Source organism: Streptomyces pseudoechinosporeus (genome assembly GCF_054783935.1).
In genome coordinates this window covers 18,800-76,470 of sequence record NZ_BAAGPS010000057.1, presented here as the reverse complement: position 1 = coordinate 76,470, position 57,671 = coordinate 18,800, and the positions used below count along the sequence as shown (strand labels likewise).

Genomic DNA, 57,671 nt, shown 5'->3' with positions numbered 1-57,671 from the left:
CACCTGCCATGGCGCGGGCCGGGTGATGAGCCGTCACCAGGCCGCGCGGACGGTAGCCGGGAAGGAGCTGCGGGCCCGGCTGGAGCGGGGCGGCATAGCGGTGCGCCCGCGGTCGCTGCGCGGGCTGGCGGAGGAGACTCCGGAGGCGTACAAGGACGTCAGCGCGGTGGTGGAGGCGAGCGAGGGGGCGGGACTGTGCCGTACGGTCGCGCGGCTGGTCCCGCTGGGCGTGGTGAAAGGCTGACTGTGTTTTCAAGGGCTCGGTTCACCTCCGGGGCGCTACAGCCGGTGTCGAGAGCACGACCGTGCTCGACCCTCGACGCGCCCCTTCGGCTCACTCGCCGTAGGGCGCCCCCCTCTCACCGGTACGCCTCACACATCGACCGTCACCGCGCACGTCCATCCGTACGGACCCGGCCCGATGTGCAGTTCATGCCACGAGACGGCCTTCGGTACGGCGCCCGTGATCTCCACGGCCGACAGATCGGCGACCGCCAGCCGCACATCGACGGCGCCGCCGTGCGTCTCCGTCTCCAGCTCTACGTCCACGGGGACCTGGCCCGGTACTTCGAGGCGGTAGACGACCTCGTCGAGGAGGGCGGCCAGGAGGTCGTCGTCGCTGGTCTCGGACAGTTGGGCGCGCTGGATGGCCGTCGGCCGTACGGCGGAGACGTCGGCGAAGCAGTCGACCATCCCGTGCACGGCCTCGACCAGGCAGTTCTCCCGGGTCGTGCCCCACGCCTCGATCCGCACGTCCGCGGTGTGCGGCACCAGCCGGTGGCCGCTCTCGCCCTGCGCCCGGGCCTGCCTGTCGTCGTACGTCTCGCCGACCATGTCCACCGGGTGCCCTGTTTGTCCCGTACGCATGTGTCGTCGGCACGCGGAAGTAGACGACTGCGGTGACTTCCACGTGCCGTCGACGTAGGGGCCGCCTTACTTGTTCGGCTCCGCCGAGCTGATGTCGGCGAGCGCGGAGCGCGGGTCGCGTTCGACGGCCAGGTCACCGATGCTGAGGACACCGACGAGGTGGTCGCCCTCCACGACGGGCAGCCGCCGCAGGGCGTGCTCCCGCATCAGCCGCACCGCCTGGTCGATGTCGTCCTGCGGGGAGACGGTGACCAGATCGGTGCTGCACACCTCGCGGACAGCGGTGGCGGAGGGGTCCCGGTCCTCGGCCAGCGCCCGGATCACCAGATCGCGATCGGTCACCAGGCCACGTACGTGGTCCTCCTCGGTGATGAAGACGTCGCCGATGTTCTTCTCCCGCATGAGCTTGGCGACCTGGGGGAGCGGAGTCTGCTCGGTCACCGTCACCGGTTCCGCCGTCATGACTTCCCGGACATGCTTCGCCATGGCTACCTCCGTGTGCCTCCCGGGATGAGCACCGGCAATGTGCCTGGTCGGCCGGTGCCCGGTTGATCGCCGAGTACCCGACGGATGTCCCTCCATGCGTCCTGCCTCCGGCGGTTGAGCAGGTTGCCTACGGGGGTGGTGGGTTCGGTTCGCTGGCGACTGCGGGCCCGTCGTGGCTGGTCGCGCAGTTCCCCGCGCCCCTGACGGGGCGCTCCCGGAACCGCCGGCCACCATGCTCACCAGCCACAACCGACCCGCACTTGCCCACCGGCGGGAGGGGACGTGGGCCGGTGCGTCGTATGCCCGTCGCTTAGGTTCTGTCTCAGGAAACCAGGACCGTGTACCAGCAAAGGGCCGTACGCCCGGCCTGCGACGGGCTGACGCACCGGCCCACGGCCCCGCACCCACCACGCACCTAAGGGGCGCGGGGAACGGCGCGCCCAGCCACAACGAACCTGCACCCATACAACGAACCCACCCGCCCAACCGCCGGAGGCACCCCGCGGGGAACGGCGCGACCAGCCACACTCAACCCGCACCCGAAAACGAACCCCCCTGCTCAACCCCGGAGGGATCCGCCCCCCACGAGCGGAGGCGACTCGTGTGCAACCCCCGGCTCAGCTCCCGCGCAAACTCCTCGATCAACGCCTGTGGTTCCCCCAATGGGGAGAGAAGAGAGCCCGCAGGAAGCTGCGGCACCGGCACGTCCCCCGGAATCGGCTGTCGTTCACCCATGACTCACGCTCGCTTACTGGTCGTACTGGTCGAGTTCGCGGCTGGTCCGGCCGCCAGAAGTGGATCAGCGTACGGAATCCGGGCAATTCACGCGTCTCGACCCGCCGTCGGCGGGACGGGTCCGTACGAGTGCTCTGCCATGTGCTCCATCACGCTCCTGGGAGCACACTGGTAGGACACCCGATGAGGTGCTGCCGACGGTGCGCACAAGGGGGTGCTGGCCGTGGCGAGGACACGTCGTACGACGGTGAGGCTGTGGCGGTGGCGGAGCAACCCGCTCCGGCGGCGCGTGGACGTCGTCGAGGCCTGGGTGGTGCTCGGCGCATGGCTGTTCGCCCTGGTGGGCGGCCTGATCGCGGGAGTGGCGGCGGCCGAGGTGGTGAGCCGGAGCGTGGACCGGCAGCGGGAGGAGCGCCGCGAGGTGACGGCGGTGCTCACCGAGAACGCCCCGGAGAGGTCATCGACCCGGACCGTGGGCGGCGACCTGGTCTGGGCCACGGTCCGCTGGAAGACACCGGACGGCGCCGCCCGCACCGGCGAGGCCCAGGTCAGGCCCGAAGCCAGGAAAGGCACCCGGACCACGATCTGGACCGACCGGCATGGCGCCCTGATGGCGAAGCCCCTCAACGAGGCGGAAGCGGTCCTGCAAACGGTGTCGGCGGGCCTGCTGGCCGCGACGGGCGCGGGCGGCGCCGTCTGGCTGGCCGCCTGGACCGTGCGCGTACGCCTCGACCGGCGCCGTATGCGGGCCTGGGACGCGGAGTGGGAGCGGGCCGACATGCGCTGGGGCGGGAGGACGGGCTGACCGCGATACGGGCTGACCTCAGGTCGACACCTGGTCGAGGCCGAGGCCCATCGGCTCGATCCTGCCCTCCAGCATCGCGCCCAGGCCGAGGGCCGCGCACACGTCGGGCCGTTCGGCGATGTGCACCGGCATGCCGGTCGCGGCCCGCAGCATGTGGTCGAATCCGGGCAGCAGGGCGCTGCCGCCGACCATCATGATCCCGCGGTCCGCGAGGTCGGCCACCAGGTCCGGCGGGCAGTCGCGCAGCACCTTGCCGATCCCGTCGAGCACCGCCGTGAGCGGGGCCTGGATGACATCGCGTACGGCGGCCGTGTCGACGTGTACGGAGCGGGCGAGCCCCGTGGCCACGTCCCGGCCGTGGATCTCGGTACGGGCGGGCCCCTCGGGGGTGAGCCCGTTGCCGGACAGGGCGAGCTGCAAGGGGCGTACGGCCTGACTCGGCAGCACCAACTCGTGCGCATGACGCAGGTGCTGGATGATCGCGTGGTCGATGGCCTCGCCGCCGACGGGGATGCGCTCGGCGTTCACGACCGAGCCGAGGGAGAGAACGGCGACCTGGGTGGCGGCCGCCCCGCACACCATGATCATGGTCGCCTCGGGCTGCTGCACGGGCAGCCCGCAGCCCACCGCCGCCGCGATCAGCGTGTCCACCAGCTCGACCCGCCACGCCCCGAGCCCGACCAGCGTCTCGATCGCCGCGCGCTGGGCGAGCGGGTCGGCGTCATGCGGCGTACAGGCCGCCGCGCGCAGCCGGGGCTTACGACGCAGTGTGCGGCGGAGGCGTTCGCCGAGCAGTTGCCGCAGCATCCGCTGCGCCATGTCGATGTCGACGACCGTGCCGCCGGACACGGGCTTGACGATACGGATGTAGCCGGGCGTACGGCCCGTCATCTGCTCGGCCAGCTCTCCGACCGCGATCAGCCCGCCGGTCCTCATATTGACGGCGGCCACACTCGGCTGGTCCACGACCAGCCCGGCACCCTTCACATACACACGGGTCCTCGCCGCCCCCAGATCGACGGCGAAATGACAGCGGCGCAACTGCTCCAGACTGTCGGTCATGGCAGATTCTCCCGAGAGCGCAGACCGTGGGGCCGCCGGGTGGCGGTCCTCCTTGACATCGTGCGCGGGCACTCGGCGGTCCGCCTGTTGAGGGGGGCTGGGTGGGGTGCCGCTGGATGGGTGGCGTCAGCGGGCGGTCTCCGAGGAGCCGTCAGACTGCCCTGGTGACCAGGAGAGTCTGAGCAGCAGATGCCCTTCGGCTCCGCTCTTGGCGATCAACGCGCCCGCCTCCGCGGTGAGTTTCACCCCGAACTCGATCTCCACGGAATCGGGCCGCAGCGAGCCGTCCCGGAAGACCTGGAGCGCGGACTCGGCCGCCGCGCGCACTCCGTCCAGGGCGCCCTCGAAGGTGCGGGTCGCCTGGACCGTACCGTCGTCGCGGCGCGAGACCATCTGGTGGCCGGAGGCATCCTCGATGCCCTCGACGGTGATCACGACTCCGTCGTTGGTCCTGAACTCCACCAAGCCTTCCATGGCACCCCCGTCTCTGATGACTCTCGAGCAACGTCATTTTCACGGACGGTACTTGTGCTTGTCACTCGTGCTTGCCCACGACACCCTTCACGACCCCCAGCTCCACCAAGTCCTGCGGCCGGATCCGGAGTTCGTCCGCCGTCGCGGTCACCTGGTCCGAGGGTCGTTTGAGGATCGCCGCGGCCAGCTCCGGGGCGATGACGGAGAAGTAACTGTCCGGTGTGGCCCAGGTGTTGTCGGGTGCGGCGAGGGCGAGGGCGCCGCCCGATCCGCCCTCGCCGATCAGGAGGGTGGTGAGGGGCGTGCGCGCGGTGGCCACGGCGGCGAACAGCTCCGCTATCGCCGCGCCCGCGCCCTGACGTTCCGCCGCCGCGTCGTTGGCGGCGCCCGGGGTGTCCACCAAGGTCAATACAGGGATGCCGAGTTGGTCCGCCAGGCGGATCAGGCGGGCGGCGGTGCGGTAGCCGGTGGGGCGGGTGGCGGTGCCGGTCTGGGCGGCGTAGGCGATCGTACGGCCGTCCTCCGCCCGTATGCCGAAGCCGCAGAGCATTCCGTCGTCGGTCCCGCCGATGCGGTCGCCGCTGATCGACGCCCGCCGGGTGAAGTACGCGTCCAAGTAGGCCTGGGCGCGGGGGCGTTGAGGGGAGCGGGCGTTGTCGACCGCCTCGCGACCGGTGGCGGGCAGGTCGGCCCGGCCCATCGCTGCTGGGGGAGGGGCGGGTGTTGTGGACGGGCGCGTCAGCAGGTGCAGCCAGAGGCGCAGCGCCCCCGGCAGGTCCTCCGGTGGCACCACCGCGTCGATCGAACCCGCCGCCAGTTGCGCCTGAGCCGTGTACGCCTCCGGGTCCGCGTCCGGCGGGCGGACCCGGGAACCCGCGAAACCCACCTGGGCGCCCGGCAGCGCGAGGATCACATCGGCGCCCGCGCCCAGCGTGGCCCAGCCGCCACCCGTCGTCGGGTCCCGCAGGACCGCGAGCTGTGGCAGGCCCGCCTCGCGGGTGAGTGCCGACTGCCGTGCCACGCGCTGGAGTTGGACCAGCGCGCGCATGCCTTCCTGCATCCGGCTGCCGCCCGTGGCGACGAGGGACACGACGGGGAGGCGGTGCTCACGGGCGTAGGTGTACGCCGCCTCCAGCCGGTCCCCGGTGCGCTCCCCGAGCGACCCGCCCAGGAAGCCGAACTCGAAGGAGATCAGCACGGCAGAAGTCGTACCGACCATGGCCGTGCCGCAGACGACGGACTCCTCCTCGCCGGTGCGGGATGCGGCACGGGCGCGCGAGGCGTCGTAGCCCTGCCAGGACAGCGGGCCGTCGGGTGCGTACTCGCCTGCCTTGACCGGGAGTTCGCTGAAACCGTCGGCCACGAGACCGATCGCCTCGCGAGCAGTGAACCTCCGGCCGTCAGTCATGAGGCAGCGCGCGCTTCATGATCTTGCCCATGTCGTTACGGGGCAGGGCGTCGAGGTAACGGACGACACGCGGACGCTTGTGCGGGGCCAGGCGACGGGCCACATGGTCCGCCAACTCCTCGGCGGACGGCGGTGATTGAGGCGAGTCCGGGTCCGGCACGATCCACGCCACGATCCGCTCGCCGAGGTCCGCGTCGGGCTCACCCGTGACCGCGGCCTCGCGCACGCCCGGGTGTTCCAGCAGCGCGTTCTCGATCTCACCCGCCCCGATCTTGTAACCACCGCTCTTGATCAGGTCGGTGGCCTTGCGGCCGACGATGCGTACATAGCCGTCGGGGTCGCGCACCGCCATGTCACCCGTGCGGAACCAGCCGTCCTCCGTGAACGCCTCCGCCGTCGCGTCGGGCCGGTTCAGGTACTCGGTGAAGAGGTTCGGCCCGCGGACCTGGATCTCGCCCACCGTCTCCCCGTCGTACGCCTCGACGGCCGTCACCCCGTCGTCCTCCGTCAGCCGCAGCTCGACGCCCGGCAGCGGGACGCCGACCGTGCCCGCGCGCGGCTCCCCGTCCGCGCGGACGCTGGTGTTCATCAGGGTTTCCGTCATCCCGTACCGCTCGATGACCCGCCGTCCCGTCGCCGCCGCGATCCGCTCGTGGTCGTGCACGGGCAGCGCCGCCGAACCCGAGACCAGCAGCCGCGCCTTTCCCAGGGACTTCGCGAGAGCCGGGTCGTCGGGCAGCGCCTCCGCGATCCGGTGGTACATCGTCGGCACCCCGAACAGCATCGTGGCGCCCTCGGTCAACTCCCTTGCCACACCCGCCGTTTCGAACCTGCCCAGATGCCGCACGGATCCGCCGCGGCGCAGTGGGCCGAGGATCCCGAGGATGAGGCCGTGCACGTGGAAGAGGGGGAGGCCGTGCACGAGTACGTCGTCGCCGGTCCACTGCCAGGCGTCCGCGAGGGCGTCCAGGGTGGCGGCGATGGCCCGGCGGGGGATGACGGCGCCCTTGGGCGGGCCGGTGGTGCCGGAGGTGTAGACGATCAGAGCGGGGGATTCGAGGGTGGGTTCCGCAGGCACGTGAGGCGTCCCCGTGGCGCGTACGTCGATGTCGACACGCCCCAACTTTCCCAGCGCCGAGGGGAGTTTATCGTCCGCCCCCGCAAGCACCAGCGTCGGTGCGCTGTCCGACACGATGTGCCCCAGCTCGCTCTCGCCCGACTTCGGGTTGAGCGGTACGGCGGGGATGCCGGCCAGCAGCGCGGCGACCACGGCGACCGCGGTCTCAAGGGTGGGCGTGGCCCAGACGGCGATCCGGCCCGCTCCCGCGAGACGTTCGGCCAGGGGCGCGGCCACGGCGGCGAGCTCGCCGTACGTCAGGGAGCGGTCGCCGAAGCGCAGGGCGGGCCGGTGCGCACCGGGTCCGTCCGGGTCCGCCGAGGCCTCGGTCAGGGCCGGGAAGAGAGGGGACACGCTTCGTACTCCTTGATCGTTCGTCGGTACGTCACTCATGGCGTCGTCGGCATCCGCAGGTCATCCCGGGGTCATCCCCAGTTGGGCACCACCATCACCAGCCACGCCACCGCGGGTACCACCGCCACCACGATCCCTCCGTACACCATCAGCTGCCGGAAGAAACGCTCGCGGTCGACGTCCGGCGCCGCGGCCAGCACCAGCGCGCCGTTCGTCGAGAAGGGGCTCACGTCCACGACCGTCGCCGACACGGCCAGCGCGCACACCATGCCGATGGCCCCGATCTCGCCCTGCGCGAGGAAGGGTACGGCGAGGGGGATCAGGGCGCCCATGATCCCGACGGACGAGGCGAACGCCGAGACGATCGCGCCGATGTAGCAGAGCAGGACCGCGGCCAGCAGCGGGACGCCGATGTCGCTGACGCCCTCGCCGGCCCAGGTGATGGTGCCCATCTCGTCCAGGACACCGACGTACGTGAGGACACCGCAGATCAGCAGGACCGTCGACCAGGCGATCTGGCCGACCGCCTTGCGGCTGTCCTCCGGCCAGACGGTGCTCAGCGCGACGGCGAGAGTGATCGCGGTCAGACCGGCATCCAGGTCGAAGGCGAGGACGGCTACGACGAGGGCGACGAGCGAGGTGAGCGTGGCGATCCGGGCCGGGGTGAGGTGGGTGGTGTCGGGCTTGGTGGGTGCGTCGGGGCGGGTGGCCACGGCGGTGTTGGTGCCGGTGCCGGTTCCCGTGCCGGCGGCGGTACCAGCGGGCTGCGGTCCGGAACCGCCCTCCGGAACGTCGCCCTTGTCAGAGGCGTCCTTGGAGGGCTCGTCCGGCGTCACCGCCCCCTGCGCCCACAGCTTCAGCCCGCCGAAGAGCACGAAGACCACACCCGCGATGACCAGGTTGGCGAACAGGGAGGCCAGGAACAGCGCGACCTCGTTCCCCGGCAGGTCCTCCCGCTCCACGATCCCGTTGACGATCGACCCGTAGATGCTGATCGGCGAGAAGCCGCCGCCCTGCGCCCCGTGCACCACCATCGCGCCCATCAGCAGCGGACTGATCCCGTACCGCGCCGCGAAACTCAGCGCGATCGGCGCCACGATGGCGACCGCGGCGGGACTGACCGCGCCGATCGCGGTGAGCGCCCCCGTGATCACGAACATCACCCACGGGATCAGCGCGACCCGGCCGCGTACGAGCCGGATCGAGGCGTGCACGAGCCAGTCGGTGGTGCCGTTGGCGCGGGCGATCGCGAACAGGTACGTCACCCCTACGAGCACGACGAAGAGGTCACCGGGAAAGCCCGCGAAGATTTCGTCGGCGTTCAGTTCCGCGACGAGTTCGCCGACCCCGAACGCGGCGGCGAAGGCGAGCGCGCCCATGTTGATGGAGCGGGTGGTGGCGATCACGAACACCACGACGAGTACGAGGATCGATATGAGTTCGGCGGACATACGGGCTCCCGTCTTTGGGCCCCGGAGCGGCTTGGAGGGCTGGTGGATTGGCCAAGTGGCTGAACCACTTCGGTCGCTGGACAGCGTGGGCGCGGCGCGGGCGCACGTCAAGGGGTCGCGCAAGAATTGGCTCAGCCAATGGACCACTACCTCCACGGTGTTACGCTCCCGACGAAGGGGGACCCCATGACCGAAGCCCTGCGCCCCATGACGAAGCAGCGCCTCTACGAGCAGGTGCTGGAGCGGCTGCGTCAGTACGTCGCCGAGGGCGGTCTGCGTGCCGGTGACCGTCTGCCACCCGAGCGCGACCTGGCGGCCCGCCTCGGTGTCAGCCGCGCCTCCGTGAAGCAGGCCATCGTGGTCCTGGAGGTCCAGGGCCTGGTCGAGGCCCGGCACGGCGGAGGTACGTACCTGGTCCGCGACAGCCTCGACGTGGAACCCGTCGAGCGGCTCGTCGAACGCCGCCGGCGCCTGCCCGACGTACTCGAAGCCCGCGAGGCCCTGGAGACCAAGCTCGCCGAACTGGCCGCCGAGCGGCGCACGGACGACGATCTCGCCGCCCTCCGCGCGGCCCTCGATCACATGGCACGCGAGATCGAGGAGGGCGCCCACGGAGTGGAGGGCGACCGGCTCTTCCACGCCGCGGTCACGGCGGCGGCCCACAGCAGCATCCTCGCCGAGTTCATGCGCTCCATCGCCGAGCAGATCACCGAGAGCCGCAACGAATCCCTCCGCCAGCCGGGCCGCCCCACCCGCTCCCTGGCCCAGCACCACGCGATCCTCGACGCGATCGCCGACCGCCGCCCGAGTCAGGCGGCCACGGCGATGCGACGCCATGTCCGTACGGTGGCGAAGGTACGGCTGCTGGACTGGGACCCGGAGGAGGACGACGCGCCAACGGCCTGACGAGGAACATCCCGTGCTGTGCCGGAGGTGCAGATAAACGTCAAGTTCAGCCCGCCCCGCCGTCGAGCAGCCGGCTGTAGCGCAGCCGCAGCGCCCGCTCGGTGCTGGCCGCCACAGTAACGAGCCCGACCACGGTGTTGCCCCATGCCGGTAGATCAATGGGCGAGGTGAAGGTCCCGACGTACTGGGCGACGCCCTCCGGCGCCCGAGTGACCTGTTCGGCGAGCTGAAGGATCAGGAGAACCAGGCCGATGACGAGCACGATCACCGAGAGGAAACCGATACAGCGGCTCAGTGCGGGGTGCGATCGGTCGAGGCGCGCGCGGCGCCCCTCGGCGGAGGCGGGGTCCGGGACGAGTTGGTGCTCGGCCCCCTCGGCGGTGACGTAGTGGCAGCGCTTGAGCCCGAAGCCGCTCGTCCTTACTTCGACGGTGCCGCCCTGGACGGGGAAGACGGCAGGGACTTTGGACTCGGCGTGATGCCTGCCATCGAGGTACAGATGGGCCTTGACGTAGCCCTCCGACTGATTCTGATGCCTGACGTCGACGGCGTAGACCGTCTGCCGGCCATCATCGTTCATCAGCCGAAGATGGAACAGTGCGCGGGTAAGCATCTGCCACCAGCGGAAACGCTTCAACGGTCGCCCGTCCCCGGGCTTGACCCGCTGCACAGCCCGACGATGCCGCCACTCCTTGAGCATGCCTCTACTCCTGTTACTTGCTGGGTTCCGCCGCACAGGCGAGGTCCTGCGCCGGGCGCTGCCCGGTGGTCAGGAACGCTGTCACCGCGTCGTTCGCACACGTGTTGGGGCCGAACGGATAGACGCCGTGCCCGCCCTGGTCGGCCGTCACCATCGTGGCCCGCTCCCCGAACGCCCGCCGCAGCTTCTGGGCGCCGGCCAGCGGTGTCGCCGGGTCGCGCTCGTTCTGCACCATGAGCACGTTCGACGGGCCCCGGTCACCGATGCGCACCGGCAGCTCGACCCGCTTGTCCGGCCAGAACGCGCACGGTCCGATGCCGGCCGTGGACCCGCCCAGCATCGGGTGCCTCAGCCGGTCGACCGCGACATTGCGCTGATACTCCCGGACCGTCTCCGGCCAGCGCGTATCGCTGCATATCACGTAAAAACGGGCGGACATGAGGTTCTCCATGTTCGCCGTTGGCGGGATGGGCGGCAGCGGCCGGTCCGTGTCGAGCGCCCGCCAGGTCTCGGCCAGCCGGGGCATGAGCGCATCGACGTAGAGCTCCCCGAACGTGATCCCGCGGAACAACGTCCCGTCGATGCCCTGGACCGGTTTCGCGTCCAACCGTTCCGCGAGATCGAAGAACTTCGCGGTCACCTGCTCCGGTGTGGTGCCCAGACCGTACTCGGGGTGCGCGGCCGCGAACGCCGCGAAGTCCGGGAACCGGTCCTCCAGTCCAGGGGCGAACAACCGCATGGCCGTGACGTCGTAACCGCCGGGGCCCGTGTTGCTGTCGAGCACGACCCTGTCGCTGCGCTCCGGGAACATCGTCGTGTACACCGCACCGAGGTAGGTGCCGTAGGAGGCACCGAGGTACGAGAGCTTCGGCTCGCCCAGCGCCGCCCGGATCCGGTCCATGTCGCGCGCGGTGTTCGCGGTGGTGGTGTGCGGCAGCATCCACGCCGTCCGCGAGGTGGCGCACTGCTCGGCGATGGTCCGCGCGTTCCCCGCCTCCCGCGCGACATCGGCCGCGGTGTGCGCGTACGGCGGGAAGTTGCCGCGCGCCTGCTGTTCCGGCGTCAGATCGCAGGTCACCGGTGTGCTGCGGCCGACGCCGCGCGGGTCGAAGCCGATCACGTCGTAGGAGTCCAGCACCTTCTGCGGCAGCCCTGAGCCGGCGAGAACGGCCGGGTAGTCGAGTCCCGTGCCGCCGGGGCCGCCTGGATTGGTCAGCAGCACGCCGCGGCGCTGCGAGGGTTCCTTGCTCGCCAGCCGGGAGATCGCGATCTCTATCTGCCGGCCGTCCGGATCCCGGTAGTCCAGCGGGACTTCGAGCGTCGAGCACTCGAGACGGGGTAAGGCGGCCTTCTCCGAGGCGGCCTTCTCCGGGCACGGGCCCCACCGCACGGTGTCCGGCGTCGCTGCCGCCGATACTCCCGGAATCGCGGTCACCGCCACCGCGGTGGCGGCGAGGGCGAGGGACAAGGTTCGGTGCATCTGATGTCCTCCTGAGGGCACACGGGGGCGCCGGAACGGGCGGGCAATGGGACGGCCCCGCCGCTGGCCGTTCATGGGGACCAGCACGTCGAGCTGGGCGGGTTGCAGAGGTCGAGGGCTGCCAGGCCGAGCGCGTGGAGCAGCCCTTTCACGGAGTGGACGTCGCCTTAGGTGAGGTTCAGACGTTCAGCGTCGGTGACGGGTGCCGAGGTCATGCATCTATCTCAGCCGCCTTCACACTCGCCTGGCAGGGCGTGGTGTCATCACTTCGCCGTGACGTTCGTCAGGACGAAACATGACGTGGTGTCACCGTCGCTTCCCGGAGGGCCGGAGGAATGCTGCGAAACGGCGCGACTGTGTAGGCCGATGAACTCTTCTCTCGGCTGCCTCGGCTACCTCTCGTAGCCTGGGCGTCATGACCACCCTGCAGAAGATCCATGACGTGCCCGTTCTGATGTGTGCTCCCGAGGGCGAACCCATCCGCAGCGAACGTGACGCGCTGGATTTCATCGGCGATGCCGGGTATCAGGGCGCTCAGTGGGTCGTCATCCCTGTCGAGCGGTTCGATGAGGCGTTCTTTCAGCTGAGCACTCGTGTCGCCGGAGGGATCATCCAGAAGTTCGTCCAGTACGGCATGGGGATCGTCGTCCTCGGTGACATCTCCCGTTATGCGGAGGCGAGTTCGGCTCTGCGGGACTTTGTCCGTGAGTGCAATCGCGGGCGGCAGACATGGTTTCTGGTCGATGTGGAGGAGCTGCGGGAGCGGCTCAAGGGGTAGGTGAGCCCGGCCCGTGGGGCTCCCTGGGCCCACCACCGCGCCCGCTTCCCCACCGCCAGGCCCGCCGCCGCAACACCACATCCTCGATGTCGCAGACGGGCGGCGGGGAGGGGTCCCGGAGAGTCCGTGTAGACACGTATCACGAACAGACCATCGATGGTCCGCCGAGCCACCCCGGAGTCGTGATGCGGAGACAAGTCCCCTTGTTCGTCGGCGGCTTTGTCGCGGCCGCCCTGCTGACCGCGTGCGGGACCGAGACCGGGTCCGACGCGGTGGGCAACACACCGACCAGCGCCACGAGCGCGCCGTCCACCTCGTCCGACCGCAGCCCGTCGGATCGTTCCTCGTCCGGTCCACCCTCTTCGCAGGCGGACATCCGGCCGACCACCACCCCGCGGGAGGGCGACTGCGTCGGTTCCGACGGGCCCCGGCAGGGCGGCGAGGTCTGGGTGGTCGACTGCGCCCACCGCAACGCGGTGGCCCGGGTGACCAGGCTGGTGCCGAACGGCAAGTCGGACCTCTGCATCAGGGACGACTACACCGGCTTCGACTTCCGCAACGACAAGCCCAGCCTGTGCCTGATGCTCTACGGCAACGAGGGCGACTGCTACAGCGGGTTCGACGTACGCGTGGCCACCGGACCACGCGTGGAGTGCACGGACCCGAAAGCCGTGGTGCGCCTCGAGCGGATCGTCAGGGGCGACGGCCCCGACGCGTGCCGCCAGTCCACGTCGTACGGCGATCCGAACGCCGCCGCCCTCTTCTACAGCAAGGCCCCCGACTTCGACGCCAAGGCCGGCACCTTCCACGACCTCACTTACTGCCTTACGTCGCCGAATTCGTAGCGGGCGGTGACCGTAGACGCCCGCCGGTTCGGCCGGGCCGGATGTCAGTGCCGGGTGCTTGTATTCGGTGCCATGACAACATCTGTATTTTCCGCTCCGCCCGATCGCATTGAGCGGCCGGACGTCGCCGTCATGCAGCAGACCACCGTCGACGAGTTGCCCCGCATTCAGCAGCTCTGGCCGTCGTTCGAGAAGCTGGTCGGGCTGCGCGGACGCAAGATGTACGCGCAGATCGACGTACGCCAGAACACCTACACGGTCTGCACGCCGGTCAAGGAGGACGACCGGCCCGACCTCTTGGATCTGCAGCTCGGCACCTTGCCAGGAGGTTCCTACCTGCGCGGTCGTCTGGTCGGCGAACCTCCCCAGATTTACGGGCAAATCGGCGACGGGATGGCCGAGCTGGAGGCGATGCTGCCGGCCGATGACGACCGGCCCCTGGTCGAGTTCTACCGTCGGCACGACCAGATCGAGCTGTGGGTGCCGATCCGGTCGTGACAACAGCTCAGCTCCGCGCTCAGCGCGATTCGGTCGTCACCACGTCGGCGACCACGCAACTCACGTTGTCCGGGCCTCCGGAGTTGTTCGCCGCGATGATCAGGGCGCGAACTGCCTGTTCGGGGACGGGGATTGTGGTCAGGGTTTCCTGGATCTCCGAGTCCGGGACGACGCTGGAGAGGCCGTCCGAGCAGAGGAGATAGCGGTCGCCCGGAAGCGCGTCGTGCAGTCGCACGTCGGGAGCGGGAGCCGGTCCGGCGCCCGTCAACGCCTTCAGTAGGAGCGCGCGTTGGGGATGGACCATGGCCTCCTCCAGGGTGAGGCGGCCCTCGTCGAGCATCGACTGGACCATGGTGTGGTCGTGGGTGATCTGGAAGAGGGCGCCGTCGCGCAGGAGGTAGGCGCGGCTGTCGCCGATGTGGACCAGGGCCAGTTGGGAGCCGGTCCAGAGCATGGCGGTGAGCGTGGTGCCGTCCTCCTCCGGGTTCCGGGTCACGTCCTGGACCGCCTGCGTCGCGCCCTGGACAGCGTCCTCCAGGAGGTTGAGGACACTGCCCGCCGGAAGCGGCTCGGTGTCCAGGAACTTGAGGGCCTCGACCGCGGCCGTACTGGCGGGGGCACCCGCCGGCCCGAAGCCGTCCGCGACGGCCAGGACGCGGGTGCCCGCGTAAGCGGTGTCCTGGTTGGCGGGGCGGACCAGGCCGGTGTCGGAGAGGGCGGCGTAACGGAGTTCCAGCATGGTGGTGTCCTTCCTCGGAACCTGTGAAAGGTGGTCGACGAGGAAGGCCGCCAGGTCACGGCGGGTCGCCGTCTCGGCCTCGACCCGCGCCCAGTACGCGCGGATCTCCGCCGCGGCGGACGCTGGTTCGAGGGCGCAGACCTGCCGTATCCGGGCCAACGGCATTCCGAGCCGCCGCAGCCACGCCACCAGACGCGCCTGCTCAAGCTGCTCGGGCGCGTAATAGCGGTACCCGGTCTCCGGGTCCACTCGCGCGGGCCGCAGCAACTCCAGCTCGTCGTACAGCCGAAGCGCCTTCGGCGACAGCCGGCACGCCTTGGCGAACGCCCCGATCGTCAGCATCTCCATGCGAACCCCGAATCTCATACGCACGATCTCGCGAGCCAGTCGCTCCTCGTCTCGCCACCGATGCTGTGGCCTCCCCAAAGGGGAAGGTCAATTCCAGGTGCTTCGGTTCCGGTCGGATTGTTAGCCTGCGGGCCGAACCGCTGGAATCGGCGTACGGACGAGGAGTCCCCGTGACACACAGCACCCGCATCGCGCTCGTCACCTGCCGGGAGGTGCGGGAGACCGGTTACGACCGCGACCTGCCGGTGCTCGCGGGCGCGGTGGAGGAGGCCGGGGCCGAGGCTGTCGTCGTGTGCTGGGACGACCCGGAGGTCCAGTGGGCGGGCTTCGATCTCGCCGTGATCCGGTCGACCTGGGACTACACCTGGCGGGCCGCGGAGTTCGTGGCCTGGGCCGAGCGGTGCGGGCAGGCCACGACGCTCGCCAATCCGGCCGACGTCGTGCGGTGGAACGCCGACAAGCGGTACCTGGGGGATCTCGGGGCGGCCGGGATTCCCGTCGTCGACACGCGCTTCCTCGCTCCGGGGGACCCGGTCGATCTGCCCGAGGAGCAGGAGTACGTCATCAAGCCCACCTCGGGGGCAGGGGCCCGGTACGCCGCCCGTTACGCGCCAGGGGAGCGGGGAACGGCCGTACGTCACCTCGCGCGGATGCACGCGGAGGGGCTGACCGCGATCGTGCAGCCGTACGTCCGGAGCATCGATACGGTGGGCGAACGGGCCCTCCAGTTCATCGGCGGGCGATTCCTCCATGCCATACGCAAGGGCGCCGTCCTCGAACCCGGGACCGCTTACGACGAGGACAAGGTCCCGCACCCGAACCTCCGGCCCTGGGAGCCGACCCCCGCCGAACTCGCCGTAGCCGAACGGGCGTTGGCGGCCGTACCCGGCGACCCCGAACTGCTCTACGCCCGCGTCGACCTCGTGGACGGAGACGACGGCGAGCCCCGCGTGATGGAGCTGGAGCTGATCGAGCCGAACCTCTTCCTCTTCCTGCACCCGGACTCGGTGCCGGTCGTCGCGGAGGCGATCGTCAAGGCTGCCCGCTGACGGCGACGCCCTCGCCGCCGCTGACGGCCACCCGCTGCAACAGCCCCCACGTGAACTCCGCCACGCAGTCCCGTCGTACGCCCGATGCGTCCGGCGCCTGGAACTTCAGTCCCCACCGTGTCGGCGCCGTCCCCTCCAGTGGCCGGACGGGAGCGAAGGCGCGGGCCGCCTCGTCGACGGTGCAGGACCAGGGGCGGAGGTCGTCGAGCGTGCGCAAGGAAGGCTCCGCCGCACCCGGCGCCCGTACCAGCCACTCGTTCCAGACCGCTCCGTTCGGGGCGAGGAGCACCTCGAAGCGGAGATCCGGCCACAGGGGGACGGACCAGAGCCGGGCCTCGCACTCCAGGTCGCCGATCTTCCGGGTCGTCACCGACTCCGGCTGGCCGAGGACGGAGTGGTAGCGCGAAGCGGCCGAGCGGGAGCGGGGGCCGCGGATCATCGCCTGCCAGCGGCGGTTGGCCTCGCGCATCTCGGCGATCGAGACGCCCAGCTCATGACGGGCGTCCTCGACCAGGTCCGGATTGTGGTCGGCCATGCGGCGCAGCAGGACGAGCTGGAAGTCGAGCCGGGTGAAGGGGCTGGTGGGTCGCTTCGCGGCGGGCATGCGTCCCATCGTCGCGTACGGGGTGCTCGCCCGGGCGGCGGCCGTCCGGGAGGAACAGGACGGAGTTCACGTACCGGATGTAGCGGTGGCCGCGGAACGGCAGCACCCGGCGGACCAGGCCCTGGGAGACGACGTGCGAGGCGCGCTCCTGATGGGCTTCCAGATCGAAGGAGGACAGCGGGAGCCAGGTGTCGCCGGGCAGGACCCAGCCCTCGTAACCGTGCTGGGCGAGGTGGGAGACGACCGGGGCGATCGGCTGGATGCGGGCCTCCAGCTCGATGAACAGGGCCGGCCGGTCGCGGGTCAGCAGGGCGGTGGCGCCGTGCAGGACCGCGAGTTCGTTGCCGTCGACGTCGATCTTGATGAAGCCGACGTCGTGGAGGTCCAGGCTGTCGAGGGTGAGGCAGGGGACGTCCAGGGCGCGGGCGTGGATGTCCCGGCGGATGAGTGAGGAGACGCCGCGGTCGCCCTGGTCGCCGGGCGGCAGCCAGAGCCGGGCGGTGCCCCGGCGGTCGCTGGCGGCGGCGCGGACCACCCGTACGTTGCCGGGGGTGGCGTCCGTCAGTAAGCGGGCCAGGTGCGGAACCGGCTCTACGGTCACGACGCGGCGGGCCCGGTCCGACAGACGGCGCGTCCAGGGGCCGTACCAGCCGCCGACGTCCACGGCCGTGCCGCAGTCCGGCGGGCACAGCTCGGGGAGCCGGGCCAGCTCGGGCTCGAAGCGCGGGTAGACGAACCGGGCTGCTGCGGCGACGAGGCGGAGCGGGATGAAAGGGGCTAGGCGGGCCGCCAAGGTCATGGGGCTATCCGTTTCAGTAGTTCCTCGTGCTCGTCCTCCGTGACCTGCTCGCCGGATGACGGGAGGAGCTGCGGTATGCCGTCGATGATCGGGTAACGGCGTTGCAGGCGTGGGTTGTAGAGGGCGTCGCCCGGCCCTCCCGGCTCCTCCGGTTCCTGTACGAGGAGGTGCAGGGGCCCTTTGTCCAGCGGGCACGCCAGGATCTTCAGGAGCGGGTCGTCAGGTTTCATGGTGGGGTCAACTCCCGGGTGGGGGTGGGGTGTTCGGACTCCGACGGCCGTTCGGGCTCCGAGGGTGGCTCGGGCTCCGACGGCGGTTCCGGGTCCGACGGTCGGGGCTCCGGCTTCGCCGGCGGGTCGTGCTTGGGCATCGCGAGGAGTACGGAGACCGCCAGCGCCGTACCGCCGAGGCGCAGCGCGAGTCGTATCGGGTCCTCGGGAAGCGCCTCGCCGAACGCGAGGGTGCCGAGCACCGCCGTGAACAGGGCGGTCACCGTCGTACAGACCGGCACGATCAGCGAGGCCCGGCTGCGTTGCAGCGCCGCCTGCGACATGATCAGGCCGAACGCGCCGGTGAAGAGCAGGATGTAGGGATACGGGGAGACCAGCAGGTCGAGCACCGCTCCGCCGAGGCCGTCTGTCGTCAGGTAGCTCGACACGCCCTTGATGGCCAGCGAGCTCACTCCGTACAACAGGCCCACCGCCACGCCGTATTCGACCCCCGTGGTCGGCATACGGTGCCGGCGGCGGGCGCGGTGCTCGGCGGAGCCGTACAGCCAGACGCCCGTCGCCAGGGTCGGCAGGCAGACCAGCAGGATTGTCGAGACGGGGGCGCTGCGGCTGACGGTGTCGGAGCGTTCGTTCAGCGACAGTACGACCATCAGCAGTGCGGCGAGGATGGCGCCGAGCGCGTACCGCTCGCGGCCGGAGGTCTCTTCGCCGAGCAGTTTCGAGGAGAGCAGGACGAGGATGACCAGGCCGGAGACGAAGATGCCCTGGGCGGCGGCGATCGGCAGGGTGCGGTAGACGACGAGCTGGGCGCCGAAGCCGCTGGCCAGGGCGAGGGAGCCGCCGATCCACAGCGGGCTGCCGAGGACGAGACGTAGCAGGCGCGCTGGTTCGCGGACGCTCACCGAGGGCATGGCCGTCAGCGCCCGTTTCTCCAGGACGAAACCGGTGCTGTACAGAACGTTCGCCAGCAGCGCCGCCGCTACCCCCCACCACATGGGCTACGTCCTCCGGGCGTGCAGGAGCAGGATCGAGGACATGGACGGTGCCCGGCACGCCAGCCGGTCCAGTGGGCGCATCGGGCGCGGTACGCCGTGGAAGGGCGCGCCCCGCAGCTGTACGACCTCGAAGCCCGAGGCGGCCACGAACTCCCGTAGCGCGCGGGCGGTGTAGAGCCGCAGATGGCCCACGACCTCCTTGCCGGGGCGGCCGTGGATGGCGCGCAGGCTCACCTCGGAGAAGACGGGCTGGACGCCGGCGAGGAGCAGGGCCCGGTTGTACCAGGCGGCCAGGTTCGGGGTGGAGAGCATGAGATGACCTCCGGGGCGCAGGATCCGGTGGATCTCGTCGAGGGCCGCGTCGGGGTCCACGAGGTGTTCGATGACCTCGCTGAACAGGACGGCGTCGGCACTGGCGGACTGGAACGGCAGCCCGCCGTCGGTGAGTTCGCCTCGTACCGCGTACGGGATGTGGGTGTGCGCGCGTTTCAGGGCGTCCTGGGACCAGTCGACGCCGATGATGCGGTGGCCCGCGAGGAGCGGGGCGGCGGTCGCCGCGGCGGTGCCGTCGCCGCAGCCGATGTCGATGACGGTCTGTGCGCCGGACGTGGCCGGGCCGAGGGCGTCGGCGAGCATCCGGGCCTGGCGGAGGCTGCGGGGGGTGCCGGAGGCGACGGTGACGTCCGGGTCCTCGTAGAAGTCCCTCAGGCCGTGCGGTCGTTCGCGGCGGGGCGGGGCGGTGGTCATGGGCCGTTCCCCCTCGTGGGCTGCTGGCCGTGTTCCGTCGCGTGCAGGTAGTGCTCGAACAGGTCGCGGAGGTGGCAGCCGTCGCCGTGGCTGAGGAGGGTGCGGGACCAGCGCAGCGCCAGGTGCAGCCGGCCCGCCGTGGCGGCCGTCGTGACGGTCAGTCCGCGGGGCATGCGGGCGGGGGCGGAGAACCACACCGCGTTCGCGCGGCCCGCTCCCTCGCCGAAGTCGAGGGGGTAGGGGACGCGGCCGATGTTGCTCAGCAGGGTCGTCGACGTCCAGGGCGCGGCGGCTTTGCGCAGGCCTCTGGTGAGTGCGGCCCGCCAGGGTACGGGGGCCCAGGGAGCGGTCAACAGGGCGGCTCCGTGGCCGAGTTGGGGCCGGGGCTGGGCCTTGAGGGCGCGGGTGCGGTCGGCTGTACGGCGCAACAGGCGGGGCAGGTCGGAGGCGTCCAGCTCCTCGGGTGCGAACGGGACTTCGACGAGCCGGGTGCCGTTGCCGATGGGCATGTCCGTGCCGCGCGGCCGGTCGTCCACCGGCATCGTGATGCGCATCGGCCGGGGGCGGGCGCCGTGTTCCCGGTTCCAGTGGGTGATCATCAGCGCGGTGGCCACCATGAGCTGGTCGTTCACGGTGTAGGGGGAGCCCTTGGGCCGGTGCGGCACGCGCAGCTCGGACACGAGCATGCCGTTGCCGGGGGAGGGCTCGGGGGTGCCGTGGGCGACCCGGGCGGGCGGGGTCCAGCTGGAGGGGGCGTCAACCTCCGTGGAGGCGGCGCCCGTTGTACGGGTCGGGGGCGCGGCGGGGGAGTTGTCGCGGCCTCCGTAGACCTCGGCCGCGGTGGCCAGGACCCTCAGGCAGGCGGGGCCGTCCAGGGCGGTGTGGTTGATGGTGAGGAAGAGAACGGTGCCGTCGTCCTCCGGATCGCGTACGACCTCCAGCCTGATCGGCGGGGACGCCGACAGGGGCGGGGCGGCGGCCAGCGCCCTGTCCCGGGCGTGCTTCAGGGCGTCGCGGTCCGGTGCTGGGAACGTCACCACCTCCGCCACGTCCGGTTCGGGGGTGAGTTCCCATTCGTAGCGGCGGCGGTACCAGGGCCCTGCGGCCTCCCGCATCAGGATGCGCGGGTGGCGGTGCAGGGCCTCGATGAACGCCGTCTTCAGCCGGGCCGCGTCCAGGTGGCCCGGCACGTGCACCTCGATGTGGACGGTCTCCGGCTCCTCCTCCTGGAGGCAGTGCCGGGCGACCTCGTCCACGACGGGGAACGGGATCCGGGCGGGCGGGCGGACGGGTCCGTCCGTGCCGTCGCGCGCCGGGTGGTCCAGGGTGGTCATGTGGGTTCGCCTTCCCCCGTCTCTTCCTTGTCCCGCGGTGCCGTCTCCTCGGACCGTGTCGCCTTGAACTTCGGCTTACGGAGCGGGAAGCGGACGGTCGGTGGATCGGGTATCCGCCGATCCGACTCGGGGCCCCGCGCGGAGACGGTGGGCCCGGCCTCGTACTTCGGCGGCGTCTCGGGCGACTCCTCCTCCGGCGTCCGGGGCGGCGGCAGCACTCCTGGCGCACCCGGACCCGGCTCCGGCACCGGAGCCGCACCTGTTCCCGACGGAGCCCCGGCCTCGGGCGCCCCCGACCCAGACGCTGTCTCGGTCGGCCCGTACGTCTCCCCGCGCTGCCGATGCGGCAGCGGCGCCGTCGGCGCCTCCGCACCGGGCGCGGGCGGCGGCACAGGCGGTAGAACACCGAAGCCACCGGGACCTCCGGGCTGCGACCCCGGAGGCACAGCCGCCTGAGCGCCCTGAGGCTCCAGCTCGGCGCCCCGCACCGACACCAGCCCCGCGAACAGCCCGATCAGCGCCAGCAGTTGGGCTGCGGACCCGAACGACCCCTCGTCCGCCGAGGCCGGCGTCCCCGCACCCGTGGCGGCGGCGATCCCGGCCCCCGCGAGCGCGACGAACGCGATCGGCACCAGCAGCGAGTGCCGCTTCCACGCGATGAACGCGAGCACCGGCACCAGCAGCGCGAAGAACCCGGCGATCACGGCAGCCACCAGCGTGAGCGCCACGGTGCCCAGGATCATCCCGGGGGCGGGCGGCAGCGGCGAACGCTCGTCGGTGTTGGGCGATTTGCGCCGGTACAGGACGAGACCCGCGAGCGCGAGCACCCCGACCCCGCCGCCGATCAGCCCGGCCTCGTACGTCGTGGAGGGCTCGTACGACATCTTGATGGTGCCGCCCTCGCCCGCCGGGATCCGCCAGCCCTGCTGCCAGCCGTCGAGCCGGACCGGGTCCAGCTCGTCGCCGTTCAGCGTGGCCTTCCAGCCGTCGTTGAAGTTCTCGTACGTCGTCAGATACGAGGCCGCGCCCGAGCCGACGCTCACCTCGCGGAGGTCGCCCAGCCAGTCCCGTATCTCCAGCTCACGTTCGGTCGTGGAGGGGGCCGAGACCGTGCCGCGGGTCAGCGTGACGTCCGTGACCGCCAGGGGCCCGGCGTCGCCCGCCTCGACGCGGTGCGCGCCCGAGTCGAGGGAGAGCGAGGTGTCCGCGCGGCCCTCCTGGCAGAGCGTCACCTCGATGGGCCGCCGCTCCACCAGGTCCTCGACGGTCCCGGACGCGCTGGTCTCGTACAGCTCGTCGTCGATGGCGAGCGTCGGGCCCTGGCCGCACGGCACGTTGAAGGTGCGGTCGACGTCGGGCTGCGGGGTGCGGTACTGGTCGAGCGCCGGGATGTACGCCTCGGTGAGGCCGACCGGCAGCTGCAGATCGTCGTCGACGACCGGGTTGTGGACGGTCAGCTCCGCGGTGTCGGTGATCGTGATGTCCAGCCGGTCCGTGGTGATCGCGGGGAAGCGCACGATGCCGTTCTCGTCGGCATTGGCGATCGCCGCGCCGTCCGGCGAGCTGATGTTCACCTTGGTGGGCCGGGTGGACAGACCGCCCGCGGGCGGCAGGACGATCTCGTCGACGGCCTGCTTGTCCGGCCAGCGCAGATGGATCGTGGGGTTGTCCCCGGCGATCCAGGCGGTGGTCAGATCGCCATCGGTGAGATTGCGGGGCGAGAGACCGACGCCGAGGCCGGCCGTGGAGTCGGCGGTCGCGGTGATCTGGTTCTGCTGCTCGGGCGCCACCCGGTAGAGCAGCTCGTCGAGTTCGGCGCTCGGGATCGGGACCGCGCTCGCCTTCACCTCGTACGAGCCTGCCGCCTCGGAGTTCCAGCGGCGGTGCAGGCCTGCCTCCGTGCCCGTCGGGGAGAAGCCGCCCGGGTCGGAGGCCCGGTGCAGCGAGACGACCTCGGCGGCGGCCTCGGTGCGCTCGGCGTCCCTGGGGAGCCGCAGCATACGGGTCACCTGGACGTCGGGGATGCTGATCTCGGAGAAACCGGCCCCGGTGAGACCGGCATGCCGGGCCACCGAGTCGACGATGGTGATCCGCAGCCAGTCCGTCTCGCCCTCAGGCGCCTTGATCCGCTGCCGCATGCCGTTGGCCTGGAGGTAGCTCGTCGCGGAGCCGTTTTCGGTCTCCACCCGGACCCGGGTGGGCGCCGACCGCACACTGTCCTGCGGCAGCGGCGTGACCCGGATCGAGGAGGGGATGTCGGTCTTCTCCGTGAAGCCGATCCGCAGCCACTCACCGTTCGCCGAACCCGCGGCGCCCTCGGCCCACGCGGTGTTCGGATTGCCGTCGAAGGCGTTCACGGGGTCGTACTGCGGCAGATAGAACATCCAGTTGCCGCTCGTCGACGCGGTCACCGAGCGGGCGCCGCGCAGCTCGGCCACCGTCTGGTGCTCGATGCCCTCCGTCGGCAGGATCTGGTGCGGCTTCTCACCGGCGTCCTGGAAGCTGCCGGAGTGATTGCGTTCGTCGCGGGTGTACGTGTACGAGGTGTTGGCGTTGACAAGACCGAACCGTGTGTCGGCGCGCCGCAGCCCGTCACCCGTCACCTGGAGCGGGGGAGTGCCGAGCCCGGGGTGGTTGTCACCGGTGAGCACGGCGGGCCGGTCGCGCATCGCCGGATCGGCGGACATCGGCAGCAGTGCCTCAGGACCGCCGGAGACGACGGCCGTGTCGGCGACCGCCTTCAGTCCGGCCTGCCCGGGCCGCTGCACGTCCTCGGCCGGCTCGTAGATCTCGACGGCGCGGTGCCGCGGATACAGGCCCTCGATCTGCACCGGGGTGTCTTCCGGGATCGTCCCGCCCGTCATCACCGGGCCGAGGCCGGTGACCCGGCGGTAGCCCGACTCCTCCAGGGTGCGCTTGACGGTCGTGGTCGGTACGTAGCCCATCTGGTCCGGGTCGAGATCGTTGCGTACGACGACGTAGTGGAGCCCGGCCCGGCTCAAGTAGTCGCCCAGGCCCGGGACTTCGCCGCCGGTCAGCAGCGCCTGCTCGACCGCGTCCATGGCGCGCCGGTTGCCCGCGGTGCCGAACGGCACATAGTCGCGCTGCGCCCAGCGGGACTCGGCGAGCACATCGAGGGGCTGGTCGATGGAGGAACCCCAGGTGTAGATGCCGTGCGCGGTGGCGGGGACGACGAGGGCGCGGGAGTCGGGGGAGTACTTCTCCAGCCAGTCGGCCGTGGCCTGCCAGTACTTGGGCAGCTCCTGGAACGAACCCGGCTGCAGAATCGACCCGTTGAAGTAGGGCAGCGCGAGACCGGGCAGCACGAGCACCGCCGCGATCAGCGGGGCGAACCGCCGGCCGCGTACGGGACGCGCGCCCCGTGTCTCGGAGGCGACGCCGACCAGGTGCATCAGCCCGAAGACCAGCGCGAGGGCGAGGCCCACCTGGAACTTGTAGATGTTGCGGAAGGGAGCGAGGCTGCCGTCCAGCCAGCCCTGGAAGGTCTCGTGGAAGGGCGCGCCGAACGAACCGGCGTACCCGGCAAGGGTGATGAGCGCGACCGACAGCACGACCAGGACCAGCCAGCGCCGTTCGGGCAGATCGCGGCGGGCGAGCCCGGCGAGACCGAGGCCGGCCGCGAGGGCCGAGCAGACGATCACGACGACCGAGGAGGCGACGGTCCAGCCGGCGGGCAGCCAGGCCTCGCCGAAGTTCAGATAGGCGACCCAGTTACCGGCGCCGCGCAGCATCTCCGTGGCCGACATGGTGGCCGTGGTGGTCTGCGAACTCTCGATGTACGGAAGGAAGTTCTCGCCGTAGAAGCCGAGCAGCAGCAGCGGGATCACCCACCAGGCCGTCGCCAGGATCACCCCCGGCACCCACCAGGCGATCAGCTTGCGCTGCCTCGGGCCGCGGGGGCGGGAGAGGAGATACAGGCCGACGGGCAGGAGGGCGGCCAGAGTTGTCGCCGCGTTGACGCCGCCCATGAAGGGGATGAGCAGCGCCGAGCGCAGGGCAGCGATCCGCGCGCTGTAGCGCTCGTTCGTCAGCGGCAGCAGCACCCACGGCAGCATCGCGCCCGGCAGCGCCGCCGCCGAGGTCGAGCCGACGACGATGGTGAACACCGGCCACAGCGCGTACACCACCGCGCCCAGCAGCCGGGACGGGCGGCTGCCGATGCCGAGCCGCTCGGCCAGCCGCAGCGCACCCCAGAAGGCGACGCTCACGACGAGCGACAGCCACAGCCGCTCGGCCAGCCACACCGGGATGCCCAGCAGGTCGGTCAGCGCGTAGTACGGCAGCATCGGGAAGGCGTAACCGATGTACTGGTCCGCGATACCGCCGAAGCCGCCGCGGTCGTGCCAGAGCTGACCGAGATCGGCCATGAACTGCCAGGGATCGACCGACACTCCGAGCTTGGTCTCGAAGGTCTGCCGGCCCGGGTCCACGGCCAGGAACAGCACGAACACCACGGCCCAGAACCCCAGAAGCCACCGTCGTGACCGCGGCCCCTCAGGGGGGTCGGGCACAACAGGGGAGAGGGGACGTGTCGGCGCCGGGGGAGGAGCCGACTGGACCGTGCTGGTCATGGATACCGCCGGAGTATGAGGAGGAGATTCCAGGTGGCGAACTCGCGCAGCCCCGGCGCCTTCGCGACGGTTTCCGCGAGGAACGGCCAGTAGCGGGAGCGTGCCGAGACGACCGTGACGTCGTCCCTGGCGCGCACCTGCCGCAGAGTGGTTCCGATATGTACGGCGAAGAGGTTCTCGCCGAGGGTGTGCTTGGCGTCCTTGCCGGTACGCCGCTGGTAGCGGGCGCGGGCCCGCTCGGCACCGAAATAGTGCCAGGGCGCCCACTCGTGACCGCCCCAGGGGGACAGCCAGTTGGTGAACGACACGTAGATCAGTCCGCCGGGCTTGGTGACCCGCACCATCTCGCTGATGAAGGTCTGCGGGTCGGCCACATGCTCGAGGACGTTGGAGGAGAAGCAGACGTCGGCGACGCCGTCCGCCAGCGGCAGCAGATAGCCGTCCGCGACGACCGCGCCCTCGGGCGGCTTCTCGCCGAGTTCTTGTACGTCCGGCTCGAAGAGGTAGGCGTGCGCGCCGCGCCGCTGGAACTCCTCGGTGAACCAGCCGCCCCCGCCGCCCACGTCCACGACGGTCCGGCCATCGACCGGACCGTCGTACGCCTCGACCTGGTCGACGGCGTCACGGGCGAGCAGCGAGTAGCAGGCCTCCGGGTCTTCTTGTTCATGGAGGAAGGCGCGGAAGAGGGCGACGGAACGGCGCAGCGAGGGGTCCTTCAGACCCGTCCCCGTACGTCTGTCTTTGCCCGTGCCTCTGCCGGAACCCGTGGAAGTGCTCATGGCTGGTAGCTCCTCACCGCCTCCGCCGCCACCGCGCGGAACTGACGCACGGTCTGGTGCCAGCGGTACTGGGCGGCACGCTCACGGGCCGCCTTGCCCATCAGGGTGCGGCGCTCGGCGGACAGGGCGAGGGTGCACCAGGCCGCCGCGAACGACGACTCGCCGCGGGCAAGGAGACCGGTCTCGCCGTCCACGATGGAGTCCCGCAGACCGGGTACGTCGAAGGAGATGGCCGGAGTCTCACGGGCGGCGGCCTCGGTCACCACCAGACCCCAGCCCTCGACGGCCGAGGGGTGCAGCAGCAGCCAGGAGGCGCAGAGCAGTCGGTGCTTCTCGGCTTCGGAGACATGGCCCTTGAACTCGACGCCGGGGCCCGCGAGTTGCTCCAGGCGCCGGCGTTCGGGCCCGTCGCCGACGATCACCAGACGGCCGCCGGTGATCGGGCGGACCCGCTCCCACAGCCGCAGCAGCAGATCGATGCGCTTGTACTCGACGAGCCGTCCCATCGCCAGGAACAGCGGCTCCGGGGAGCGTTCGGACCGTGGGCCCGGCTCCTCGACGCCGTTGTGGACGACCCGTATGCGCTCACGCTCGACGCCGATGTCGCGCAGCGCGTGTGCCGTCGACGGGGAGACGGCGACCAGCAGATTCTTGCGCTGGGCGCCCGCGAGCGCCCAGTGCTCAAGTCTTCGGCCGAGGCGGGCGGCGGGCGCAAGGGGACCGCCGAACCGCATCTTCCACAGATCGGTGTGTACGTGGTTGACCAGGCACAGGGTCGGTCCGCGATGCCACAACGGCGCCAGGTACGGCATCCCGTTGCAGACCTCGACCAGCAGATCGCAGTCGCCGACCTGGCGCTGGAAAGCCGAGCGGACCTTCAGATAGTGGCCGAGGTCGCCCCCGGCCGACACGACTCGGTAGTCGCGGTGCGCGGCCGGCCCCCCGCACAGCAGGGTGACCTGGTGGCCGAGCTGGGTCAGGCCCTCGGCGAGCTTGTCGACGAGGAGTTCGGAGCCGCCCGCCGCCGCGTTGCCGAAGTCACGGCGGGCGAGGAAGACGATACGGCGCGGTTGCGGGGGATGCGCCGGGGGTCGCTGCGCGGTGCGGGGGAAAGCAGCGCGCAACGACGAAGGCACGTGCTGGGGCATTGGTGCTCCAACTCGTCTCGGGGTGCGGAACCAGCGTGGGGGGTACGGCAAGTGCGGCGTTTTCGGCAAGCTCACGCGGTGCGGATGTGTGGTGGTTGTGGGACCGGCTGTGGCGATGGTGTGGGCAGGCTGTGTTTGGGTGGGGGTGGATAGTTTTCGCCCACCGGTTCGATGCTGCTACTCACCCAGGTGACAAATTCCGGCCTTTATCGAGCTGACGTCTCATCACATTGTGAGCGGCTGCTGGGACGACTCGGACGTTTCACGATTTGGACGCCCGCGCACCACCAAAATGACCCCCACGATGGTGAGTAGTCCGCCCGCCACGCCCGCCCCGATGGGCAACGTCTGTCCCACCAGGCTCAGTCGACGACTGTCGGCCTTGGCGAGTTTCACCTGCTCCTTCTGAGTGTCCGTGGTGAAGGCGATGCGCTTGACGTCCAGCAGCACCGCGGCGTCCTCGTCGGAGCCGGGCGCCCGCAGCGTCTGACGGATCCCGGTCGCCGCGTACATGATCCGGCCCGTGGCCTGGTCGACGACCAGCTCGAGGCCGTGGTTGGCGTACCACTCCTCGGCAAGCACCTGGCTGCGCTCGGGCTGGTCCACGATGGTGCCCGGCACCATCCGGGTGCCGTTCTTGGCGGGCGCCACCTTCGCGGTGAACTGCATGCCCTCGTACCCCTGGATCTTCTTCTTGCCCTGGTACTCCATGGTGATCGTCGAGCCCAGGGTGCTGTCCCACCAGCGGTAATCGCGCTTCTGCACGTCGAAGGGGAACTTCAGATACGCCTCGCCCTCGATGTACGGCTCCTCCTTGCAGCAGTGCACCGGAGCGTTCGTCTTCCGGTTGGTCACCCAGCGCTCCACCGTCCAGAGCAGCGCGTCATGCGGGTCGGCCGCCGGCAGCGACTTCTCGGTGTCGAGGGTGGTCGAAACATCCCAGACCGCCCGGCCGCTCTTCTCGCTGTCGGCGACATCGCCGCGGACCTGCCGGGTGATCGTGATCTTTTTGTTGTGAACGGTTTCGACTTCGTCCGTGTCGAAGTAGCTTCCCGTGCCGGTGAGTACGGTCTTGGAGTCGATGTCGATCGGGTTCTGCTTAGCACGCGGTTCGACATACCAGGCGAGCAGGGGGGCCAGGACGAGCAGAAACACGCCCAGACCCAGGATGATCAGCGAAAACGGTGAGGCGGTGCGGCGCATCCGGGCACTCCAGAGGCTTGTGGTGACACGGCACAGGGATGTGCGGACACAGTGGTGGGAGGGTGCACAAGCGGTATGGGCCGGGAACCGTAGGCGCACCCTTGACGAAGTGTCAATGCATTGTCGAGACTGTCCCCTGCCGGAAGGGGCCGGCTGGGGCGTATGAATGGGCAGGCAGCCGCACAGATTTCTGATGTGGTTGACCGGGGTGGGACCACCATTCAACCCGGTGGGACCACCTTTCGACTGAGAGGGCTGACTCTTCGATGCCCAGACTGCTTGCCGCCCTGCTGACGGTAACCGCCGCCGCCGTACTCGCCGTTGGTGCCGCCGTCGGCATCGTCGCGCTGCTGAACGCGACTCCGGAACAGCCCAACACCCCACTCATCACGTATGAGACGGCCGGCCGGGAACGCTGACCATGGCGCTCCGCCCCGGAACGACGGGAACCATCAGCACGCGTTCGGCCTGGCGTGACGTACCGCGCCTCCAGGTCCGGCAGTTCGCGGCCATCGCCTTGGCCGAGGCGCCGGACCTCGCCGAGGAGATCCTGCGGGAGATCCGCCGCGAGTACCCCCATCTGCCCGTCGTGCTCGACGACTCCGGCGAGCCCATGGCGCTGATCGGCATCCGCCGGGCCATCGAGGTCTTCATCCAGCATCTGGAGAGCTCCGAGGGCCGCCCGCGCGTCCACCCCGAGGTCTTCCAGGAGTTCGGCCGCGGCGAGGGCCTCAACGGCCGTAGCCTCGACTCGCTCCAGGCGATCTACCGGATGGGAGTACGCCTGGCCTGGCGCCGTTTCGCCGAGATCGGGCAGCGCGTGGAGATCCCGCCGCCCGCGATGTACGAGCTGGTCGACGCCGGTTACGAGTACCTGGACGGGCTCGTCGACCAGTCCGTACGCGGCTACGCCGAGGCTGCGGCCCGGCAGGCCGGCGAACGGCTGCGCCTCCAGCGCGGGCTGATGGAACTGCTGCTCACCGAGCACCACCGGGGCGACCCGACCGAGGCGTTCGCCGAACGGGCCGCGCGCATCGGCTGGCCGATTCCCGGCAAGGTCGCGGTGGGCGTACTGCTGCGTCCCGCCCGGGAGGCCGTCGCCCCCGCCGTCGGACAGGGCGTACTGCTGGACATGGAGTACGAGCAGCCCCGGATGGTCGTGCCCGACCCGGCAGCCGCCGGGCGCCCCGAGCTGCTGCGGCGCGCGATGACCGGCTGGGCGGGCGCGATCGGCCCGCCCGTACCGCTGGTCGACGCGGCGAAGTCGCTGCGCTGGGCGGAGGCGGCGGTACGGCTGATGGAGCGCGGCCTGCTGCCGTCAGGAGACGTCCTCTACTGCACGGAACACACCGAGGCCCTGGTCCTCCTCCAGCCGGAGGAACTGATCGACGACCTGGCGCTGCGGTGCCTGGCACCGCTGGCCCACTGCGGGCCCACCCACGGGCGACGCCTCGCGGAGACCCTGCTGGCCTGGCTGGAGACCCGGGGCGGAGCCCCCGAGGTGGCCGCCCGCCTCGGAGTCCACCCCCAGACCGTCCGCTACCGCCTGCGCCAGATCCGCGAACTCTGGGGCGACGAGATCGACAACCCGGACCGGCGCTTCGAGCTGGAGCTGGTGTTGCGGGCGCAGCGGCTCCGCGGGGAGCTGGGGGATCCGCGGGCTCGGCGCTGACCCGCGCCGCGGCCGTCCTTCGATGGCGGTCGGGGTCTGGCCGACCTCGGGCACGACGACCAACGCGGTCGGGGACACCTTCCGCTACAACCTCGACTCGATCACGGGCGACAGCTTCACCTGGCCGGTGCGGGTGCCGGAGACGGGCACCTACCGGGTGGACGCGCACTATGTGCAGGGCGCCAACCGGGCCACCAACGCCCCCTACACGGTGACCGCGGCGGGCGGCGCCACCAGCACCTACACCGTCAACCAGACCTCCGGCTCCGGCGGGGTGTGGACCTCCCTGGGCGGCGGCGGCAACGAGCTGAGCTTCAACAAGGGCGGCGCCTACAAGGTCGAGCTCAAGGACACCTCGGTGGCCACCAGTCAGGCGCTGGTCGCGGACGCGGTGCGGCTGGTCGACCCGGCGAAGATCACCAAGCTGGCGGGTCAGTACAACCGGTGGCACAGCTTCCCGGTCAGCGACACGGTGCAGCAGTGGGTGGACGGCACGGCCGTCAACCACGGCTTCGTGCTGAAGTCCACCGACGAGGCGAGCAACCCGATCGGCGGCCCGCGCTATGAGGCCGGTGACGGCGAGTACGGCGGCGAGACGTCGACCATCCCGCGGCTGACGGTGACGTACGGCAAGGTCGGCACCGCGCTGGACTCGCCGACGGTGGTGCACTCCACGGGCCCGGAGCTGACCTGGAAGGCGTACTCCAACACGACCGGCGATGCGGACCTGAACATCGCCGAGTACCAGCTGCACCGCTCCACGCGGCAGGCGTTCACACCGTCCGCGGCGACGCTGGTGGCACCGATCGACAAGAGCGCGACGACGTACACGGACACCACCGCGACCCCGTCCCCCCTTCTGAGACGGTGGAGATCGGGCGGTCGTACTACTACCAGATCGCGGTGAAGACGGTGGACGGCCAGCTGCTGGGCTCGCCGACGCGGATCGTCGGCATCCCGCAGGCGGGTCGCACGATGCGGCTGATCCAGGGCACCGCGGGGGGCGTCACCGACTCGACGCTGTCCTCGGCTCAGCCGACGACCAACCAGGACGCCATCCGGTCGGCCGGCGCAGGCCAGAAGTGGCTGACGGTGGGCAACAACTCGCCGACCTACGGCAAGACCCGCGCGGTGATGAAGTTCCCCGCGAGCGCCCTGCCACCCACCACCGCCACGGTGCTGGAGTCCCGGCTGTTCATGTGGGGCGCGGAGACCACCACCGACACCAATGGCGCGATCTACGAACTCCACGGCCTGACCAAGGACTTCGACGAAACGACGACCACCTGGAACAACGCGACCTCCTCGACGGCGTGGACGGCGGCCGGCGGCGACTTCTCGTCGACCGTGTCCGACACGGTCGCCTCGGTCTCCGAGGTGGGCCGGCACTGGTGGGACGCCACGTCACTGACCCAGGGCTGGATCAAGACCCCGACCAGCAACAAGGGCGCGCTGATCAAGCTGAAGGACGAGAGCGCCACGGGTCCGCAGGAGCGGACGGTGTTCCTCGCCTCGGAGACCTCCGACCAGCAGATCGGCCCGCTGCTGCGCGTGATCTACGTCGACTCCACGACCGAGGACACGTACTACGCGCCGCAGACCCCGGCCCGTATGACCCCGAACTCGACATACACGGTGAACTTCACGGTCACCAACACCACGAGCTCGGCCTGGGCGAGCGGTGAGCGGCAGCTGTCGTACACCTGGAAGCTTCCCGACGGCACGGACGTGACGACCGGCGGCAACCAGCTGTCCACCGCGATCCCGGCCCTGTCTCCCGGCCAGTCGGCGACGATCCAGGCACAGGTCAAGACGCCGATCAACTCCGATTCGGGCAACAAGCGCACGGACTACGTGCTGGGCTGGGACGTCAGGAAGGTCTCCGACGGCAGCTGGCTGTCCACCGGAACCGGCGGCATCCCGTCCCTGAAGCAGAACGTGGCGGTGGAGGATCCGACCTCCAACTCGCTGGGCCTGGAGAAGTTCTACTCCTACACCGGCAAGAACACCGGCGCCGGCTCAACGGTGATGAACAACCTCGCCTCGGGCAACACGGTCTGGTCGTACAACGCGTTCAGCAACCCCGGCCGCGGTCTGACGACGTTCGCGAGGTTCTCGTACAACTCGCTGGACACGAGCGACACCGTCTCGGGTGCGGGCTGGTCGGCGCAGCTGGCTGGTCCCATCCGCCTGGGCGCACCGTTGGACTTCCACCCGAACCCGAACGCCAACGCGACGGAGATCCGCCTGCCCGACGGCGATGGCACCACGCACGTCTTCACCAAGCAGGCCGACGGCACGTGGAAGGCCCCCGCGGGCGTCCACTACAAGATCACCATGAAGACGGGCCTGGACTGCACGCCTGACAAGGACCCGGTCCCGGACGCCTGGACGCTGCTGCGCCCGGACGGCACGCGGTTCTTCTTCGGCTGTGACGGCTACCTGACGTCGATCGTCGACAAGAACGGCAACACGCAGACGTACACGTACGAGGAGCGCAGGTCCAACAACAAGCCGACCAAGTTTCTGAAGTACATCACCGACCCGGCGGGCCGCAAATCGCTGCGCATCGGCTACTACCTCAAGGGCGACGCGACCTACTCGTACGTGAACGACAGCGGCGCCCTGGTCTCAGGAACCAGCCTCAACAACTCCAAGATCTACGACCACGTGGCGTCCATCACGGACATCTCCGGGCGCAGGATCTCCTTCTACTACACCGACAAGGGCCTGCTGGGCCGCATGGTCGACGGCAACGGTTCCAGCCAGCCGAAGACCTTCAAGTTCACCTACGACGCCACCCAGGGCAACAAGAACGTCAAGCTGGTCACCGCCACCGACCCGCGCGGCAACGGCACCCAGCTGGCGTACTACGCCCCGCAGACGGGTGACGACCCGAAGTACCACTGGTGGACCAAGACCATCACCGACCGTCTGGGCGGCACGACGGGCTTTGCGTACGCGGCCAACGCCACGAACACGAAGTTCACCGACACCACGGTGACCGACGCCGAGGCACACGCCACGAAGTACGTCACGGACGACTTCGGCCGCCCGGTCCAGACGACGAACGCCAAGTCCCAGAGCACGAAGATGAGCTGGGACGCGGACAACAACGTCACGTACCTGGAGGAGGACAACGGGGCGAAGACGGCGTACTGCTACGACCAGAAGACGGGTTATCCGCTCTGGCAGCGCGACGCGGAGAACAACAAGTCGGGCGTGCCGGACCAGACGTCCACCTGTGTGACGGACGTGTCCAAGTGGCCGGCCAACGCGTCGAAGTACGAGTACCAGACGCGCGCCGACGGCTACTCGGCGGGCCTGTTCCGCAAGACCTCCCCGGAGGGCCGTGCCTGGCAGTTCGGCTACGACTCGTTCGGCAACCTGAAGACGGTCACGGACCCGAAGGGTGTCGCGACGACAACGGCGGGTGACTACACCACGTCGTACGAGTACGACTCCTACGGGCAGCTGACCAAGGCGACGGACGCCAACGGTCATCCGACCACGAACAGTGATTTCGGGCCGACGGGTTACCCGAAGACGATCACGGATGCGAAGTCCAACTCGACGAAGTACGAGTACGACGAGCGGGGGCAGGTCACCAAGGTCACCGACGCCAACTCCAAGATGATCACGCAGGCCTACGACACGTTCGGGCGTCCGCTGGTCAACACGGTGCCGAAGGACCAGGACGCGGGCGTCCTGATCACCACTCCGGCTCCGGAGTACGACGCCAACGACAACATCACCAAGTCGACGGCGCCGAACGGCGCGGTCTCCACGGCGGTGTACGACAACACGGACCAGATCACGTCGGCGACGGCGCCGGCGAACAACCAGACCGACCCGCGCACCGCGACGTACACCTACGACAAGGTCGGCAACCTGAAGACGACGACCGAGCCCAAGGGCACAGCGACGACGTCCGACGCCACCGACTACGTCACGACGAACAACTACGACGCGATCGACCAGCTCACCTCCGTGACCAACGCGAAGGGCGACAAGCTCTCGTACGAGTACGACAACGTCGGCAACGTCACCAAGGTCATCGATCCCAAGAAGAACGCCACCACCGATACGACCGACTACACGACCAGGACCGACTACGACCTGGACCACCGCGTCACGGTCGTCACGGACGCGGCCGGCAAGACCACCAAGCGGGGCTACGACAAGGACTCGCTGGTCACCTCGACCACGGACGCGGAGAACAACACCACGCTCGTCACCTACGACGAGCGAGGCAAGCAGACCGAGGTCAAGGTGCCGCGCGACGGCACGTCGACCATCACGTACCGCACGACGAAGTACGAGTACGACCAGGTCGGCAACACCACCAAGGTGATCAGCCCGCGTGCCGTCGCGGCTGGTACGACCACCGCTTTCACAGCCCGCACCGAGTACGACGAGCTGAACCGTCCGGCCAAGCAATACCAGCCGTACGACCCGGCGGACAGCCGCTACAACAACGCCAACATCTACACGGAGACCATCTACGACAAGGTGGGCCGGGTCGCGAAGACCTCGCTGCCGCCCTCGGACGGTGAGACGGTCCGCAACGACACGACCTACGGCTACTTCGACAACGGGTGGGCGAAGTCGTCCACGGACCCGTGGGACATCGCCACGACCTACGACTACAACGAGTCGGGTCAGCAGATCAAACGGACCCTGACCTCGGCGGGTGGCTCCTCGGACCGCACGATGTCCTGGATGTACTACCCCGACGGCTCGCTGAAGTCGCGGTCCGACGACGGCGTCCCGGTGGGCAAGTCGGTCGTCCTGGTGGACAACTCCGACACCCAGAACACCTCGAAGACCGGCACCTGGACGAAGGGAGACATCGCCGGGCAGCAGGGCTACAACCACGAGACCCATGCGGCGGGCACCGGTTCGGACGCCTTCACGTGGACGCTCAACGTCCCCAAGGACGGCACGTACACCGCGTACGTGAAGTTCCCCAAGGTGACGGGCACCGCGACGACGGCCAAGTACACGCTCACCCACGCGTCCGGAACGGTCGACAAGACGATCGACCAGAACGCGACCGCGAACCAGGGCACCTGGGTCTCGCTGGGCTCGTACTCCTTCAAGCAGGGCAACGCGGCCAAGCTGCAGCTGTTCCAGAACAGCGGCGGAGTGGTCGTCGCGGACGGAGTGAAGCTGGTTCGTGACACCAGCGGCGACCCGGCCGACACGGAGAAGAGCAATTTCGCCTACTCCTACGACCTCAACGGCAACCTGACGCTGATCGACGACACCTCGTCGACCGCGAAGATCGACGCGTACGCGATCACCTACACGGGCCTCAACCAGGTCCAGAAGGTGACCGAGTCGCTGTCCGGCACGGAGAAGAAGTCCACGTCGTACACCTACGACGCGAACAGCCAACCGGACACGGTCACACACCCGGACCAGTTCTCCAAGTACACGTACGACCTGCGTGAGCTGGTGAAGACGGTCTCGGTCGGCAAGACGGCGACGGACACCAGCCCGAAGGTGACGTCGTACACGTACACCGACCGTGGTCTGACGCTCCAGGAGAACAAGGCCAACGGCAACACCGTTGACTACACGTACTACCTGGACACGGCGCTGAAGTCGACGACGGAGAAGAAGCCCAACGGCACGCTCGTCGTCTCGCATACCTACGCCTACGATCCCAACGGGAACAAGGCGCAGGACGTCGCGAAGAAGAAGGAGAACATCAATGCCTGCCATCTCCTTGGCAACGTCGGTGTTCCGGTCGGCAAGTCGGTCGTCTGGTCGACAACTCCGGCACCAGAACACCTCCTCCACCGGTACGGCCTGCGGGCGTGAAGTAGCGGAACAAGGGACGTGTCGGTGTCGGCTGCGGCGTGGATCCCAAGCCCGCAGGCCTCGTGACCTGGGGTGTGGACGCCGCCGGTGACGGCCTGTGCCGGAGCTCTACCCCGTACCCACTCTCATTCCCGGAGCTCGTACGTCGAGTGCGGCCGTGTAGGGCGGCAAATCCGAGGACGCTCAACGGTCACAAAGGTCGTTTGTCCGTGGTGAATCGTCTGTGTGAACACAGTCGCGTGTGGGACGTGTGACGTTTGTGGTCGGCGCTGCGCTTGATCGGCGGGAGGGCGGACAACCGTTTTCCCTACACCGACGGAGGGGCGGGGGCGTGCCCGGACAACAGGCGCAGCAGCCGACTGTGGGAGAGATGCGACGGTGCGCCGCAGGGTTCGTCACTCGGGTGACCGCGAGGAACCGGCTGCCGCTGGACTACTCGGTCGCGAGTCTGCGGGTCGTCGACTTCCTTGTCGACGGGCTGCGCAAGGGCGATGTGGAGCGGGAGCGGGTGGCCGGGACACTGTTCGGGCTCGGGGCGTACGTCGGTGAGGTGCTGGTGCGCCGGGCCGGGGCGGTCTGGGTGGACTTCGACGCCGAGCAGCGGGCGTACTTCGGGCAGCCCGTCGGGGTGCGGATGCCGGACGGGCGGGTGTGGAACCCGCTGGGCAAGGTGGCCAACCGCTTCGAGATGGGACGCGAGGAGTCGCTGCAGACCTTCTATCTGCTCCTGCACGGGAGGGCCCGGCAAGAAGCTTCCTGAACCTCCTCAAGCTTCCTGATGCCGGCTGTGGGCCGGCTGCCGTCGCGCACGGCCCCGGCCCACTCACGCGCAGCCGTCCTTCGGTGTGCGCATCCGCACACCCATTGCCCGTATAAACACGCAACGAGTAGCCTGTGTTCGTCATTCCGATCGTCTGTTGAAATATCGAACACTAGGGAGGGGGCCGGTCGTGGGACGCCTCGTACCAGCCGTGACCCGGGCTCTCGACATTCTCGAGCTCTTTCTCGATGGGGACGGAACGCTCTCCGCTCCTGACATTGTGCGCAAGCTCCAGCTGCCCCGCACCACCGTGCACGAACTGGTGACCACGCTCGCCGCCCGCTCGTACATCGTGCAGGTACCGGGCCAGCCCGGACGCTACCGCCTCGGTGTGCGGCCGTATCAGCTCGGCAGCCGGTACGCCGAGCAGCTGGACCTCGCCGCCGAGGGCCAGCAGGTCGCCCGGTCCGTCGCGGAGACCTGCGACGAGACCGTGCACGTCGCGATCCTGGAGGGCACGGACGTCATCTACATCGCCAAGGTGGACTCCACGCACGCCGTGCGCATGGTGTCCGCCGCAGGCCGCCGGCTCCCCGCGCACTGCACCTCCGTGGGCAAGATGCTGCTCGCCTCGCTCCCCGACTCCGAGCTGACCTCACGGATCCCCGAGGACGGCAAGCTCCCCGCGATGACACCGAACAGCATCATCGACCCGGCCGCCCTGCGCGAGGCCCTCGCCGAGATCCGCCGCCGGGGCGTCGCCGTGGAGAGCCGCGAGTCGAACCCCGACGTCAGCTGCGTCGCCGCCCCCGTACGCGACCGCACGGGCCAGGTCGTCGCCGCGCTCTCCATCTCCGTACCGATGATCCGCTGGAGCGACGACCGCCGCGCCGAGCTGGAGCAGCTCGCCGCCAAGGGCGCCGCGGAACTCTCGGAGCGACTCGGCCACCGGAGCGTGGCATGACGGTGGAAGTGGCCATACGCGAGTACGCCACCCTCGGCGAGGGACCGACCTGGGACGCCGACGCCCAGCGGCTGATCTGGATCGACATCCTCAGCTCCAGGGTCCATACGTACGAGCCCGCCTCCGGCCGCCGTACGGTCCTCGTGACCGAGCAGCACGTGGGCGCCGCGAAGCCGCGCACGGGCGGCGGTCTGGTGCTCAACCTCCGGGACGGCGTGGCGCTCCACGATCCCGAGGGGCCCGACGGTCCTGGCGGCTTCCGCTGGCTGCACCGGGAGGTCGTCCCCGGGCGTCGCGCCAATGACGCGGCGGTCGCACCCGACGGTTCGCTGTGGGCGGGCACGATGCGCTACGACGAGGCGCCGGGTGGCGGCAACCTCGCCCGTTTCACCGCCGACGGCACGGTGGAGGTCGTCCTCGACGACGTGGCCGTCAGCAACGGCACGGGCTGGAGCCCTGACGGACGCCTCATGTACTACATCGACTCGCCTACGCGCCGTATCGACGTCTTCGACTTCGGGGACGGCCAACGGCCGGTCAACAGGCGGCAGTTGGCGGCCATCGAGGACGGCGCCGGCTTCCCCGACGGACTCACCGTCGACGCCGACGGCTGCGTCTGGGTCGCCCTGTGGGACGGCGCCGCCGTCCGTCGCTACACCCCCTCCGGCGAACTGGACCGCGTACTCCCGCTCCCCGTCCGCCGCCCCACGGCCTGCGCCTTCGGCGGCCCCGGCCTGACGGACCTTTACATCACCACGGCTCGTACGGGTCTGGAGGAACCGCATCCGCTCTCCGGCTCGGTGCTGGTGGTACCGGGCGCGGGGAAGGGGCTGGCGCAGCCGGCGTTCGCCGGATAGCCGCTCTCGCGCCGGATGGTGACTCTCGCCCCTGGTGGCGCCTCTTCACTTCACGAAGCGCTTTCCCTGTCCAGTAGCTGGACTGGGAAAGCGCTTTCTGCGTGAACCCTTGACGTGCAAGCGCTTCGAATCTACGGTCCCGTTCGAAGTTACGGGCGTCATTCGAAATACCGAATGGCCTGTGGGCATCTCGACAGTAAGGCGGGGCATGGGACGACCTGACCTGAATCGCAGGCAACTTCTGGCCGCGGCAGGCGGATTGACGGTCGCGGGCAGCTTCGGCTTCGCGGCGCTCGGGACCGGCGCCGACGCGCTCGCCTCCGGTGCGGACGCCCGGGTGCGCTACTGGAACCTGTTCAGTGGCGGTGACGGCGCCAACATGATCGCGATGTTGGACGCCTTCCGTAAGGAGCACCCCGACATCGCGGTGAAGGACTCCACTCTCCAGTGGGGCAACCCCTTCTACACCAAGCTCGCGATGGCCGCCGCGGGCGATCGCGCTCCTGAGCTCGGCGTCATGCATGTGGGCCGGGTCGCAGGCTTCACGCCGGGCCGCCTCCTCGACCCCTGGGACCTCGCACTGCTCGCCGAGTACGGCGTGCGGCAGGAGGACTTCAGCCCCGCGCTGTGGAGCCGCGGTGTCATCGACGGCAAGCTCTACGCCCTCCCGCTCGACATCCACGTCCAGCTCTGCTTCTACCGCAGGGACGTGCTGAAGAAGGCGGACCTGCTCGGCGACGACGACCGGATGATCCCGGTCACGTCCACCGACGAGTGGTTCGACGTCCTGAAGAAGGCCAAGCAGGTCCAGAAGAAGGGCCTGCAGACGGTCGGTCTGTGGACCAACGACCAGAACTTCCAGTGGTGGTTCTTCGTCGCCTTCTACACCCAGCTCGGCGGCGAGTGGTTCAACGACGCCCGCACCGAGGTCCTCTTCGACGCCGACAAGGCGACCCAGGTCCTGGAGTTCCTCCGCCGGCACGTCACCGACGGCTACGTCATCCCTGGTGCCCCCACCGGCGAGCAGTTCGTCAACGGCGCCCCCTTCACCTGGGAAGGCAACTGGTCCGTGCCGGTCTTCTCCGGCGCCAAGCTGGACTACGGCGCGACCCCCCTGCCTCCCGTCTTCGGCAAGCAGGCCACCCACGCCGAGTCGCACGCCTTCGTCCTGCCCCACCAGGCCGGCCGCGGCGGCGCCACCAACGAGGCCGCGCACGAGCTGGCCGCGTACGTCGTCCAGCACGCCCAGCAGTGGGCGGCCGGCGGCCACATCCCCGCCTACACGCCGACGCTCTCCACGCCCGAGTACCAGAAGCTCACCCCGCAGAACGAGTACGTGAGCGCCATGGACCACCAGGCCACCGAGCCCAAGGTGTGGTTCGCGGGCTCCACCGGCGTGCTCGCCCAGGACCTCGGCCCGGTCGTCGTCTCCTCGACGATGGGCTCCGCCAAGCCCGCCGCCGTCGCGCGGACGATGAAGAACCGTCTCACCAAGCTCCTCGCCTCGAAGAACCCGATGGACGGCAGGACCGCCGCGCAGGGAGGTGCGGTCGTATGACGACCAGTGCTCAGACCGTCGTCGCGCCTGCGCGCGCGAAGACCGCGACCGCGGCCCTGACCGTCCGCCGCAAGCAGGGCTTCCAGCACGGGGGCTGGTTCATCGCCCCGTTCCTGGTGCTCTTCGCGCTGTTCGTGATCTGGCCGCTGCTGCGCGGCGTCTGGCTCAGCTTCACGGACGCCAACATCTCCGGCGAGGGCGCGAGCTTCGTCGGCCTCGACAACTACCGCGAGGCCCTGCGCGACCAGGCGATGTGGGACGCCCTCGGCCACAGCGCGTACTTCACGCTGCTCGTCGTGCCGTGCATCACCGTGCTCGCCTTCCTGCTCGCGATGCTCGCGCACCACATCGAACGCGGGAAGTGGCTGTGGCGGCTGTGCTTCTTCGTGCCGTTCCTGCTGCCGTCAACCGTCGCCGCCAACATGTGGCAGTGGCTGTTCACCCAGGGCATCGGCCTGTTCAACGAGACCCTCGGGATCGACACGCCCTGGCTGACCGACAAGTCGTACGCGATGCTCGCCATCGTCATCCAGACCCTGTGGTGGACGGTCGGCTTCAGCTTCCTGCTCTACCTCGCCGCGCTCCAGGGCATCCCCGGCCACCTCTACGAGGCCGCGAAGCTGGACGGCGCGAACGCCTGGCACCGCATGGTCCACATCACCCTGCCGATGCTGCGCAACATCACCGGCCTGGTGATCGCGCTCCAGATCCTCGCCTCGCTCCAGCTCTTCGACCAGGCCGTCGTGATGATGGACTTCGGTCCAGGGCCGGAGCTCAGCACCAGGTCGTTCGTGCAGTACACCCTCGAACAGGGCTTCACCAGCTACCGCGTGGGCTACGCCTCCGCGATGTCCATCATCTTCTTCGTGATCATCGCAGTCGTCGCCCTGGCGCGGATGTGGCTGCTGCGCAACCGTGAGGAGGGCGGCCGATGACCACCGCCGAGACGACCGTACGCACCGTACACACCAAGTCCCGCAAGCCCTGGACCCTCAGCCAGATCGTCCTCACGATCCTCGGTGTCGCCGTCTCCGCCGTCTTCCTGGCGCCGATCGTCGCCGCCCTGCTCACCTCGCTCAAGTCCGAGGCCGAGGCGGCCGAGATCCCGCCGCACTGGTTGCCGGAGGTCTGGACGGGCCAGGCGTGGAAGGCGCTGTGGGAGTCCGGCAACATCACCAGCTGGTTCGTCAACTCCCTGGTCGTCTCCGTGTGCGTGACGTCCGTCGTCCTGGTCGTCAGCGCCCTCGCCGGCTACGGCTTCGCCCGCACCGAGTTCCGCGGCAAGAACGTCCTGCTCGGCATCGTCATGGCGGGCCTGATGATCTCCCCGGCGGTCCTCGGCGTCCCCCTGTTCACCACGGTCCAGCAGATGGGGATGGTCGACACGTACTGGGGCATGATCCTGCCGCAGTGCGCGCCCGCCGCGATGGTCTACATCCTCTACAAGTTCTTCCAGGGCATCCCACGCGAACTGGAGGAGGCCGCCTTCATCGACGGCGCCGGCCGCTGGCGGGTCTTCTTCACGATCGTCGTCCCGCTCGCGCGCCCCTCGCTCGCCGCGGTCGGCATCTTCACGTTCATCGCGTCGTGGAACAACTTCCTCTGGCCGTACATGGTGACCAACAACCCCGACCTGATGACGATGCCGAACGGCATCGCGACGGTCATGAACTCGTACGGCATCCAGTGGGCGCAGCTGATGGCGGGTGGGTTGATGGCCGGGCTTCCGCTGATCATCGTGTTCGTCTTCTTCCAGCGCCAGATAGTGGCGGGCGTTGCCCACACGGGCTTGGCCGGCCAGTGAACTCCCCATAGACAGAACGCTCACCCGGAAGGACCTCATGTCCCGCACCACCGCCCGCTTCACCCTCGACCCCGCTTTCACCGTCGGCGAGGTCAACCCCCGGCTCTTCGGCTCTTTCGTCGAGCACTTGGGCCGCTGCGTGTACACCGGCATCTACGAACCGGGCCACCCCACCGCCGACGAAGACGGCATCCGCACCGACGTCCTGGACCTGGTCCGCGAACTCGGCGCAACAGCCATCCGCTACCCCGGCGGCAACTTCGTCTCCGGCTACAAGTGGGAGGACTCGGTGGGCCCCGCCGAGGACCGCCCCCGCCGCCTCGACCTCGCCTGGCACTCGACCGAGACCAACCGCTTCGGCCTCTCCGAATACATCGCCTTCCTCCGCAAGGTCGGCCCCCAGGCAGAGCCCATGATGGCGGTCAACCTCGGCACCCGCGGTGTCGCCGAGGCCCTGGAACTCCAGGAGTACGCCAACCACACCTCCGGCACCGCACTCGCCGAGCAGCGCGTCGCCCACGGCGACAAGGACCCCTTCGGCATCAAACTCTGGTGCCTCGGCAACGAGATGGACGGCCCCTGGCAGACGGGCCACAAGACGGCGGAGGAGTACGGCCGTATCGCCGCCGAGACGGCCCGCGCGATGCGCCAGCTCGACCCGTCCGTCGAACTGGTCGCCTGCGGCTCCTCCAGCCAGAGCATGCCGACGTTCGCCGAGTGGGAGGCGACGGTGCTGGCGGAGACGTACGACCTCGTCGACTACATCTCGCTGCACGCCTACTACTGGCCACAGGACGGTGACGTCGACTCCTTCCTCGCCTCCGCCGTCGACATGGAGTCCTTCATCGACAACGTCGTCGCGACCGCCGACCACGTGGGCGCGAAGCTCAAGTCGAAGAAGCGGATCAACCTCTCCTTCGACGAGTGGAACGTCTGGTACCTGCCCAACTGGGAGGAGCACGCGAAGACGTTCGAGCAGGACGACTGGCCCGAGGCCCCCCGCCTCCTGGAGGACAACTACAGCGTCACCGACGCCGTCGTCTTCGGCTCCCTCCTCATCGCGCTGCTCCGGCACGCGGACCGCGTGACCGTGGCCTGCCTCGCCCAACTCGTCAACGTCATCGCCCCGATCATGACCGAGCCGGGCGGGCCTGCCTGGCGCCAGACGACGTTCTTCCCCTTCGCGCAGGCGTCCCGGTACGGGCGCGGCCAGGTCCTCGACGTACGGGTCGACTCACCGACGTACGAGACGAAGAAGTACGGCGAGACGGACCTGCTGCACGCCACGGCCGTACGGGCGGAGGACGGCTCGGTGACGGTCTTCGCGGTCAACCGCAGCCGCACGGAGGCTCTCCCCCTCCAAGTAGCCCTGAACGGGCTGGAGTTGACCTCCCTGGTCGAACACAGCGCACTCGCGGACGCCGACCCCGACGCCCGGAACACCCTCGACAACCCGGACCGCGTCACCCCGCACCCCGTCGACGGCACCACCCTCCAGAACGGCACGCTGAACGCGGTCCTGGAGCCCTTGTCCTGGAACGTGATCCGGCTTCGTTAGCGCGTTCGCTGGCAGAGGCTCGTCGTGCGGAGGCGTGGGGGAGGGCCACGCCTCACGGGCCCATGACCCCTACCCCGCAAAAAGCGTGAACACAAAGCGGGAGTATGTCCTTCAGGTGCTCAAACGAGCGCTGTGTGAACGCGACGCGGAGAAGTGCTCACGCCGTGCGACTCAGCTCCTGCAGCGGCGGCCGCGTGGGGCTGCTCATCAGGACCTGCCGGCCGCCTCGGCCAGGATTCGGGCCAGCTCGGTGGGCTTGGTGAACATGGGCCAGTGGCCCGAGTCGATGTCGACGAAGTCGACGTGCTTTGCCTGGGCGAGTTCCGGGACGTCGCCGGCGTCGATCCACTCCTGCGCCTGTGCGGGCGTGAACTCCGGGCACACGACCACGACCGGGATGTCGAACCGCCGCTCGTCTGCCAGCCGCACCACGCCTTTGGTAACGGCTGCGGGCACGGGGATCGCTGCAGCCGCCAGCTTTCGCCTGGCCTCGTCGTCGAGGTCGGCGGCGTCCGGCCCTTCATAGGGGTCCCAGCCCGGGAAGGGCATGACGCCGTCCCTCACCTCGAAGAAATCGGCGTACGGCTGGCCGTCGGCGGACGGGAAGCCGCCGATGAGGGAGACCTTGGCCAGCCCTTCCGGCCGCCGGTCGGCGGCAAGCCAGGCAAGCGTGCATGCGGCTGAATGCCCCACCACCATGGGCTTGCCGGGCGCCGCGTCCACCGCGGCGAGCACCGCCGTCACCTGGTCGTCGAGCGTGGCGGACGCGAGGCCGTCCCCCTGGCCCGGGAGAGTGAGCGGCACCGGGCGATGGCCGAGCGGCTCCAGTGCGGACGCGACGCGGCCCCACACGGATCCGTCCAGCCAGAGGCCACCAACGAGCAGGATGTCCATGGTCAGTTCCCCTTCTCCAGCTTCATGGCCCTCACCGTAGGACGAGATCCGAACAAGCTGCTGCCGGTTTGCCCGACGGCCCAAGCGCCCCGGCCGAAGCCCGGTGGCGATCCATGTCGTGGAACCAGACGTGGCCGTCCTCGCCCCACGGGTCTGTCGACCGGCCTCTGGTCAACGACCGCACACCCCACCGTTCTGGCCTATCGGCAGCACCGCAATCTGATCGCGCGCCACGGGCGGCGCTGGGTCAACCTCGCCTTCCACGACTCGAAGAAGATCTTCCTCGCCTGGAAGGAACGCTACGAGTTCGGCCCCGCGGAAGCCATCGTCCGGCGCCTGACCGCCCTGACCTACCCCTCCGGCAAACCCGTGGCCGCCGAACTCGCTATCGCAGCGGCGTCCCCATTCGGCGATCGCCGTCAGGGAGTTATGGCCCGCGCTTGTCATCGCGCACACGCCCACCGCGAGCAGCGTTGCCAGCGTGAAACGCACCCCGCGCCGTCACGCGGATCGGGAACCCGCGCCAGCGAGTCGAGCAGCCCGGGTGGCACCACCACCTTCTCGGCGGGCGCGAGCAAGGGCGCTGCTGCGGGCGCGACGGACGTAGGAAATGATGGAGCAACGAGCACGGCAACCTTGCGGATCTTGAAGCGTAGAGAACTCCATGATCCGCAAGTGCCGTGCTCGCCTCGCATCCGGCACCTGCTCGCGCTCTACATGGTCAAACCGGGCGAACGTGACTCTCCCTGGAGTCCTGCCTATTTGGTGGCGTCTTTTGGGGTGGCGTCTTTCCTGTCGGCGGTGCGGGTTTTGGCATCAGATCCCGTGGACGGGGTGGCGGATGCGGGGGCGAGCGCACCTCCGCGGCGCAGGACGGTGTACCCGACGCCGATACCGGCCGCTACGGGCCATTCCAGGATGCCCGCTACACCGAGTGTTCCGAGGCCGAGGTAAAGAGGGAGCCCTCCTTTGGCCGGCAGAACGCGCTGAGCCGCCTTGACGGGCATTGCGGCGACGTTTGCAGCAGCGGAGGTGGCGCGGCCGACCGGGAGGGTGATGGTGAGGTTGCGCCAGGCGCGCCCGTTCGAGGGACGCGGTGCCTTCTTGCGCGCGGTGGCCGGGCGACTGGGAGTTTCGGCAGTCCGGGCGGAGGGTTGCTGAGCGGTGGGGGGCACGGTTTCTCCTCCTGATGCACTGTCCTTTTTCTGCGTGAAGTTACGGATTCGGTAATTATCGTTCTCTGAGGCTTATGTTGCCTGCTGGTGCCCACGGGAACCTCCGAATGGCGCCTGCGCCACAGGGACGCCGCCGTCCTCAGCCCATGAGCCCATGTCCGTTGCCCACCAGAAGAGCAGGAGGTGCCCAGTGCCGCCGTGGAGTGGGGTTCTGCCGTCCCTTTGCCTGGTCTCCCCAACCGCGCCATGGAGCGTGGTGGGCGAGGTCGTGAATTGCGCTGTGGGTGTGGTCCGTTGGAGCCGGCAGGCGGTGGGTGATGCGCTGAGCGGACTGCCGGGCGGCCTTGCCGAGGCGGCCGCCGTGCTGGGGGACGCCGGCCGGGACCGCGCGCGGCGGCGGGTGTGGTCCCGTGGGGGCAGGGCGTATATCGAGGTACGCGGTCTGAGCGGGCGCGGGGAGCGGCATGACCGGCTGGTGTGCGCACTGGGGACGGCGTTGCGCGCCGTGGAGGGTGTGCGCTGGGCGGCGGTGAACGCGGTGCTGGGCCAGGTGGTGGTCGATGCCGATGAGGACCGCGTCGGCCGGGACTGGCTGGTGGAGCAGGTGGAGCAGGTGGAGCAGGCGCACGGCAGCGACGGAGAGCCTTTCGCCGGCCATCGACCTGGTCCGCCGTTTGATGCGGCGCCGGCGGTGCTGGCTGGGGCGTCGCTGGCCGCGGACTGCCTCGGGCTGGTGGTGGCTGCGGTCGGACAGGCGACGCCGTGGCCCGCACCCCCCATGCTGCGGATGCCCGTGGTGTTGGCAGAGACCCATCCGCGGCTGCGCCGTCTGCTGGAGGAGCGGCTGGGCCGGGCACATGCCGAGATGGTGCTGGGAGTGTCCAACGCGGCAGTGCACTCCCTGACGCGCGGGGTGGCGCCGCTTGCCGTGGATGCGCTGCAGCGCCTGTGGCAGCTCGCCGAGATCCGCAGTCGGCAAGCCGTGTGGAGTGAGCGGGAGAGCGAGCTGGTGGGCGCAGGGGAAGCGCTGCCGCCTCAGGCGCCCGAGCGGGCGCCCCGGCCGGCGGCGCTGCCCGCCGGGCCGGTGGAGGCGTGCGGGCAGCGGACCTCGCTCGCCGCGCTGCTGGGAGCCGGAGGAGTACTGGCGTGGACCGGCAGCCCCGAGCAGGCCGCACAGGCCATCCTGGCGACCGTGCCGAAAGCCGCGGGGATGGGCCGGGAGGCCTTCAGCGCATGGCTGGGCCGCGACCTGGCCCGTTACGGTGTGGTGCCGATGGACGGGACCGCCTTGCGGCTGCTGGACCGGGTCTCGACCGTCCTGATCGACTCGGCCGTCCTGTGCGCCCCCCGCCCCCGGCTGCTGTCGGCCGTCGCCACCGACCAGCTGGACGAGGCCGACGTGTGGCGCGCCGGGCAGGTGGCGCTGGCGGGCCGCTCTCTGCAGGATCTGTGCGGTCCGGGGCCGTGGATCTGCGAGAGGTGGCGGCTGGAGCGTCCCGCCGACGCACCGCAGGGGCGACCGGACGCCCCCTCGGGGCTGCCACTGGACGTATGTGACCCGAGCGGGCGGCGCCAAGGCCGGATTCTGGTCGGCTGTGAACTCGATCCGCTGGCCGACGCCCTGCTCGGGGCGGCCCGCTCCGGTACCCGCCGCCTGCTGCTCACCGAGCACCTCAGCGCAGGTGAACTGCTCTCGTGGGCCGACCAGGCCGTGCCGATGTCCGCCTCGCTTCCCGAGGAGGTACGGCGCCTGCAAGAGGACGGACAGGTCGTCCTGCTGCTCACGTCCGCCCAGGATCAGGCGCTGGCCGCCGCGGACATCGGTGTCACCGTGCTGCCCGGCCCCGGCGCTGCGGGCGGGGTGTGCTGGTCGGCGCACCTGATCTGCGGCCCGGGACTGGCGCAGGCCTGGCGTGTCCTGGCCGCCCTGGACGAAGCTCACGAGGTCAGCAGCACGTCGGCCCGCCTGTGCCTGAGCGCATCCGCGCTCGGGGCACTGATCGCGGCCTCCCGCACCCGCCGCACGATCGCCGGTGTGACCACCTCACCCGTTTACGGCGCTGCCTTCCTCGCCCAGCTCGGCGGTATCAGGGCAGCCCGCCGCCTGGCCCGCAACCCTCTGCCACCCGCCCGTATCCGTAGCGCCTGGCACGCCTTGGAGGCCCGTGAGACCTTCGACATCCTGGGAGCCCTCAGCGAGGGCCCGGCCAGCCGGGCCACGGCGGAGCCGTCCGCTGAATCGAGCCGCAGCGGGGTCATTTCCGGAGCCGTACGCACCGCGGCCGGCTCCGCCGGCCTGGCCACAGCGGCACGGGGGGCCGAGCAGCTGCTGACCGCGGTACGTGAAGAACTGCGCGACCCTCTCACCCCCGTGCTGGCTCTGGGCGCTGCCGCCTCCGCCGCCGTGGGCTCCGGTATCGACTCCGCCCTGGTGGGCGGCGTGATGGCCGGTAACGCCGTGATCAGCGGCGTGCAGCGGCTGCGCGCCGAACGCGCCCTCAACGGTCTGCTCCTCGCCGAGCAGCAGACTGCCCAGCGGGTCCACTGGATCCCCTCCGCATCCGCGGCACCCGAAGACCCAGCCGAGTTCTTCGCGGAGCTGGAGACCGCCCCCGTACACACCATCACGGCGCAGGACCTGCGGGTCGGGGACATCATCGCGCTGAGGCCTTCCGACGTCGTCCCTGCGGACGCCCGGCTGCTGGTCAGCGACCTCCTGGAGATCGACGAGGCGAGTCTGACCGGCGAGTCCGCCCCGGTCGCCAAGGATCCCCAGGCCACCCCCGGTGCCGACCTTGCCGAGCGGTCCTGCATGGTCTACCAGGGATGCACCGTGCTGGCCGGGACCGGCTACGCCGTGGTCGTGGCCACCGGAGCCCAGAGCGAAGCCGGCCGCGCCGCCGACCTGGCCGGTACCGCCACCACCCCACCCGGCATCGAAAGCCACTTGGCTGCTCTGACCAGGACCGCGCTGCCCGCGGTCGGCATCGGCGGCGCTGCGGTCACCCTCCTGGGGCTGCTGCGCGGGGTGCCGGTACGCGAGGCGCTTGCCTCCGGGGTGGCCATCGCGGTCGCCGCAGTCCCCGAAGGCCTCCCGCTGGTCGCCACCGTCGCCCAGTCCGCCGCCGCCCGCCGCCTGTCCCGGCACGGCATCCTGACCCGCTCCGCCCGCGTCCTGGAAGCCCTGGGCCGCGTCGATGTCGTCTGCTTCGACAAGACCGGCACGCTCACCCAGGGCCGACTGACCGTGACCGGCCTGGCCACCCCCGACCACGACCTGCGGATGGACAGCACACCCGGACGCCACCTGCTGCAGACCGCGGCCAGAGCCTGCCCCACCCCCGAGGCCGGCCAGACACTGCCCCACGCCACCGACCAAGCCGTCATCGACGCCACAACCACCCACTGCGAACCGGACCACCCCTGGCGATCCGTCACGGAACTGCCCTTCGAGGCCAGCCGCGGCTACTCCGCCTGCCTGGGCACCGAATCAGGGCACCCCTGTCTAGCCGTCAAAGGCGCACCGGAAACGGTCCTTGCCCGATGTACCACCACCGTGTCGACGCCCCACCAATACGGCGGCGACACCATCGTCCCCCTCGACCCGACCCGACGTCGCGCCGCGCACCGCCTCGTGCAGCGCCTGGCCGCAGGCGGACTGCGAGTCCTCGCGGTCGCTGAGGCCAGACCCGCCTCGTCCACACCCCTCGGCGACGACGTGGCCGACCTGGCCCACGACCTGACCCTGCTCGGCTTCCTCGCCATCGCCGACCCCCCGCGACCAGGAGCCGCGGAAACCGTCAAACGGCTGGCGGAAGCCGGGGTACGTACCGCCATGATCACCGGCGACCACCCGGCCACCGCCGCCGCCATCGCCCGCGAACTCGGCATCCCTGACGCCGACATCGTCCTCACCGGCGCGGAACTGGACACCCTGCCCGAACCGGCCCGCCTCCACCAGATCGGCCAGACCGCCGTCTTCGCCCGTGTCTCGCCGGAGCACAAGGTCCGCATCGTCCAGGCCCTGCAACGCGCCGGACGCGTCGTGGCCATGACCGGCGACGGCGTCAACGACGCCGCCGCCATCCGCCTCGCCGACGTCGGCATCGGCCTCGCAGCCCACGGCTCCACCTCCGCCCGTGCCGCCGCAGACCTCGTCCTCACCGACCCCGATCCCACCCGCATCCTCCACGCCCTCACCGAGGGCCGCACCCTGTGGCGCAGCGTGCGCGACGCGGTCGCCATCCTCGTCGGCGGCAACGCCGGCGAGGTCGCCTTCACCGTGCTCGGCACCGCCCTGTCCGGCCGCGCCCCCCTCGGCACCCGGCAACTCCTGCTGGTCAACCTGCTCACCGACATGCTGCCTGCCCTCGCCGTCGCTCTCGCCCCTGCCCGCACACCCAAACCCGGCGAAGACCCGCTGACCGGCGGCCCTGCCTCCTCGCTACTCGGGAGCGACCTGGCCCGCGTCCTGGCCATCCGCGGCACCGCCACCACCCTCGGCGCCACCGCCGCCTGGCAGATCGGCCGTTACACCGGCCTGGCACGGCGCGCCAGCACCATGGGCCTGGCCGCACTGGTGGGCACCCAACTGGGCCAGACTCTCATCACCGCCTGGCACAGCCCCCTCGTCCTGGCCACCGCCGGCCTCTCCAGCGCCGCACTCATCGCCGTCGTCCAGACCCCCGGTATCAGCCACTTCTTCGGCTGCACCCCCCTGGGTCCCCTCGCCTGGACCACCGTCACGGTCTGCTCGACCACGACCACCCTCGCAGCCGCGCTCGCCCCCCGCCTCCTGAGCCCCCAACCCACCACCACACCAGCCTGAACCACCGTCGAGAAACGAACTGCTGCGCAAACTCATCCTCACGCCACCCCGGCAGTACTCGCCGCAGGAGAGCCGGCAGGCTCGTAGATCCAGGCCACCTCATGCTCCACGCCACCCGTCGGCATCGAGCGCGACAGGGACGACCAGCCCCGGGCCAACGGGCCTGTCCATTTAACGGCTTTGACTCGATACCGGTGGTCTCGGCAGCCAGCCGCCCACGAGAGCAGGATGCGCTGGCGGAGCAGACAGAATCCGGCGCGGCCATACATCTGACGCTTGATCAGAATGGCCTGGTGTTCGCTCCTTTCTCTACATGGTCAAAGCGGGCGAACACGACTCTCCCCGGGGCCCTGGACCGGAGACCACCCGGAACGGAGCCAGTGAGGACAGAAAGCACTCTTCAGGCCCGTTGGGAGGCAGCAGCCCACTCGCGGTCGAGCATGGCGTGGACGACGGAGTCACGCCACCGGCCGGCCTTGAAGATGTGCTCACGGATGGTGCCCTCCTCGACCATGCCCGCGGCTGCCATGGTTCTCGCCGATGCCTCGTTGAGCGGGGAACGTGCTCCCCAGATGCGATGAAGGCCCAGCTCCTCGAACCCGAGGCCGAGGAGGAGACGTACGGTCTCGAGTCCGTAGCCGACCCCCCAGACATCGGGGTGCAGCGCGAAGCCCATGGTGGCTCCGCGCTGCTGATGTGGGTCGGTGGCCAGGCGGCCGGACCCGATCAGCTCGGCCGTGTTCCGTTCGATGACGGCGAGCTGGTACTCGGCGCGCGGGCTCACGGTGGCGGAGGCGATCGACCGGGACACGACCTCCGCGACCTGTTCACGGGTACGCGGTTCGAACGACAGGTGCTCTGTGGCTTCGGGGCTGTTGTAGACGGCGAGCATCGCGTCCACGTCCTCATCGGCGAGTTCACGCAGATCGAGACGTGGGCCGGAACGACTGACCGGGTACATGCCTCGGACTGTACCTGCGGGGCAGAGCTGTTTCTCAGGGGCGTAAGCGAAGCGGAAGACAGCCCAGGCACAGGCGGCCCCCGCCGCACTACACCCGCTTCGATCCCGAGCCCCGCGGCAGTGAGCACTCCGCCCTGTCGCCAGGAGAACCGGCACCGTCCATCTGCCTCCAGGCCGGGAAGATCACCGGACACAGCGTGGCGAGCAGATACACACCGCCAACCGCCAGCAGCGACGAGGACAGGCCGGCCGAATCCACGAGGAAGCCCGCAGCCAGCCCGCCCAGCGGAGTGACCAGCTGGAACGAGGCTGTTGTCGCACTGAGAACGCGGCTGCGCAGTTCCTCCGGCACCGTCTCGTACATCACGGTGGCCATGATGGGGTTGAGCACACCGCAGGCGAGACCCTCAACCGCCATCATCACCGCCAGCGGTGCGAAAGAGTCGGTGAAGGCGGCCACCACGAAGCGCGGCAGGCCCACGATGAGAAACGCGACCGTGAACACCGGCCACCGCCGAAAGCGGCTGCCCACCGCCCCATAGACCAGCGCCCCCGTGAGCGCGCAGACCCCGAACGCAGCCTCCAGCAGACCGAGATCGACGGAACCACCCAGCTCCTCACGGGCATGCACGGGGAGGAGCACGGCACTCCACCCCTGGTCGAGGCCCCTGGTCACCAGCGTCATGAGGCACAGGCCCAGCAGCAACGGCGTGGCCGCCACGAAGCGATAGCCCTCCCCCAGCTCACGCCGGTAGACACGCAGCGACGCCGGCTCGGCCCGCGGCCGGGCCTGCGCCTCGGGCAGGTCGCGCACCCCGAACGCGAACAGCGGCGCGGACACAGCGAAGGTCGCGGCATCCACCAACAGGACGTTCTCGGCTCCGAGTACGGCGATCAGCACACCCCCGAGAGCCGATCCGGTCAGCGCCGCACAGCGTGACGCACCGTCGTACAGCCCGGCTGCCCTGGTCAGCGGCATCCGGGCGCGTTCGGCGAGCGTGGGCAACAGCACGCCGCGGGCAGTTTCACCCGGCGCACGGAACAGCCCTGTGACCGCCATCAACGCGCACAGCATCCAGAACTGCAGGACCTCGGCGAACTGCAGTAGCGGGATCGCTGCAACGGCCGCTCCGCAGGCGAGGTCCGAGATGACGGCCACCCGCCGCCGCCCGATCCGGTCGATGACCGGACCACCGACAAGCGCAGCCAGGACTACGGGCAGCATCGTGCAGAACGCGACGATGCCGGCCTTGGCGGCACTGCCCGTGCTCTGCAGCACGAACCACGGCACGCCCATGTACGTGAGGCAACTCCCGGTGATCGAAACGACATTGGCGGCAAGGACTGTTGCCAGAGGACGGCGATCACCGGGCAAGGAATTCAAGGAATCTTCGGACACTGCGGCGGTCTCCCATGAGGGGAAGAGCCCACCGCGAACGAAGCAATCAGTCGGTGGGCAAAGCGAAGTGGTCAGCGTCTGGCGCGCAGAGCAAGGCGCACCGCTCAGATGCGGTGTTCACGAGCAGCGCCTCCAACACTTCGCCGGGATGACCACCCGGCACCTCCAGGCATTGTCATCTCCGGCCCCAGCTCTCCGCAATGACGATTCGTTCGCAAGGGGCGGGCTCGCACAGGGAGTCGTCCGAGATGCGCAGATGAAGGCAGATCTGCTGAAGAGGCGGGGCGCCCGTTGCGGATCATGGAGTTCAGGGTGCCCTGCGGTACGTGGACGAATCCCGCCGTGTGGCCGTCGGGTTCGGCGCCGTGGTTTCCGCGGGCGCGGACGACTTAGGCACGTCCGGTGATGAGTCCCGCAGACCGCCGAGCGCCAGGACCGTCATCACCGCTGCGGCCCCCGCCGCCACGCCGAAACCGCCGTGTGCACCGCCCGCGTCCACGACCCGCCCCGCGACCGCCGCGGCGCCCGCTGATCCTGCCGCGCTTGCGGAGTTGCCCCAGGTGAACGCCTGGGTGAGGACGGCGCGCGGGACCGACGACTCTGTGAGGACGGAGGCGAGGATCAGCAGGACCGGCACGGCGAGTCCGGTCAGGGCGAGGGTGGCGCCGACCGCGAGGGGCGCGTCGAGGAAGGTCAGCGGGAGGCTCGCGAGGGTGAGGCAGGCGGCGGTTGCGGCCTGGCGGCGCCGGGGTGAGCCGCCGTGGCGCCATGCTCCGTAGGCCCAACCGCCCACCAGATTGGTGCAGTTGGAGGCGAAGTAGAGCAGCGCTGCCGCATCCGGCGTGCCGCGTCCGACGGCGTACGCGGCGACGGACACCTGCATCGCGCCGAAGAACACCCCGAGCGCGAGGCCCAGCGCGACCTGCCGCAGGAATGCGGAGCGGAGCAGGGCGCGTCCGGCGTGCCGGCGTTCGGCGCGGCCGGTGAGGGGCGGCATGGTGCGGCGCTGGGCGGCGAGGGCGAGCCCGCCGCCGACGACGAGCGCGGCGGCGAGCAGCACCCCGGCGCCCGGGCGGCCCGCCGCACCGAGGACGCTCACCAGGGCCGGGCCGGCCAGGTAGGACACACCGTTGGCGAGGGCCTCCAGGGCGAAGGCGGTGGGCAGCGCGGCAGCCCGTTCGCCGGACAGCAGGGCGGACCAGCGAGCGGCGGACAGGGCACCGAGCTGGGGCAGCGTTGCCCCGACGAGCACTCCGGCGACGAGGTCCGGAACGGCGCCGGCGAGCAGCAGCGCCACGGCCCCGGCATGTGCGCCCAGCGCGCAGGGAAGCACCCGCGCCTGCCCGAACCGGTCGACAAGGCGCCCGATTTGGGGCCCGGCGACGGCATCCGCGACAGCGAACCCGCCGGTGACGAGACCCGCAGCGGCATACGACCCGGTGCGTGCATGCACCAGCCAGACGATGCCGATCCCCGTCATGGCGATGCCCAGACGCCCGACAGCGGAGGGAAGGAAGAAGGCCGCGGCACCCGAAGTGCGCAGCAGGGCACGGTAGTTCGCCGAAGCCGAAGGCACGACGCATCCCTTTCGCCGCCCGGCGGGACGCGCCACACGGGGTCGTCGGCGTCCGGATGTGCCGACCCGTGGCTGCGCCTGAAGCCGTCCAGTGGTGACGTGGAGCGGGGACGCGCACCCCACGCCGACTCCGTCACCGGGCAGATGTCATGCGGTAGTTGATGACCTCCTCGAGCGTAGAGGGACGGCGCGCAGAAACGAATAAGGGAGCAGTCACGGTCGAGCATGGCAGTGACGCTTGCCTCACTCGGTCTGACGACGATCGTGGAGCACAGCACCGTCGCGGTGTCGGAAGTCACCCGACCCCAAGGCATCTTCACATCGTTTTTAACCTCTTCTCAGCTTGAACCACTACTGTCGGCCCGTCGATCCCTACTCAACCGGTAGGAAAGCTAGGAAAGACGGGACGGACTCGTATGCGCACCCTGGTACTGCTCGCCTTGGCGGGCCTCGGTGCCCAACTGGTCGACGGCAGCCTCGGCATGGCCTACGGCGTGACCTCGACCACCCTGCTGCTCGCCATGGGCACCAACCCGGCCGCGGCCTCGGCCACGGTTCACCTCGCGGAGATCGGTACGACGCTGATGTCCGGCGCCGCGCACTGGCGGTTCGGGAACGTGGACTGGAAGGTCGTCGCCAAGATCGGGGTGCCGGGGGCGGTGGGCGCGTTCCTCGGTGCGACCGTGCTGTCCAAGCTGTCCACCGAGGTCGCCGAGCCGGTGATGTCGCTGATCCTGCTCGGGCTCGGGCTGTACGTGATGTCCCGGTTCACGTTCCGCGGCATGCCCAAGGGCAATCTCGGCAAGCCGCTGCGCAAGAGGTTCCTGTCACCGCTCGGGGTGGTCGCCGGGTTCCTGGACGCGACGGGCGGGGGCGGCTGGGGCCCGGTGGGTACGCCGGCGCTGCTGGCCAGCGGACGTATGGAACCGCGCAAGGTGATCGGGTCCATCGATACGAGCGAGTTCCTGGTCGCGGTGGCGGCGAGCCTGGGCTTCCTCTTCTCGCTCGGTTCGCAGGGCCTCAACTGGGGCTGGGTCGCGGCGTTTCTGCTCGGCGGGCTGATCGCGGCGCCGATCGCGGCCTGGCTGGTGCGGCTGGTTCCGCCGCGCGTTCTGGGGTCCGCGGTCGGGGGCGTCATCATCGTGACGAATGTCCGTACGCTGCTGAAGAGCGACTGGGTCGGCGCGTCCAGCTCGCTGAGCACCCCCGTCTACGTACTCCTGTACGCGCTGTGGGCCGCCGCCCTGACGTACTCGATCCGCGCGTACCGCAAGGAGCAGGCGGCGGAGAGCGAGTCCGCCGAGGAGCGGCGGCCCGTCACGGCCTAGGCCAGGCAGACCGTGGAGTCGACGTTCACCTCCCAGGCGTTCAGGCCCTTCGCGTCGGCCTCGGCCTGCAGTCGGGCTCAACCTGTGCCTGTACCTGATCCTTACTTGTTGGTAGCCTCCGGGCCGTCAGCGCCCGGCCCCCGCTGCGGCGTTCCCCTCCGTGGCCACGCCGACAAGGAGCAACGGTCTTGCGCGAGTTCAGTGTTCCGGCCTTGTACGACGTTCCACCGGACGGCAACCTGGTGGACATCATCCTCCGCAACGCCGCCCAGTACCCCAACCGGGCCGTGCTCGCCCGCAAGGTCTCGGGCGAGTGGCAGGACGTCACCGCCACGGAGTTCCTCGCCGAGGTCCGCGGTGTGGCCAAGGGCCTGATCGCCTCTGGTGTGCAGCCGGGTGACCGGGTCGCCCTGATGTCGCGCACCCGCTACGAGTGGACGCTGCTGGACTTCGCGATCTGGTGTGCGGGCGCGGTCTCCGTTCCGGTCTACGAGACCTCCTCGGCCGAGCAAGTCGAGTGGATCACCAGTGACTCGGGCGCGGTGGCGTGCCTGGTCGAGACCGAGGCGCACCAAGCCGTGGTGGAGGAGGTGCGGCCACGCCTGCCCCTGCTCAAGCACCTCTGGCAGATCGAGGCGGGTGGCATCAAGGAACTCGTCGCCATGGGCCGTGATGTGGCGGACGCTCAGGTCGACGAGCACGCCTCGGCGGCCGGCCCCGACTCGGTGGCCACGATCAACTACACCTCCGGCACCACCGGCCGGCCCAAGGGCTGTGTCCTCACTCACCGCAACTTTCTCGCGGAGTGCGGCAACATCATCGCCCGCAACACCCCCCTGTTCCGCGAGGACTCCTCCATCCTGCTCTTCCTGCCGCTCGCGCACGTCCTGGCCCGGGTCGTCGAGGTCGGGGCCATGGCGGCACCGGTCAAGGTGGGACACGTCAGCGACGTCAAGAACGTCACCGAGGAACTGGGGAAGTTCCGGCCCACCTTCCTGCTCGGCGTACCGAGGGTGTTCGAGAAGGTGTACAACTCGGCGCGTGCCCAGGCTCGGGCGGGCGGCAAGGAGAAGATCTTCGAACTCGCCGCGGACACGGCCATCGCCTACAGCCGGGCGCTGGAGACACCGTCCGGCCCCGGGGTCGGGCTCAAGCTGAAGCACAAGGTGCTCGACCGGCTGGTCCTCAGCAAGCTGCGCGCGGTCCTCGGCGGCCGGACCACGCACGCCCTCTCTGGTGGCGCCGCGCTCGGCGAACGTCTGGGCCACTTCTACCGCGGCCTCGGCCTCACCGTCCTGGAGGGCTACGGCCTCGCCGAGTCCTGCGCCGCGACCACCCTCAACCCGTACGACCGCCAGAAGATCGGCACGGTGGGCATGCCGCTGCCGGGCAGCTCGGTGCGCATCGCCGACGACACAGAGATCCTGCTGCGCGGCGAGCACATCTTCAACGGCTACTGGAACAACGAGACGGCAACCGCGGCGGCGCTGGTCGACGGCTGGTTCCACACCGGCGACCTGGGGTCCCTGGACGACGAGGGCTACCTCCGCATCACCGGCCGGAAGAAGGAGATCATCGTCACGGCGGGCGGCAAGAATGTCGCCCCGGCCGTGATCGAGGACCGTATCCGCGCCCATGCGCTGGTCGCCGAGTGCATGGTGGTCGGCGAGGCCAAGCCGTTCGTCGGGGCGCTGGTGACACTGGACGGCGAGTTCCTGCCACGCTGGGCCGAGCAGCACGGCAAGGCGGAGGACACCCCGGTGGCGCAGCTCCGTGACGACCCCGAGCTGCTCGCCGAGATCCAGCGCGCCATCGACGACGGCAACGCGGCGGTGTCGAAGGCGGAGTCGGTGCGGAAGTTCCGCATCCTCGATGTCCAGTTCACCGAGGCATCCGGCCATCTGACCCCGTCCCTCAAACTGAAACGCCACGTGGTGATGCGGGACTTCGCCGACGAGATCGAGGCCATCTACGC

The 57,671-nt window shown here is 69.9% G+C and carries 44 protein-coding genes and 1 pseudogene (1 of these 45 cut by a window edge); 20 read left to right on the top strand and 25 right to left on the bottom strand.

Annotated features, from left to right (window positions below):
- A protein-coding gene (locus ACYVO6_RS37500) for an RtcB family protein (RefSeq protein ID WP_461069296.1) crosses the window boundary here: on the top strand, positions 1-244 show its final stretch. Its footprint begins 1,175 nt before the window's first position; the window shows 244 of its 1,419 coding nt (coding positions 1,176-1,419); the start codon falls outside the window, past its left edge; it ends in the stop codon at positions 242-244.
- Between the two features lie 128 nt (positions 245-372).
- On the opposite strand, the gene ACYVO6_RS37495 is transcribed toward ACYVO6_RS37500, so the two are convergent.
- A complete protein-coding gene (locus ACYVO6_RS37495; RefSeq protein WP_461069350.1) occupies positions 373-834 on the bottom strand; it encodes an archease in 462 nt (153 codons plus the stop codon).
- A gap of 99 nt (positions 835-933) precedes the next feature.
- Positions 934-1,353 (bottom strand): CBS domain-containing protein, encoded by a 420-nt coding sequence (locus tag ACYVO6_RS37490; RefSeq protein WP_461069294.1) that lies wholly within the window; start codon positions 1,351-1,353, stop codon positions 934-936.
- Between the two features lie 958 nt (positions 1,354-2,311).
- Here ACYVO6_RS37490 and ACYVO6_RS37485 point away from each other — a divergent pair.
- Positions 2,312-2,893, top strand: coding sequence for an Rv1733c family protein (locus tag ACYVO6_RS37485; protein WP_461069292.1), 582 nt, complete (start codon positions 2,312-2,314; stop codon positions 2,891-2,893).
- 18 nt (positions 2,894-2,911) lie between these two features.
- Here the strand turns inward: ACYVO6_RS37485 and ACYVO6_RS37480 are convergent, their stop codons facing one another.
- The 5 genes from ACYVO6_RS37480 to ACYVO6_RS37460 all read right to left on the bottom strand — a co-directional run bounded on the left by ACYVO6_RS37480 (position 2,912) and on the right by ACYVO6_RS37460 (position 8,759).
- Positions 2,912-3,955, bottom strand: coding sequence for a rod shape-determining protein (locus tag ACYVO6_RS37480; RefSeq protein WP_461069290.1), 1,044 nt, complete (start codon positions 3,953-3,955; stop codon positions 2,912-2,914).
- Positions 3,956-4,081: 126 nt separating this feature from the next.
- Positions 4,082-4,429 carry a CU044_2847 family protein gene (locus ACYVO6_RS37475; protein WP_461069288.1) on the bottom strand — a complete coding sequence of 116 codons (348 nt, stop codon included), beginning with the start codon at positions 4,427-4,429 and terminating at the stop codon, positions 4,082-4,084.
- A 61-nt stretch (positions 4,430-4,490) separates the two neighbouring features.
- Positions 4,491-5,837, bottom strand: coding sequence for a carboxyl transferase domain-containing protein (locus tag ACYVO6_RS37470; protein WP_461069286.1), 1,347 nt, complete (start codon positions 5,835-5,837; stop codon positions 4,491-4,493).
- A complete protein-coding gene (locus ACYVO6_RS37465) occupies positions 5,830-7,308 on the bottom strand; it encodes an acyl-CoA synthetase (RefSeq protein ID WP_461069284.1) in 1,479 nt (492 codons plus the stop codon). The genes ACYVO6_RS37470 and ACYVO6_RS37465 overlap by 8 nt, the downstream gene beginning before the upstream one ends.
- A gap of 71 nt (positions 7,309-7,379) precedes the next feature.
- Positions 7,380-8,759, bottom strand: coding sequence for an SLC13 family permease (locus ACYVO6_RS37460; protein WP_461069282.1), 1,380 nt, complete (start codon positions 8,757-8,759; stop codon positions 7,380-7,382).
- Positions 8,760-8,945: 186 nt separating this feature from the next.
- Here ACYVO6_RS37460 and ACYVO6_RS37455 point away from each other — a divergent pair, with 186 nt between their 5' ends.
- A complete protein-coding gene (locus tag ACYVO6_RS37455; RefSeq protein ID WP_461069280.1) occupies positions 8,946-9,665 on the top strand; it encodes a FadR/GntR family transcriptional regulator in 720 nt (239 codons plus the stop codon).
- Between the two features lie 46 nt (positions 9,666-9,711).
- On the opposite strand, the gene ACYVO6_RS37450 is transcribed toward ACYVO6_RS37455, so the two are convergent.
- Both ACYVO6_RS37450 and ACYVO6_RS37445 read right to left on the bottom strand, forming a co-directional pair.
- Positions 9,712-10,365 (bottom strand): hypothetical protein, encoded by a 654-nt coding sequence (locus tag ACYVO6_RS37450; protein ID WP_461069278.1) that lies wholly within the window; start codon positions 10,363-10,365, stop codon positions 9,712-9,714.
- A 13-nt stretch (positions 10,366-10,378) separates the two neighbouring features.
- Positions 10,379-11,845, bottom strand: a complete 1,467-nt coding sequence (locus ACYVO6_RS37445) for an alpha/beta hydrolase (RefSeq protein ID WP_461069276.1) — start codon at positions 11,843-11,845, stop codon at positions 10,379-10,381.
- 415 nt (positions 11,846-12,260) lie between these two features.
- Here ACYVO6_RS37445 and ACYVO6_RS37440 point away from each other — a divergent pair, with 415 nt between their 5' ends.
- From ACYVO6_RS37440 to ACYVO6_RS37430, 3 genes are all read left to right on the top strand, one after another.
- Entirely contained in the window at positions 12,261-12,623 is a 363-nt protein-coding gene (locus ACYVO6_RS37440; protein ID WP_461069274.1) for a DUF4180 domain-containing protein, read from the top strand.
- A 185-nt stretch (positions 12,624-12,808) separates the two neighbouring features.
- Entirely contained in the window at positions 12,809-13,468 is a 660-nt protein-coding gene (locus ACYVO6_RS37435; RefSeq protein ID WP_461069272.1) for a hypothetical protein, read from the top strand.
- Positions 13,469-13,474: 6 nt separating this feature from the next.
- Positions 13,475-13,966 (top strand): GyrI-like domain-containing protein, encoded by a 492-nt coding sequence (locus ACYVO6_RS37430; RefSeq protein ID WP_461069270.1) that lies wholly within the window; start codon positions 13,475-13,477, stop codon positions 13,964-13,966.
- Positions 13,967-13,985: 19 nt separating this feature from the next.
- On the opposite strand, the gene ACYVO6_RS37425 is transcribed toward ACYVO6_RS37430, so the two are convergent.
- Positions 13,986-15,053: a MerR family transcriptional regulator gene (locus tag ACYVO6_RS37425; protein ID WP_461069348.1), complete on the bottom strand. Its 1,068-nt coding sequence runs from the start codon at positions 15,051-15,053 to the stop codon at positions 13,986-13,988.
- A 170-nt stretch (positions 15,054-15,223) separates the two neighbouring features.
- Here ACYVO6_RS37425 and ACYVO6_RS37420 point away from each other — a divergent pair, with 170 nt between their 5' ends.
- Positions 15,224-16,102: an ATP-grasp domain-containing protein gene (locus ACYVO6_RS37420; protein WP_461069268.1), complete on the top strand. Its 879-nt coding sequence runs from the start codon at positions 15,224-15,226 to the stop codon at positions 16,100-16,102.
- Here ACYVO6_RS37420 and ACYVO6_RS37415 read toward each other — a convergent pair.
- From ACYVO6_RS37415 to ACYVO6_RS37370, 10 genes are all read right to left on the bottom strand, one after another.
- Positions 16,086-16,706, bottom strand: a complete 621-nt coding sequence (locus ACYVO6_RS37415) for a hypothetical protein (protein WP_461069266.1) — start codon at positions 16,704-16,706, stop codon at positions 16,086-16,088. The two genes, ACYVO6_RS37420 and ACYVO6_RS37415, sit on opposite strands and share 17 nt — an antisense overlap.
- Positions 16,594-17,505, bottom strand: a complete 912-nt coding sequence (locus ACYVO6_RS37410) for an FkbM family methyltransferase (RefSeq protein WP_461069264.1) — start codon at positions 17,503-17,505, stop codon at positions 16,594-16,596. Before ACYVO6_RS37410 ends, ACYVO6_RS37415 begins: the two co-directional genes overlap by 113 nt.
- Positions 17,502-17,735 carry a Trm112 family protein gene (locus ACYVO6_RS37405; protein WP_461069262.1) on the bottom strand — a complete coding sequence of 78 codons (234 nt, stop codon included), beginning with the start codon at positions 17,733-17,735 and terminating at the stop codon, positions 17,502-17,504. The genes ACYVO6_RS37410 and ACYVO6_RS37405 overlap by 4 nt, the downstream gene beginning before the upstream one ends.
- The gene (locus ACYVO6_RS37400; protein ID WP_461069260.1) at positions 17,732-18,730 is read right to left on the bottom strand and encodes a hypothetical protein; all 999 of its coding nucleotides are present in this window, start codon (positions 18,728-18,730) and stop codon (positions 17,732-17,734) included. The genes ACYVO6_RS37405 and ACYVO6_RS37400 overlap by 4 nt, the downstream gene beginning before the upstream one ends.
- A gap of 3 nt (positions 18,731-18,733) precedes the next feature.
- Positions 18,734-19,477, bottom strand: a complete 744-nt coding sequence (locus tag ACYVO6_RS37395) for a class I SAM-dependent methyltransferase (RefSeq protein ID WP_461069257.1) — start codon at positions 19,475-19,477, stop codon at positions 18,734-18,736.
- Positions 19,474-20,811 (bottom strand): condensation protein, encoded by a 1,338-nt coding sequence (locus tag ACYVO6_RS37390; RefSeq protein ID WP_461069255.1) that lies wholly within the window; start codon positions 20,809-20,811, stop codon positions 19,474-19,476. The genes ACYVO6_RS37395 and ACYVO6_RS37390 overlap by 4 nt, the downstream gene beginning before the upstream one ends.
- Positions 20,808-25,403: an alpha-(1->3)-arabinofuranosyltransferase gene (locus tag ACYVO6_RS37385; protein ID WP_461069253.1), complete on the bottom strand. Its 4,596-nt coding sequence runs from the start codon at positions 25,401-25,403 to the stop codon at positions 20,808-20,810. Before ACYVO6_RS37385 ends, ACYVO6_RS37390 begins: the two co-directional genes overlap by 4 nt.
- A complete protein-coding gene (locus ACYVO6_RS37380) occupies positions 25,400-26,182 on the bottom strand; it encodes a class I SAM-dependent methyltransferase (protein ID WP_461069251.1) in 783 nt (260 codons plus the stop codon). The genes ACYVO6_RS37385 and ACYVO6_RS37380 overlap by 4 nt, the downstream gene beginning before the upstream one ends.
- Entirely contained in the window at positions 26,179-27,330 is a 1,152-nt protein-coding gene (locus tag ACYVO6_RS37375) for a glycosyltransferase family 4 protein (protein WP_461069249.1), read from the bottom strand. Before ACYVO6_RS37375 ends, ACYVO6_RS37380 begins: the two co-directional genes overlap by 4 nt.
- Before the next feature lie 225 nt (positions 27,331-27,555).
- On the bottom strand, positions 27,556-28,533 hold the full coding sequence (locus ACYVO6_RS37370) for a PorA family protein (RefSeq protein WP_461069247.1): 978 nt from the start codon (positions 28,531-28,533) through the stop codon (positions 27,556-27,558).
- A 266-nt stretch (positions 28,534-28,799) separates the two neighbouring features.
- Between ACYVO6_RS37370 and ACYVO6_RS37365 the strand changes: the two genes are divergently transcribed.
- The 10 genes and pseudogenes from ACYVO6_RS37365 to arfA all read left to right on the top strand — a co-directional run bounded on the left by ACYVO6_RS37365 (position 28,800) and on the right by arfA (position 43,535).
- Positions 28,800-28,952 carry a hypothetical protein gene (locus ACYVO6_RS37365; RefSeq protein ID WP_169786196.1) on the top strand — a complete coding sequence of 51 codons (153 nt, stop codon included), beginning with the start codon at positions 28,800-28,802 and terminating at the stop codon, positions 28,950-28,952.
- Positions 28,953-28,954: 2 nt separating this feature from the next.
- Positions 28,955-30,205: a helix-turn-helix domain-containing protein gene (locus ACYVO6_RS37360; protein ID WP_461069245.1), complete on the top strand. Its 1,251-nt coding sequence runs from the start codon at positions 28,955-28,957 to the stop codon at positions 30,203-30,205.
- A gap of 25 nt (positions 30,206-30,230) precedes the next feature.
- A pseudogene (locus ACYVO6_RS37355) lies at positions 30,231-35,911 on the top strand (golvesin C-terminal-like domain-containing protein); the annotation flags it as partial.
- 493 nt (positions 35,912-36,404) lie between these two features.
- Positions 36,405-36,794 (top strand): hypothetical protein, encoded by a 390-nt coding sequence (locus ACYVO6_RS37350; RefSeq protein ID WP_461069243.1) that lies wholly within the window; start codon positions 36,405-36,407, stop codon positions 36,792-36,794.
- A gap of 190 nt (positions 36,795-36,984) precedes the next feature.
- Positions 36,985-37,758, top strand: coding sequence for an IclR family transcriptional regulator (locus ACYVO6_RS37345; protein WP_461069241.1), 774 nt, complete (start codon positions 36,985-36,987; stop codon positions 37,756-37,758).
- The gene (locus ACYVO6_RS37340; RefSeq protein WP_461069239.1) at positions 37,755-38,615 is read left to right on the top strand and encodes an SMP-30/gluconolactonase/LRE family protein; all 861 of its coding nucleotides are present in this window, start codon (positions 37,755-37,757) and stop codon (positions 38,613-38,615) included. Before ACYVO6_RS37345 ends, ACYVO6_RS37340 begins: the two co-directional genes overlap by 4 nt.
- A 208-nt stretch (positions 38,616-38,823) precedes the next feature.
- Positions 38,824-40,173, top strand: coding sequence for an extracellular solute-binding protein (locus ACYVO6_RS37335; RefSeq protein ID WP_461069237.1), 1,350 nt, complete (start codon positions 38,824-38,826; stop codon positions 40,171-40,173).
- Positions 40,170-41,108 carry a carbohydrate ABC transporter permease gene (locus ACYVO6_RS37330; protein ID WP_461069235.1) on the top strand — a complete coding sequence of 313 codons (939 nt, stop codon included), beginning with the start codon at positions 40,170-40,172 and terminating at the stop codon, positions 41,106-41,108. The genes ACYVO6_RS37335 and ACYVO6_RS37330 overlap by 4 nt, the downstream gene beginning before the upstream one ends.
- Positions 41,105-41,977 carry a carbohydrate ABC transporter permease gene (locus ACYVO6_RS37325; protein WP_461069233.1) on the top strand — a complete coding sequence of 291 codons (873 nt, stop codon included), beginning with the start codon at positions 41,105-41,107 and terminating at the stop codon, positions 41,975-41,977. Before ACYVO6_RS37330 ends, ACYVO6_RS37325 begins: the two co-directional genes overlap by 4 nt.
- Positions 41,978-42,014: 37 nt before the next feature.
- A complete protein-coding gene (arfA, locus tag ACYVO6_RS37320; protein ID WP_461069231.1) occupies positions 42,015-43,535 on the top strand; it encodes an arabinosylfuranosidase ArfA in 1,521 nt (506 codons plus the stop codon).
- Between the two features lie 207 nt (positions 43,536-43,742).
- On the opposite strand, the gene ACYVO6_RS37315 is transcribed toward arfA, so the two are convergent.
- Entirely contained in the window at positions 43,743-44,429 is a 687-nt protein-coding gene (locus ACYVO6_RS37315; RefSeq protein ID WP_461069229.1) for an alpha/beta fold hydrolase, read from the bottom strand.
- Positions 44,430-44,600: 171 nt separating this feature from the next.
- A complete protein-coding gene (locus tag ACYVO6_RS37310) occupies positions 44,601-44,921 on the bottom strand; it encodes a hypothetical protein (protein ID WP_461069227.1) in 321 nt (106 codons plus the stop codon).
- Positions 44,922-45,914: 993 nt separating this feature from the next.
- Between ACYVO6_RS37310 and ACYVO6_RS37305 the strand changes: the two genes are divergently transcribed.
- Positions 45,915-50,432: an HAD-IC family P-type ATPase gene (locus tag ACYVO6_RS37305; RefSeq protein ID WP_461069225.1), complete on the top strand. Its 4,518-nt coding sequence runs from the start codon at positions 45,915-45,917 to the stop codon at positions 50,430-50,432.
- Between the two features lie 400 nt (positions 50,433-50,832).
- Here ACYVO6_RS37305 and ACYVO6_RS37300 read toward each other — a convergent pair whose 3' ends face one another.
- From ACYVO6_RS37300 to ACYVO6_RS37290, 3 genes are all read right to left on the bottom strand, one after another.
- Complete coding sequence (locus ACYVO6_RS37300; protein ID WP_461069223.1) at positions 50,833-51,393, bottom strand: GNAT family N-acetyltransferase; 561 nt, start codon at positions 51,391-51,393, stop codon at positions 50,833-50,835.
- 88 nt (positions 51,394-51,481) lie between these two features.
- Positions 51,482-52,792 carry an MFS transporter gene (locus ACYVO6_RS37295; protein ID WP_461069221.1) on the bottom strand — a complete coding sequence of 437 codons (1,311 nt, stop codon included), beginning with the start codon at positions 52,790-52,792 and terminating at the stop codon, positions 51,482-51,484.
- Positions 52,793-53,099: 307 nt separating this feature from the next.
- The gene (locus ACYVO6_RS37290; RefSeq protein WP_461069219.1) at positions 53,100-54,368 is read right to left on the bottom strand and encodes an MFS transporter; all 1,269 of its coding nucleotides are present in this window, start codon (positions 54,366-54,368) and stop codon (positions 53,100-53,102) included.
- A gap of 416 nt (positions 54,369-54,784) precedes the next feature.
- Here ACYVO6_RS37290 and ACYVO6_RS37285 point away from each other — a divergent pair, with 416 nt between their 5' ends.
- Positions 54,785-55,696, top strand: a complete 912-nt coding sequence (locus ACYVO6_RS37285; protein ID WP_461069217.1) for a sulfite exporter TauE/SafE family protein — start codon at positions 54,785-54,787, stop codon at positions 55,694-55,696.
- Between the two features lie 188 nt (positions 55,697-55,884).
- A partial coding sequence (locus tag ACYVO6_RS37280) for an AMP-dependent synthetase/ligase (RefSeq protein ID WP_461069215.1) occupies positions 55,885-57,671 on the top strand: 1,787 nt, incomplete at its 3' end.

Coding starts and splice junctions, on each gene's coding strand:
- ACYVO6_RS37495 (WP_461069350.1), bottom strand. CDS start 834: ATGGTCGGCGAGACGTACGACGACAGGCAGGCCCGGGCGCAGGGCGAG.
- ACYVO6_RS37490 (WP_461069294.1), bottom strand. CDS start 1,353: ATGGCGAAGCATGTCCGGGAAGTCATGACGGCGGAACCGGTGACGGTG.
- ACYVO6_RS37480 (WP_461069290.1), bottom strand. CDS start 3,955: ATGACCGACAGTCTGGAGCAGTTGCGCCGCTGTCATTTCGCCGTCGAT.
- ACYVO6_RS37475 (WP_461069288.1), bottom strand. CDS start 4,429: ATGGAAGGCTTGGTGGAGTTCAGGACCAACGACGGAGTCGTGATCACC.
- ACYVO6_RS37470 (WP_461069286.1), bottom strand. CDS start 5,837: ATGACTGACGGCCGGAGGTTCACTGCTCGCGAGGCGATCGGTCTCGTG.
- ACYVO6_RS37460 (WP_461069282.1), bottom strand. CDS start 8,759: ATGTCCGCCGAACTCATATCGATCCTCGTACTCGTCGTGGTGTTCGTG.
- ACYVO6_RS37455 (WP_461069280.1), top strand. CDS start 8,946: ATGACCGAAGCCCTGCGCCCCATGACGAAGCAGCGCCTCTACGAGCAG.
- ACYVO6_RS37450 (WP_461069278.1), bottom strand. CDS start 10,365: ATGCTCAAGGAGTGGCGGCATCGTCGGGCTGTGCAGCGGGTCAAGCCC.
- ACYVO6_RS37445 (WP_461069276.1), bottom strand. CDS start 11,845: ATGCACCGAACCTTGTCCCTCGCCCTCGCCGCCACCGCGGTGGCGGTG.
- ACYVO6_RS37440 (WP_461069274.1), top strand. CDS start 12,261: ATGACCACCCTGCAGAAGATCCATGACGTGCCCGTTCTGATGTGTGCT.
- ACYVO6_RS37435 (WP_461069272.1), top strand. CDS start 12,809: ATGCGGAGACAAGTCCCCTTGTTCGTCGGCGGCTTTGTCGCGGCCGCC.
- ACYVO6_RS37425 (WP_461069348.1), bottom strand. CDS start 15,053: ATGGAGATGCTGACGATCGGGGCGTTCGCCAAGGCGTGCCGGCTGTCG.
- ACYVO6_RS37415 (WP_461069266.1), bottom strand. CDS start 16,706: ATGCCCGCCGCGAAGCGACCCACCAGCCCCTTCACCCGGCTCGACTTC.
- ACYVO6_RS37410 (WP_461069264.1), bottom strand. CDS start 17,505: ATGACCTTGGCGGCCCGCCTAGCCCCTTTCATCCCGCTCCGCCTCGTC.
- ACYVO6_RS37405 (WP_461069262.1), bottom strand. CDS start 17,735: ATGAAACCTGACGACCCGCTCCTGAAGATCCTGGCGTGCCCGCTGGAC.
- ACYVO6_RS37400 (WP_461069260.1), bottom strand. CDS start 18,730: ATGTGGTGGGGGGTAGCGGCGGCGCTGCTGGCGAACGTTCTGTACAGC.
- ACYVO6_RS37395 (WP_461069257.1), bottom strand. CDS start 19,477: ATGACCACCGCCCCGCCCCGCCGCGAACGACCGCACGGCCTGAGGGAC.
- ACYVO6_RS37390 (WP_461069255.1), bottom strand. CDS start 20,811: ATGACCACCCTGGACCACCCGGCGCGCGACGGCACGGACGGACCCGTC.
- ACYVO6_RS37385 (WP_461069253.1), bottom strand. CDS start 25,403: ATGACCAGCACGGTCCAGTCGGCTCCTCCCCCGGCGCCGACACGTCCC.
- ACYVO6_RS37380 (WP_461069251.1), bottom strand. CDS start 26,182: ATGAGCACTTCCACGGGTTCCGGCAGAGGCACGGGCAAAGACAGACGT.
- ACYVO6_RS37375 (WP_461069249.1), bottom strand. CDS start 27,330: ATGCCCCAGCACGTGCCTTCGTCGTTGCGCGCTGCTTTCCCCCGCACC.
- ACYVO6_RS37370 (WP_461069247.1), bottom strand. CDS start 28,533: ATGCGCCGCACCGCCTCACCGTTTTCGCTGATCATCCTGGGTCTGGGC.
- ACYVO6_RS37365 (WP_169786196.1), top strand. CDS start 28,800: ATGCCCAGACTGCTTGCCGCCCTGCTGACGGTAACCGCCGCCGCCGTA.
- ACYVO6_RS37360 (WP_461069245.1), top strand. CDS start 28,955: ATGGCGCTCCGCCCCGGAACGACGGGAACCATCAGCACGCGTTCGGCC.
- ACYVO6_RS37350 (WP_461069243.1), top strand. CDS start 36,405: ATGCGACGGTGCGCCGCAGGGTTCGTCACTCGGGTGACCGCGAGGAAC.
- ACYVO6_RS37340 (WP_461069239.1), top strand. CDS start 37,755: ATGACGGTGGAAGTGGCCATACGCGAGTACGCCACCCTCGGCGAGGGA.
- ACYVO6_RS37335 (WP_461069237.1), top strand. CDS start 38,824: ATGGGACGACCTGACCTGAATCGCAGGCAACTTCTGGCCGCGGCAGGC.
- ACYVO6_RS37330 (WP_461069235.1), top strand. CDS start 40,170: ATGACGACCAGTGCTCAGACCGTCGTCGCGCCTGCGCGCGCGAAGACC.
- ACYVO6_RS37325 (WP_461069233.1), top strand. CDS start 41,105: ATGACCACCGCCGAGACGACCGTACGCACCGTACACACCAAGTCCCGC.
- arfA (WP_461069231.1), top strand. CDS start 42,015: ATGTCCCGCACCACCGCCCGCTTCACCCTCGACCCCGCTTTCACCGTC.
- ACYVO6_RS37315 (WP_461069229.1), bottom strand. CDS start 44,429: ATGGACATCCTGCTCGTTGGTGGCCTCTGGCTGGACGGATCCGTGTGG.
- ACYVO6_RS37300 (WP_461069223.1), bottom strand. CDS start 51,393: ATGTACCCGGTCAGTCGTTCCGGCCCACGTCTCGATCTGCGTGAACTC.
- ACYVO6_RS37285 (WP_461069217.1), top strand. CDS start 54,785: ATGCGCACCCTGGTACTGCTCGCCTTGGCGGGCCTCGGTGCCCAACTG.